Annotated in this window: 39 protein-coding genes and 1 riboswitch; of the genes, 16 read left to right on the forward strand and 23 right to left on the reverse strand. The window is 72.3% G+C overall.

Going from position 1 to position 47,999, the window contains the following annotated elements; translation table 11 throughout:
- Positions 1-115 precede the first annotated feature (115 nt).
- Positions 116-763, reverse strand: coding sequence for a transglycosylase family protein (locus ABZV00_RS32310; RefSeq protein ID WP_355613261.1), 648 nt, complete (start codon positions 761-763; stop codon positions 116-118).
- Positions 763-932, reverse strand: a riboswitch (cyclic di-AMP (ydaO/yuaA leader). It overlaps the preceding gene by 1 nt.
- Positions 933-1,193: 261 nt before the next feature.
- Positions 1,194-3,110 carry a molecular chaperone HtpG gene (gene htpG, locus ABZV00_RS32315; RefSeq protein WP_355613263.1) on the reverse strand — a complete coding sequence of 639 codons (1,917 nt, stop codon included), beginning with the start codon at positions 3,108-3,110 and terminating at the stop codon, positions 1,194-1,196.
- A gap of 234 nt (positions 3,111-3,344) precedes the next feature.
- Here htpG and ABZV00_RS32320 point away from each other — a divergent pair, with 234 nt between their 5' ends.
- Entirely contained in the window at positions 3,345-4,043 is a 699-nt protein-coding gene (locus ABZV00_RS32320) for an SDR family oxidoreductase (RefSeq protein WP_355613265.1), read from the forward strand.
- Positions 4,044-4,115: 72 nt separating this feature from the next.
- On the opposite strand, the gene ABZV00_RS32325 is transcribed toward ABZV00_RS32320, so the two are convergent.
- Complete coding sequence (locus ABZV00_RS32325; protein WP_355613267.1) at positions 4,116-5,873, reverse strand: M28 family peptidase; 1,758 nt, start codon at positions 5,871-5,873, stop codon at positions 4,116-4,118.
- 317 nt (positions 5,874-6,190) lie between these two features.
- Here ABZV00_RS32325 and ABZV00_RS32330 point away from each other — a divergent pair, with 317 nt between their 5' ends.
- Positions 6,191-9,082, forward strand: a complete 2,892-nt coding sequence (locus ABZV00_RS32330) for an ATP-binding protein (protein ID WP_355613269.1) — start codon at positions 6,191-6,193, stop codon at positions 9,080-9,082.
- A 34-nt stretch (positions 9,083-9,116) separates the two neighbouring features.
- On the opposite strand, the gene ABZV00_RS32335 is transcribed toward ABZV00_RS32330, so the two are convergent.
- Both ABZV00_RS32335 and ABZV00_RS32340 read right to left on the reverse strand, forming a co-directional pair.
- A complete protein-coding gene (locus ABZV00_RS32335; RefSeq protein ID WP_355613271.1) occupies positions 9,117-9,866 on the reverse strand; it encodes a hypothetical protein in 750 nt (249 codons plus the stop codon).
- On the reverse strand, positions 9,863-10,366 hold the full coding sequence (locus ABZV00_RS32340; RefSeq protein WP_355613273.1) for a SigE family RNA polymerase sigma factor: 504 nt from the start codon (positions 10,364-10,366) through the stop codon (positions 9,863-9,865). The genes ABZV00_RS32335 and ABZV00_RS32340 overlap by 4 nt, the downstream gene beginning before the upstream one ends.
- A 138-nt stretch (positions 10,367-10,504) precedes the next feature.
- Between ABZV00_RS32340 and ABZV00_RS32345 the strand changes: the two genes are divergently transcribed.
- Positions 10,505-11,347, forward strand: coding sequence for a DUF3152 domain-containing protein (locus ABZV00_RS32345; protein WP_355613275.1), 843 nt, complete (start codon positions 10,505-10,507; stop codon positions 11,345-11,347).
- A gap of 13 nt (positions 11,348-11,360) precedes the next feature.
- Here the strand turns inward: ABZV00_RS32345 and ABZV00_RS32350 are convergent, their stop codons facing one another.
- The 3 genes from ABZV00_RS32350 to ABZV00_RS32360 form a co-directional block, all read right to left on the reverse strand.
- On the reverse strand, positions 11,361-11,999 hold the full coding sequence (locus ABZV00_RS32350) for a hypothetical protein (RefSeq protein WP_355613277.1): 639 nt from the start codon (positions 11,997-11,999) through the stop codon (positions 11,361-11,363).
- A 123-nt stretch (positions 12,000-12,122) separates the two neighbouring features.
- Complete coding sequence (locus ABZV00_RS32355) at positions 12,123-13,295, reverse strand: snapalysin family zinc-dependent metalloprotease (protein WP_355613279.1); 1,173 nt, start codon at positions 13,293-13,295, stop codon at positions 12,123-12,125.
- 174 nt (positions 13,296-13,469) lie between these two features.
- Positions 13,470-14,417 (reverse strand): DUF5937 family protein, encoded by a 948-nt coding sequence (locus ABZV00_RS32360; protein ID WP_355613280.1) that lies wholly within the window; start codon positions 14,415-14,417, stop codon positions 13,470-13,472.
- 110 nt (positions 14,418-14,527) lie between these two features.
- Here ABZV00_RS32360 and ABZV00_RS32365 point away from each other — a divergent pair, with 110 nt between their 5' ends.
- The 9 genes from ABZV00_RS32365 (at position 14,528) to ABZV00_RS32405 (ending at position 23,899) form a co-directional block, all read left to right on the forward strand.
- Positions 14,528-15,790, forward strand: coding sequence for an MFS transporter (locus ABZV00_RS32365; RefSeq protein WP_355613282.1), 1,263 nt, complete (start codon positions 14,528-14,530; stop codon positions 15,788-15,790).
- A gap of 153 nt (positions 15,791-15,943) precedes the next feature.
- Complete coding sequence (locus tag ABZV00_RS32370) at positions 15,944-16,522, forward strand: hypothetical protein (protein ID WP_328417340.1); 579 nt, start codon at positions 15,944-15,946, stop codon at positions 16,520-16,522.
- Between the two features lie 89 nt (positions 16,523-16,611).
- Complete coding sequence (locus ABZV00_RS32375; RefSeq protein WP_328417342.1) at positions 16,612-17,292, forward strand: response regulator transcription factor; 681 nt, start codon at positions 16,612-16,614, stop codon at positions 17,290-17,292.
- A 13-nt stretch (positions 17,293-17,305) separates the two neighbouring features.
- Positions 17,306-18,805 carry a HAMP domain-containing sensor histidine kinase gene (locus ABZV00_RS32380; protein ID WP_355613285.1) on the forward strand — a complete coding sequence of 500 codons (1,500 nt, stop codon included), beginning with the start codon at positions 17,306-17,308 and terminating at the stop codon, positions 18,803-18,805.
- Positions 18,802-19,713: a Gmad2 immunoglobulin-like domain-containing protein gene (locus ABZV00_RS32385; RefSeq protein WP_355613287.1), complete on the forward strand. Its 912-nt coding sequence runs from the start codon at positions 18,802-18,804 to the stop codon at positions 19,711-19,713. Before ABZV00_RS32380 ends, ABZV00_RS32385 begins: the two co-directional genes overlap by 4 nt.
- Positions 19,714-19,766: 53 nt before the next feature.
- A complete protein-coding gene (locus ABZV00_RS32390) occupies positions 19,767-20,711 on the forward strand; it encodes an inositol-3-phosphate synthase (protein ID WP_355613289.1) in 945 nt (314 codons plus the stop codon).
- 132 nt (positions 20,712-20,843) lie between these two features.
- On the forward strand, positions 20,844-21,473 hold the full coding sequence (locus ABZV00_RS32395) for a TetR/AcrR family transcriptional regulator (RefSeq protein ID WP_355613291.1): 630 nt from the start codon (positions 20,844-20,846) through the stop codon (positions 21,471-21,473).
- Positions 21,474-21,508: 35 nt separating this feature from the next.
- Complete coding sequence (locus ABZV00_RS32400) at positions 21,509-23,002, forward strand: MFS transporter (protein ID WP_355613293.1); 1,494 nt, start codon at positions 21,509-21,511, stop codon at positions 23,000-23,002.
- A gap of 105 nt (positions 23,003-23,107) precedes the next feature.
- Complete coding sequence (locus ABZV00_RS32405; protein ID WP_355613295.1) at positions 23,108-23,899, forward strand: maleylpyruvate isomerase family mycothiol-dependent enzyme; 792 nt, start codon at positions 23,108-23,110, stop codon at positions 23,897-23,899.
- 51 nt (positions 23,900-23,950) lie between these two features.
- On the opposite strand, the gene ABZV00_RS32410 is transcribed toward ABZV00_RS32405, so the two are convergent.
- The gene (locus ABZV00_RS32410) at positions 23,951-25,150 is read right to left on the reverse strand and encodes an RtcB family protein (protein ID WP_355613297.1); all 1,200 of its coding nucleotides are present in this window, start codon (positions 25,148-25,150) and stop codon (positions 23,951-23,953) included.
- Between the two features lie 381 nt (positions 25,151-25,531).
- Entirely contained in the window at positions 25,532-27,532 is a 2,001-nt protein-coding gene (locus ABZV00_RS32415; RefSeq protein ID WP_355613299.1) for a translation factor GTPase family protein, read from the reverse strand.
- Positions 27,533-27,731: 199 nt separating this feature from the next.
- Here ABZV00_RS32415 and ABZV00_RS32420 point away from each other — a divergent pair, with 199 nt between their 5' ends.
- A complete protein-coding gene (locus tag ABZV00_RS32420; protein ID WP_355613301.1) occupies positions 27,732-28,691 on the forward strand; it encodes a YafY family protein in 960 nt (319 codons plus the stop codon).
- Here ABZV00_RS32420 and ABZV00_RS32425 read toward each other — a convergent pair.
- The 9 genes from ABZV00_RS32425 to ABZV00_RS32465 all read right to left on the reverse strand — a co-directional run bounded on the left by ABZV00_RS32425 (position 28,679) and on the right by ABZV00_RS32465 (position 38,761).
- Positions 28,679-29,140, reverse strand: coding sequence for a hypothetical protein (locus tag ABZV00_RS32425; protein WP_355613303.1), 462 nt, complete (start codon positions 29,138-29,140; stop codon positions 28,679-28,681). The two genes, ABZV00_RS32420 and ABZV00_RS32425, sit on opposite strands and share 13 nt — an antisense overlap.
- 24 nt (positions 29,141-29,164) lie before the next feature.
- Positions 29,165-30,472, reverse strand: coding sequence for an RICIN domain-containing protein (locus tag ABZV00_RS32430; RefSeq protein ID WP_355613305.1), 1,308 nt, complete (start codon positions 30,470-30,472; stop codon positions 29,165-29,167).
- 211 nt (positions 30,473-30,683) lie between these two features.
- Complete coding sequence (locus ABZV00_RS32435) at positions 30,684-31,190, reverse strand: DinB family protein (RefSeq protein WP_355613307.1); 507 nt, start codon at positions 31,188-31,190, stop codon at positions 30,684-30,686.
- Between the two features lie 50 nt (positions 31,191-31,240).
- Positions 31,241-32,059 carry a M15 family metallopeptidase gene (locus tag ABZV00_RS32440; protein WP_355613308.1) on the reverse strand — a complete coding sequence of 273 codons (819 nt, stop codon included), beginning with the start codon at positions 32,057-32,059 and terminating at the stop codon, positions 31,241-31,243.
- 30 nt (positions 32,060-32,089) lie between these two features.
- Positions 32,090-33,112 carry an acetylxylan esterase gene (locus ABZV00_RS32445; RefSeq protein ID WP_355613310.1) on the reverse strand — a complete coding sequence of 341 codons (1,023 nt, stop codon included), beginning with the start codon at positions 33,110-33,112 and terminating at the stop codon, positions 32,090-32,092.
- A gap of 7 nt (positions 33,113-33,119) precedes the next feature.
- Positions 33,120-35,495, reverse strand: a complete 2,376-nt coding sequence (locus ABZV00_RS32450; RefSeq protein WP_355613312.1) for a glycoside hydrolase family 3 N-terminal domain-containing protein — start codon at positions 35,493-35,495, stop codon at positions 33,120-33,122.
- A gap of 97 nt (positions 35,496-35,592) precedes the next feature.
- The gene (locus tag ABZV00_RS32455; protein WP_328426672.1) at positions 35,593-36,462 is read right to left on the reverse strand and encodes a carbohydrate ABC transporter permease; all 870 of its coding nucleotides are present in this window, start codon (positions 36,460-36,462) and stop codon (positions 35,593-35,595) included.
- Positions 36,459-37,457 carry a sugar ABC transporter permease gene (locus ABZV00_RS32460; protein WP_355613314.1) on the reverse strand — a complete coding sequence of 333 codons (999 nt, stop codon included), beginning with the start codon at positions 37,455-37,457 and terminating at the stop codon, positions 36,459-36,461. Before ABZV00_RS32460 ends, ABZV00_RS32455 begins: the two co-directional genes overlap by 4 nt.
- Complete coding sequence (locus ABZV00_RS32465; RefSeq protein ID WP_355613316.1) at positions 37,454-38,761, reverse strand: extracellular solute-binding protein; 1,308 nt, start codon at positions 38,759-38,761, stop codon at positions 37,454-37,456. The genes ABZV00_RS32460 and ABZV00_RS32465 overlap by 4 nt, the downstream gene beginning before the upstream one ends.
- Before the next feature lie 137 nt (positions 38,762-38,898).
- On the opposite strand from ABZV00_RS32465, the gene ABZV00_RS32470 reads away from it, so the two are divergent.
- Together ABZV00_RS32470 and ABZV00_RS32475 are read left to right on the forward strand one after the other, a co-directional pair.
- Positions 38,899-39,954 (forward strand): LacI family DNA-binding transcriptional regulator, encoded by a 1,056-nt coding sequence (locus ABZV00_RS32470; RefSeq protein ID WP_355613318.1) that lies wholly within the window; start codon positions 38,899-38,901, stop codon positions 39,952-39,954.
- 221 nt (positions 39,955-40,175) lie between these two features.
- Positions 40,176-41,213 carry a LacI family DNA-binding transcriptional regulator gene (locus ABZV00_RS32475; RefSeq protein WP_355613320.1) on the forward strand — a complete coding sequence of 346 codons (1,038 nt, stop codon included), beginning with the start codon at positions 40,176-40,178 and terminating at the stop codon, positions 41,211-41,213.
- Between the two features lie 154 nt (positions 41,214-41,367).
- Here the strand turns inward: ABZV00_RS32475 and ABZV00_RS32480 are convergent, their stop codons facing one another.
- From ABZV00_RS32480 to ABZV00_RS32490, 3 genes are all read right to left on the reverse strand, one after another.
- Entirely contained in the window at positions 41,368-42,216 is an 849-nt protein-coding gene (locus ABZV00_RS32480; RefSeq protein WP_355613322.1) for a peptidylprolyl isomerase, read from the reverse strand.
- A 70-nt stretch (positions 42,217-42,286) separates the two neighbouring features.
- The gene (locus ABZV00_RS32485) at positions 42,287-43,540 is read right to left on the reverse strand and encodes a D-alanyl-D-alanine carboxypeptidase (protein ID WP_355613324.1); all 1,254 of its coding nucleotides are present in this window, start codon (positions 43,538-43,540) and stop codon (positions 42,287-42,289) included.
- 10 nt (positions 43,541-43,550) lie between these two features.
- Entirely contained in the window at positions 43,551-44,321 is a 771-nt protein-coding gene (locus ABZV00_RS32490) for a MerR family transcriptional regulator (protein WP_355613326.1), read from the reverse strand.
- A gap of 164 nt (positions 44,322-44,485) precedes the next feature.
- Between ABZV00_RS32490 and ABZV00_RS32495 the strand changes: the two genes are divergently transcribed.
- Positions 44,486-46,780 carry an excinuclease ABC subunit UvrA gene (locus ABZV00_RS32495; protein WP_355613328.1) on the forward strand — a complete coding sequence of 765 codons (2,295 nt, stop codon included), beginning with the start codon at positions 44,486-44,488 and terminating at the stop codon, positions 46,778-46,780.
- Between the two features lie 66 nt (positions 46,781-46,846).
- On the opposite strand, the gene ABZV00_RS32500 is transcribed toward ABZV00_RS32495, so the two are convergent.
- Positions 46,847-47,266: a protein-tyrosine phosphatase family protein gene (locus ABZV00_RS32500; protein ID WP_328417388.1), complete on the reverse strand. Its 420-nt coding sequence runs from the start codon at positions 47,264-47,266 to the stop codon at positions 46,847-46,849.
- Between the last annotated feature and the right edge of the window lie 733 nt (positions 47,267-47,999).

Genomic DNA, 47,999 nt, shown 5'->3' on the forward strand with positions numbered 1-47,999 from the left:
GCCCCGGGGGGCCCCCCCCCGCGCCCCCCCCCCCCCCCCCCCGGGGCCCCCCCCCCCCCCCCCCCGGGGGGGGCCCCCCCCCCCCCCCGGCCGCCCCCCCCCGCGGGGTCGTGCGTCAGAGGCTGAGCCGTTGACCCGGGAAGATCAGACCCGGGTCGGCGCCGATCAGCTGCCGGTTGCCCTCGTACAGGGCCTGCCAGCCGCCGGCCACCCGGTGGGTCTGGGCGATCTCCGACAGGGTGTCGCCCGGCTTGACCAGGTACGTCTCGCCGCCCGTCGTCGGCGCGGTGCGCTGGTGGTTGCGGGTCGCCGGCTGCTCGCCGCGCGACGACCGCTCCTGCGGCTTGGTGGTCTTCGTCGACGACTTCCCGGTCGACTTCGTGGCGGAGCCGCCCGACGAGCCGCCCTTCTTGCCGCAGGTCGGCCAGGCACCGATGCCCTGCCCGTCGAGCACCTTCTCGGCGACGGCGATCTGCTCACCACGGCTGGCCAGGTCGGCGCGGGCGGCGTACTTCTTGCCGCCGTAACCGGCCCAGGTGCTCTGCGAGAACTGCAACCCGCCGTAGTAGCCGTTGCCGGTGTTGATGTGCCAGTTGCCGCTGGACTCGCACTGGGCGATCGCGTCCCAGTTGACCGCGGCCTGGGCCGGGGCTGCCGGCCCGAAAAGGGCGACGGCCCCGGTGACCGCGCCGACGGCCAGCGTGCCGACGGCGACGCGGCGGGTGGTGACCCGTCGGTGACGGGGCGTGTATTCAGATGTCATGTGAGCTTCCTCCACGCCGACGAGGTGAGCTGTCGGGTTCGGGCCGAGGAGCCCGGCCGCGCGGTGGCGGCTTCACCCCGAGGTGACGTGCACCGAGGAACCTGGGTCCCCCGCTCCTGCCTGGATGACTGGCCGGCCGACCGGCGGCAGGATTTGGCGTACCGGTGGCGGTGTCCGCATCGGCGAACCTGACCGACGTTAGGCACCGTCGGTGACGATCGCCCACCCCCTGTGAACTTCTTCACCGGGGCACGCGGGGCGGTCCACGCAGCGGTTGCGGGCGACCGGAGACTGTGCAGTGACCATCATGGACCGTTTCCGACCAGGTCGGTGTTCAAGCGACGTGGCGGAGCGTGGGTAGTGGCCACCGTGCGGCCCGGCCGGCGGAGCCCGTTGATCGGGCGGCCCGCCGGCCGGTCGCGTCTACCTGCTAGAGGGTGCGGGCCAGCCGGTCGGCGAGCGCACGGGTGAACCGGGCCGGGTCGGTCAGCTCGCCGCCCTCGGCGAGCACCGCCAAGCCGTACAGCAACTCGGCGGTCTCGGTCAGAGCAGCGGAGTCGCCGCCCTGCTCGTGCGCCTTGCGCAGCCCCGCGACCAGTGCGTGACCGGGATTGATCTCCAAGATCCGCTTCGTGGACGGGATCTCGTGTCCCATGGCCCGGTACATCTTCTCCAGGGTCGGGGTGAGATCGTGCGCGTCGCCGACGACGCAGGCCGGTGAGGTGGTCAGCCGGGACGACAGGCGGACCTCCCGGACGCTGTCGGCCAGCGTGGTGCCCAGCCAGTCGAGCAGCGCGGCGAACTCCTGTCGCTGCTGCTCGCGCTCGGCCTCGGCCTGCTGCTTCTCCTCGTCGGTGTCCAGGTCGACCTCGCCCTTGGCGATCGAGCGCAGCGGGCGGCCGTCGTACTCGCCGACCCGCTCGACCCACACCTCGTCGACCTGGTCGGTGAGCAGCAGCACCTCGTGGCCCTTGGCCCGGAACGCCTCCAGGTGCGGGGAGTTCTCGATGGTGGCCCGGGAGTCGCCGGTGGCGTACCAGATGTCGTTCTGGCCGTCCTTCATCCGTGCGACGTAGCCGGCCAGGTCGGTGGGCTCGGCCGGGTCGTGGGTGGAGGCCACCGACAGGATCTCCAGCAGGGTGTCGCGGTTGTCAGTGTCGTCGATCAGCCCTTCCTTGACCACCGCGCCGAACTCGGTCCAGAAGGTGCGGTAGCGCTCGGGGTGGTTGACCTTGAGGTCCCGGACGGTGGCGAGGACCTTGCGGACCAGCCGGCGGCGGACGATCTGGATCTGCCGGTCCTGCTGGAGGATCTCCCGGGAGATGTTCAGCGACAGGTCGTGCGCGTCGACCACACCCTTGACGAAGCGCAGGTAGGTGGGGACCAGCGCCTCGCAGTCGTCCATGATGAACACGCGCTTGACGTAGAGCTGGACGCCGCGGCGACCCTGCGGGGCGAACAGGTCCAGCGGGGCGTGGCTGGGCAGGAACAGCAGCGCCTCGTACTCGAAGGTGCCCTCGCCCTTCATGTGCACGACCTCGAGCGGGTCGGCCCAGTCGTGGCTGACGTGCTTGTAGAACTCGTGGTACTCGGCAGCGTCGACCTCGTCGCGGGACCGCGCCCAGAGCGCCTTCATCGAGTTGAGGGTCTGCACCTCGCTGGTGGCGTCCGCGCCGTCGGCGCCGGGCCGCTCGACGCTCATCCGGATCGGCCAGGCGATGAAGTCGGAGTACCGCTTCACGATCTCCCGGATGGTCCACTCGGCGGTGTAGTCGTGCAGGTTGTCCTCGGTGTCGGCCGGCTTGAGGTGCAGCGTCACCGTGGTGCCCTGCGGCGCCTCGTCGACCGTCTCGATCGAGTACGTGCCCTCGCCGGCGGACTCCCACCGGGTGCCGCCGGTCTCGCCGGCCTTGCGGGTCAGCAGGGTGACCCTGTCGGCGACCATGAACGCGGCGTAGAAGCCGACGCCGAACTGGCCGATCAGGTCCTGCGAGGCGCGGGCGTCGGCGGACTCGCGCAGCTGGCGCAGCAGCTCGGCGGTGCCGGACTTGGCGATCGTGCCGATCAGCCCGACCACCTCGTCGCGGGTCATCCCGATGCCGTTGTCGCGCACCGTCAGGGTGCGGGCGTCCCGATCGACCTCGATGGCGACGTGCAGGTCGTCGGTGTCGGCGGTGAGGTCCTTGTCGACCATCGTCGTCAGCCGCAGCTTGTCCAGCGCGTCGGACGCGTTCGAGATGAGTTCCCGCAGGAAGACGTCCTTGTTCGAATAGATCGAGTGGACCACCAGTTGGAGGAGCTGACGCGCCTCGGCCTGGAACTCCAACGTCTCGGCCTGGTTGCTCACACCGTCTCCCCTTTTCGGCTCATGCGGAGGTTCGCGGAAAGGATACGAGCCGTCACCGGCGGGGCCGTGCCCGCGTCCGAGTCGTATTCCCGATCCGGGCCGCGCCGGCCCGTGACATAGCTGACTTTGCTTAACCGAAGTCAGCTAGATACCGTCGGGTCGACCACAAGGCGGCCGAGCCTGACCACCCACCGTTCCGCCAGAACAGCGGGGCGCGACCCCTGGAGCAGTCCCATGAAGATCGCTGGAAGCACCGCCCTCGTCACCGGCGCCAACCGCGGCTTCGGCCGGCACCTGGCCGCCGAGCTCCTCTCCCGCGGCGCGACCGTCTACGCCGGCGCCCGCAACCCGGACAGCGTCGACCTGCCCGGCGTGACGCCGGTCCGGCTGGACATCACCGACCCCGCCTCGGTGGCCGCCGCCGCCGCGCTGGCCGGAGACGTGAACCTGCTGATCAACAACGCCGGTATCGAGACCGGAACCGACCTGCTGGAAGGCGACCTGGACCTCGTCCGGCTGGAGCTGGAGACCCACTACTTCGGCAACCTGTCGATGGTCCGGGCGTTCGCCCCGATCATCGCGGGCAACGGCGGCGGCACGATCCTCAACGTGCTCTCCGCACTGTCCTGGGTGAGCTTCCCGAGCGTCGGGGCGTACAGCGTCGCGAAGTCGGCCGAGTGGTCGATGACCAACGCGCTGCGCGTCCAGCTCGCCGAGCGGGGGGTTCGGGTCGCCGGCCTGCACGTCGGCTACATGGACACCGACATGGCCGCCGCGGTCACCGCCCCGAAGTCCGACCCGGCGCTGATCGCGCGGATCGGGGTGGACGGCATCGAGGCCGACGCGTACGAGATCGTGACCGACGAGACCAGCCGGCAGGTGCAGGCCGGGCTCGCCGGCGGGGTGGCCGCGCTCTACCCGCAGCTCCCCTGAGTACGACACCACGGCCGTGATCGGGCCGCCGCCGGCTTCCCGGCGGCGGCCCGTCTTCGGGTACGCGGAGCGTCAGCTCGCCTGCAACGTCACGTCGTCGATCACGAAGCTGGTCTGCAACGAGGAGTCCTCGGTGCCGGTGAACGTCAGCGTCACCGTCTGCCCGGCGTACGCGGCCACGTTGAACGTGCGCTGGACGTACCCGGTGGCGGCGTTGAGGTTCGAGTACGTCGCCAGCGTGGTCGAGCCCACCCGCACGGTGAGCCTGTCGTACGCCGTGGAGCCGGTGGTCTCGGCGGTGTCGATGTGCAGCCAGAACGACAGCGCGTAGCTGGCACAGCCGGCCGGGACGGTCACCGACTGGGACAGGGTTTCGGTACGGGTGCTGCCGTACCCGTTGAGCCACGCCTTGTACGACCCGGTCCGGGCCGGCTGGCTGCTGGAGTTGGTGATCACGCCAGAGGACGCGGTCCACGGCGTGGTGCCGCTCTCGAAGCCGCCGTTGCCGATCACCTGGCCGCCGGCGCAGCCACCAGTGCCGGTCACCGTCAGCGTGAGGCTGGCGCTGCGGGTGACCGAGCCGGTGCCGGTGACCGTGATGGTGAAGGTGCCGGTCGCCGCGCTGGCTGAGGCGGTCAGGGTCATCGTGGCCGAGCCGCCGGAGGTCACCGAGGACGGGCTGAAGGAGACGCTCACCCCGCTGGGCGCGCCGGAGGCCGAGAGGCTGACCGACTGCGCGGAGCCAGCGGTGGTGGCGGTGACCACCGTGGCGGTGGTGCTGGCGCCCCGGGCCACGGTGCGCGTGGTGGGGTTGACCGCGACGGAGAAGTCGTTGGTCGGGGTGCCCCCGCCCACGGCGAGCTGCCACAGCGCGTACGCGACGCCGTCCGCGGACCGGTTCAGCACGGTGGCGCTGACGTTGGCGGTGGTGTCGCAGGCCCGGTGGTAGCACGGGTCGTAGGCGGAGTTGGCGGTGCCGCCCCACTTGGCCGCCTGGGCGCTGGTCTTGCGGGCGCTGGCGCCCGCGGCGTAGCCCGAGGTGGGGATGCCGGCCTGCTGGAAGTAGTAGTCGTCGGAGCGGCCCTGACCCTCGACGTTCTCCTCCGGTTGCAGCCCCAGCGAGTCCCAGTACGCCTTCAGCGGCGCCGCCGTGGTGGAGGTGACCCGGTTGATGAAGTAGCCACCGTTGGTCGAGCCGACCATGTCGAAGTTGTAGTAGCCCTTGATGTAGCCCCGCTGGGTGGTGTTGAGCGAGTTGACGTAGAACCGGGAGCCGTTGAGCCCTTGCTCCTCGTCGGTCCACCAGGCGAACCGGACCTTCTTCGTCATGGTCGGGTTCTGCGCGGCCAGGACCAGCGCGTTCTCCAGCAGGCTGGCCGAGCCGGTGGCGTTGTCGTTGATGCCCGGGCCGGCCGAGACGCCGTCCAGGTGGGCGCCGAACATGACCACCTGGTCGGCCGGGCCGCCGGGCCACTCCGCGATCAGGTTGTTCGAGGGGTACGTGCAGCTGGAGCAGTACTGCTCGCTGACGGTGTAGCCGGCTGCCTGGAGTCTGGTCTTCACGTAGTTGACCGAGGCGGTGTAGCCGGCCGAGCCGGCCCGCCGGTTGCCGCCGTTACTGCTGGCGATGGAGCCGAACTGGGTCAGGTGCGCCTGGACGTTGGTGATGGAGATGTCCGGCGCCGCCAGGACGGCGGTGGGCGCGGCGATCGGCCGGGCCGCTGCCGTACCGGCGATGGGTGACGCGGTCGCCGGCTGGGCGGCCAGCGTCACCGCCATCCCGGTGAACACGGCGAGCGCGATTCCCGCGCTCAGCGTTCTGCCTCTCATGGGGGCTCCTCGGGGGTTGGAGAGATAACCGAGACACTTACAGATATCAATATCTTCGGCATCAGTCGTTCGTCCGGAACCCCCACCGGTTCGGCGACATCCGCCGCACTGCCCAGTGGGCCGTCGGACGACACGGCGGGACCGGAATATCCCGTTTGACCGCCACCGCTCCGTGCGCTGAGCGCACGCCGGCCCGGCGGCCGCAACGGCGGGGTGCCGGCGTCGGCACAGGTGAGGCGAGGTGCCAGGATGGGTGGATAACAGCAGCAGGGGTCGTCGGGCCCGGAACGGGGGCTGGCGATGGGACCTGGTCGAGCGTGACACAACCCACCACGGACCTGTTCGGCGGCGGCAGCGAAGCCGGCCGATTGATGGCGGAGCTGGACTGGTCCCGCACCCCACTCGGCCCGGTGACCGGCTGGCCGCAGAGCCTGCGGGCCGCGGTGCGGTTGGTGCTCTCCTCCCGCTACCCGATGCTGCTGCTCTGGGGTGACCGCTTCTCTCAGCTCTACAACGACGCGTACTCCGCGCTGATCGGCGACAAGCATCCGGCCGCCCTCGGCGACGACGTACGGGTGACCATGGCCGAGGGCTGGGACGTGCTCGCTCCGCTGATCCAGCAGGCCATGGCGACCGGGGTGGCCAGCTGGGTCCCCGCCCTGCAGCTGCTGCTGGATCGCTCCGGCTACCGCGAGGAGGCGTACTTCAGCGTCTCGCACGCCCCGGCCCGCGACGATGAGGGCCGCACGGCCGGCGTGCTGACCGTCTGCAGCGAGGTCACCGAGCAGGTGGTCGGCGAACGGCGACTGCGACTGCTGCGCGACCTGTCCGTACGCGGCGACGGGCGCACCGTCGACGTGGACGCCACCTGCGCCCGGCTGATCGACGCGATCGACGGCCACCCGCTGGACGTGCCGTTCGCCGCTATCTACCTGCGCGACGGTGCGGTGCTGCGGCGGACCGCCTGCGCGGGCGGCGGCCCGGGCCACGCCGCCGTGGTGGGCGCCCTACCGGCGGCCGTCGAGCTGACCGACCCGGCCCCGACCACCCACGCCTGGGGGCTGCCGGCCGCCGCCGCGGGTCGCTCCACCGAGGTGACCGCCGTCGCCGACCGGCTGGCGCTGCCGGCCGGCCCGTGGGACGACCCGGTCCGCACCGCATTGGCGCTCCCGCTGCCCTCGGCCGACGAGGCCCAGCCGCTCGGCGTCCTCCTGGTCGGCGTCAGCCCCAGCCGCCGGCTGGACGAGGCGTACCGCTCCTTCTACCAACTGCTGGCCCAGCAGGTCTCGGTGGCGCTGCGCAACGCGCGGGCGTACGAGGAGGAGCGGCGCCGCGCCGAGACGCTGGCCGAGCTGGACCGGGCGAAGACCGACTTCTTCACCAACGTCAGTCACGAGTTCCGGACCCCGCTGACCCTCATGCTCGGGCCGCTGGCCGACGCGCTCGCCGACGGCGCCGCGCCACTGGCACCGGTGCAGCGGGAGCGGGTGGAGACCGCCTGGCGTAACGCCACCCGACTGTTGACCCTGGTCAACAGCCTGCTCACCTTCTCGGCCCTGGAGGCCGGGCGGGCCGGCAGCGACGCCCGGGTCATCGATCTCGCCGCCCTCACCGCCGAGCTGGCCGGTGTCTTCCGGGCCGCTGTCGAACGGGCCGGTCTGACCCTGGAGGTCGACTGCCCGCCGCTGCGCCAACCGGTCACGGTGGACCCGGTCAACTGGGAACGCATCGTCACCAACCTGATGTCCAACGCCCTGAAGTACACGTTCATCGGTCGCATCCGGGTGAGCCTGGAGGCCGACGACGAGGAGGTGCGGCTCAGCGTCACGGACACCGGCATCGGCATCGCCGAGCCGGAGCTGCCGAGGCTCTTCGAGCGCTTCCACCGGGTGCGGGGCACCCTCTCGCGCAGCCACGAGGGCACCGGCATCGGCCTGGCCCTGGTGCACGAGCTGGCCCGACTGGAGGGTGGCGAGGTCCGGGTGACCAGCCGGGTGGGCTTCGGCAGCACCTTCACCGTTGCGCTGCCCTGGTCGGCGGCACGCCGCACGTCAGTTCCCGGACCAGCGCCCGACGGTCGGGGCGACGCGGCCCGAGCCGCCGTCCACGAGGCGATGACCTGGCTGGCCGATCCGGCGGGCAGCGATGCGGAGCCCGCTTTGGCGTCCGGGCCGGCCGGGGACGAGCTGACCGGTGCGCGGATCCTGGTCGCCGACGACAACAGCGACATGCGGGCGTACCTGAGCCGGCTGCTCACCGGCCAGGGCTGGCGGGTCCGGGCCGTCACCGACGGCCGGCAAGCCCTCGACGCGATCCACCGCGAGCCCCCGGACCTGGTCCTGACCGACGTGATGATGCCGGTGCTGGACGGCTTCGACCTGGTCCGCCAGCTACGCGCTGACCCGGCGACCCAGGCGCTGCCGGTGCTGGTGCTCTCCGCGCGGGCCGGCTGGGAGGCCAGCGTGGCGGGCCTGAACCTGGGCGCCGACGACTACCTGGTGAAGCCCTTCGCCGCGGCCGAGCTGATCGCCCGGGTCCGGGCCGCCATCCGCGGTGCGCGCGCTCGCACGGCACCACCAACCGACGCGGGCCGGGCGGACGCCGACGACACCCGGCCGGCAGTCGACACCACACCGACGCCGACGCGATCCACCGCCGTCGTGTCGGCTCCGGCGGCCCTCGGGCCGGCCGAACCCTTGCCAACTCAGCTGGGCGGCGGGATGGCGGGCGACCCGGCCGACACCCACGCCCGGGGCGCCGCCACGGAACCGGTCGGCGACGCCTCCCTGGGGATGGCTCCGGCCCACCGGGACGGGCCGGACGGTGATGCCGTGGACGTCGGATGGACGTACCCCTCCACGGCCACGTCGGCTGCGGCGATGCGCCGCGACGTCCGGCTGGTGCTGGCCGACCTGGACGTCGACCCGGACGTGCTGGAGGATCTGCTGGTCGCCGCCTCTGAGGCGGTGAACAACGCCGTCGAGCACGCGCAGCGGCCCAGTCGGCCGGAGGTGCGGGTCGGGGTCGAGGTGGCCGCCGGCCTGGTCCGGATCTCGGTGCGCGACTTCGGCACCTGGCGGGATCGCCGGCCGGCGATGGACCGGGGACGGGGCGCGCTGCTGATGAACGCCTACGGCGACGTGCGGCTGGTCTCCACCGGCGAGGGGACGACGGTCACCATCGAACGCCGGCTGGACGACCCGGCCTGAGCCGCCCGCCACCCGCGCCCGCCGAGCAGCGGGGTCACAGCCGGCGGTTGCTGCCATCTCGGGCCACGATGCCGTCCAGCCGATCCCCGGGAGTCAGATCGGACGGGTCAAACCAGAAGATCACCACCTTCTGGTCTCTGCTCCATTTGGCCAGCCGGGCGGCGACCTGCCGGCCGTCCACGGTGCCAATGATCCGCTGGGCCGGGCCGACGAAGTAACCGAAGGTGGGCACCGGCGCGGCCGAGCCTCGCTCGCCGTAGCCGATCTGATGGAACCCGGGACTGCGGTCGGCCCCCTCCACGTCGTTGACCAGCAGGTCCGTGGTCAGCCTGCCGTCCGGGGCACGACGGCCGGCGGCCAGTCCGATGGCCACCCCGGGCTGGCCGGGCACCGACACCTGGACGAGGTAGTACACCCGCTGGTCGGCGCCGTGCCGGATCCCGCTGTCAACGACCTGGCCGAGCGGCGACACGGTGCGCTCCGCCTCGGTCGGCGGCGTGGGCCAGGGCGTGCTCCGCGTCGTCGAGGGACCGCCGGCCGACGGCGCGGGGACGGCGGCGACCGGCGGCGGACGCTCGACCGTCGGCGGGTCGCCCGGTCGGACGCCGACCACCAGCACGACGACGGCGGCCAGCCCGACCGCCAGTGTCGCCGCCCCGGCCCCGGCGACCCGGCGACGGATCCGCAACCGCCGCCCCTCGCGCATGACGGAGGACAGGTCGAGGGTGGCTCCGGGGCGCTCGGTCGCCCGCATGGCGTGACGGAGCCGCTCCAGCTCGCTCATCGGCACGCCTCCTGACTGTCGGCCACTTGCGGCCCGGTGGCGCGCAGTTTCTCCAGCGCCCGCGAGCTGGTGCTCTTGACCGTGCCGACCGAGATGGCGAGTTCCCGGGCCACCTGCGCCTCCGGAAGGTCGAAGTAGTAGCGCAACACGACGATGGCCCGCTCACGGGGGCTGAGCGCGCCGAGGACGGCGGTCAACCAGCGCCGGGTGGCGACCTCGTCGGCCACGTCGTCCCGCCGCTGCTCCGGGACCTCGTCGGTCGGGTACTCCCGGATCGGGCGCCGCCACCCGTCCACCAGGTGGTTGACCAGGATGCGGCGGGCGTACCCGTAGGCGTCGTCGTCGCGGACCCGGGACCACGACGCGTAGGTGCGGACCAGGGCGGTCTGCGCGGCGTCCTCGGCCTGGTGGTGGTCGCCGGTCATCAGGAACGCGGCGTGCACCAGCCGCGCGGACGCCGCCCGCGCGAACTCGACGAACTCCGCGTCACCCCGCGCCACGCCGAACCCTCCCCCATGCCACACCGTTACGGACGGGCGAGGGCCACGAAAGGTTGAGTCTCCGAGAGATCAACTTTTCGGCCAGGTCACCCGTCTCCTCTCCCGCAGCGCCACCGACCGGCGCGCGAGGGGAGAGACATGTCGACGAAGGCTACCCGCCGGAGGCACAAGGCCTGCGCGGCGTCGCTGCTGGTGGCGCTGCTCACCGGCTGCGGCCTGCCGGCGTCCGGGCGGCCCGCGGCCGGCCCTGCCACGCCCGACCCGACCCACGGTGGGCAACCGCCCGCGGCGGGACAGGCCACGACCGGGCGACCGGCGGGAGCCGCCGGGAGCGCCGGTGTCGCGCCCGCGCCGGCCGTCGCGATCAGCTATCCCGCTACCGGCGGCAACCGCTGGTCGGCGGCACCTGCGGAGACGACGCCGGGGGGCGGCGACAGCGGCCGGCTGTTGCGGTACCGGGTCCTCGTGGAGCGCGACATCCGTGGCCTACCGGTCACCGACGTCGCCGCGTCGGTCTCCGCGACGCTGAACGACCCACGCGGGTGGACGGCCGGTGGGGCCTGGCGCCTGCGCCGCGTCGGCGCCGGCGCACCGGTCGACTTCACCATCTACCTGGCGACCCCCGGTACCCGCGACGCGTTGTGCCAGGACGTTCCGGACGGCTACACCTCCTGCCGCAACGGCGACCGGGTGGTGCTCAACGTGGCACGCTGGGTCAAGGCGGTGCCGGGCTACGGCGCCGGCCTGGCCAGCTACCGGCAGTACATGGTCAACCACGAGGTCGGGCACCGGCTCGGCCGGGGTCACGAGCGGTGCCCCGAGCGGGGCCGGCCGGCGCCGGTGATGCAGCAGCAGACGCTGGGGTTACACGGATGCGTGGCCAACGCCTGGCCGTACCCGCGCGGGGTTCACTACAGCGGGCCGATCGGGGCGTACCACGACGAGATCCCGCCGCGCGAGGGCGCCCGGCCGGCTCGCTGAGCCCCCACCACCCTCAGGGTCGGCGGCCGCGATCCTGATCGAGCCGCTCGTCCAGCCGGCCCAGTTCGTAGATGGCGTTGAGGTTGGTCGGCAGCCGGCTGATGTTGTCCGGCACCGGGCCGGGATCCAGCGTGGGAGCCGGCGTCAGGGCCGGTGCCGAAGCGCTGGCGACGGCCGGGGTGCCAGCGGTGCGGCGGCGAAGCAGGAGCATCAACGCCAGCACCACGAGGACACCCGCGACCAGGAAGTAGTACGCGGGCACCAGCGGCCAGCCGCCCCTGGTCGGGGAGGCGAGCGTCGGCGGGGCGACCGGGGCGGCGCCCTCACCGTTCGGCAGCGGCACCGCGGCCGCCCGGTCGCCCCGACCGCCGGAGGTGCGGTCGGGTGCCCCGGGTGGCCGGGACCCGGCCGACGACCCGGCGGGCGTGGGGGCCGGGGCGGGCACCGCCGGGACCGACGGGTCGGCGGCCGGCGGCGGGCTCGGCGTGGGTCTGGGCGTCGGCGACGAACTCGGGGTGCTGCTGCCGCCGAGCAGGTCGTCGACGATCTTCCCGACGCCACCGAGGAGTCCACTGACCGGGCCGGGGGTGGCCGAGGGCGACGGCGTGGGCGTCAGGGCGAGGGTCAGCATGAGCGCGACGACGGCAGGCATGGGTCCACCTCGGATGGGTCGATGTGCCAGGCACGGTACCGCAGCGCGTGACGCGTGGGTGACCCGACGTCGCAGGGCGGAGGACGTGTGTCGCGCGTCCTCCGCCCGAAGTGTCCGAACTGGTCAGACGAGCAGCCCCCCGACCTGAGTGTTGATCCAGGACCGGATGGACGGCAGGTCCACGTAGATGGACGGGCCGGTCGCGCAGGTGGAGTTGTTGTTGCCGGCGCGGCTGGTCGCGCCGATCACGTTCCACGCCCCGTTGACCCGGCGCACCTGCGGACCACCGGAGTCGCCGTAGCAGGCGCCGGAGGTGTTGTTGGTGCAGATCTCGTACGGGCCGTTGATGCCGGAGCACCGACTGTCGGCCACGATGGACGTGTCCAGCTCGTTGGCCACCGCCGGGGCAGACCCGCAGCCCGGGCGAGCGCAGGTCTGGCCCCAGCCGATGATCCGGGTGGCGGTGCCGACCGCGCTGGAGGTGGTGGGGATCGGAGCCGGCGCGTAGCTGACCGAGCTGGCCAGTTGCAGCAGCTTGACGTCGACGCTCGGGTGGTTGACCGCGCGGGTCACCCGGACCACGGTCCCGCCGCTGGTGCGGTTGACGCTGCCCACCCGGACCGAGGACGGCGTCGAGCAGTGCTTGGCGGTGACCGCCCAGTTGGCCTTGATCAGCGTTCCGGTGCAGCCGGAGACGTACACCATGAACGGGTAGTTCTCGGTGGCCGGCCGGCCGCCGACCACGGTCGGCCCGATGTCCGAAGCGCCACTCCAGGTGTACGTCGTGCTGGCCGGCGGGGCCAGGGTGCCGGCGAACAGCGAGTTCACCCGGGACGCCTCAGCCGTGCTGGGGTTCGCGTTGCGGCAGGAGACCGGGGCGCTGCTGCCGGACATCAGGTCGGAGCAGAGGCCGGTGCGCCGGTCGGGCAGGCCCAGGATGTGGCCGAGCTCGTGGGCGGCGATCCGGTTGCGGTCGTAGCCCTGGTTGACGGCCGTGCGGCCCATCCAGATTCGGCCCGAGCCGAGGCCGGTCGGTTGCGCCCGGGGCCAGCCGTCGTCGACGTAGATGGTGATGCTGGCCGGGGTGCCGGGCTGGAGCCGGACGGTGCTGACCCGGCTGTTCCAGATCTGCGCCGCCTGGTCGAAGTTGGTGCGGAACTCGCCGGTCCGGCTCGCGTCGTAGTAGACGGTCCGTACGGCGGCAGCCGGTGCGCCGGTGGTGAGCTGCACCCCGGCTGCCGCCAGGGTCGCCACCAGCACGGCCAGCGCCGTACGCAGCAGTTGTCGTCGGAACATCACGCACTCCCCTGCGGTCGTCCGGCGACCACCGGCCGCCGGTCATCGATGCAGGTCGATGTTAAAGCGACAGCGGTCGATGTACGGCATAGCGGAACCGTCATACCGCTTCCGCGCGAGCGCCGTGACTGAGGGCGGGCCGGTCGAGGAACACGACGGTCACGCCACTGCGGGTCAGGGGGCGTCCGCGCCGCTGGCGGCGATCAGCGTCTCGGCCGCGGTCGTACGGGCGTAGAGCACGAAGCGTCCCGCCCGGTGGGCACCCACCAGGCCGGCGTCGCGCAGCGCGCTGAGGTGCTGCGACACGGTGCCCTGCGTGAGCCCGCAGCGATCGGCCAGCTCCAGGGTCGAGGTTGGCACCGCCAACTCGTGCAGCAGCGTGGCGCGCGTTCGACCCAGCACCCGCGCCAGACCCCGCCCGCGCGGGACCGGATCCCGCTCCCAGAGGGTCGCCACCGCCCGAGCGGGATAGCGCAGCACCGGCTGCCCCGGCGAGCCGAAGTTGGACCAGACCCGGGGGCCGGTGAAGATCGACGGGACGAGCAGCAGGCCCCGCCCGTCGAGTCGCACCGAGCCGGCCAGGACGATGTGATCCACCCGCAGCGTGTCGGCCTCCAGTCGGACGTACGGGTCGAGGTGGTTGAGCAGGCCGTGCACCCCGTCGGTAGCCATTCGCTGCGCGCCGAGCAGTACCTCGCGTTCCAGCAGGGTGCGCATCCGGGGCCAGTAGGGCGCGATGGCCACGTCGGCGTACCTCCGGATCACCTCGGCCAGCCGGGTCAGCTCGACGACCGGATCGGTGTGGAGCGCGGCCAGCCGTGGCGAACGGGGGCCGGTCAGCGCGTCGAGACCTGCCCGCACCGCCTCGGGTGGGCTGGCGACGAGAGTGGCGAGTTCCACGTCGAGGGTGGGCTGCGAGGTGGTCGGGGGCGGGCAGACGAAGGGCGGAATGACCAGTGTCGGTATCTGCACCAGGTCGGCGAGGAGCCGCCAGTCCAGCCCGGCCAGGCGGGGTCGGACCCGCTCGGACCAGGGCAGGTGCTCCGGGAACAGGTGCGGCTGCTTGATGACCTGGACGCTGGCGATCACCTCCCACAGTGACGACACCGCGAACCGGGTCATCGCCAGATCCCGCGCTTCCAGCCCCACCAGCATCATTTGGTGCCCCCCGACAGATTCGGCGAGGATCAAATCTATCGGTCCCGCTCGCTGCGGCCGGCACCGTGGGCGGCATGACCACCGCCCCGACCACAACCGCCCTCGACCACCGCGCCGGCCCCTGGCCCCGCTCCTTCCGGCTGCTCTACGCCGCCGCCCTCGTCGACGGCATCGGCTTCCACGTCAGCCAGCTCGCCGTGCCGGTGCTCGCCGTGTCCCTGCTGGCGGCCACTCCCGGTCAGGTGGGGCTGCTCGGCGCGCTGAGCACGGCCGCCTTCCTGGTGATCGGCCTGCCGGCCGGGGTCTGGGTCGACCGGTTGCCCCACCGTGCGGTGCTGGTCACCGCGGACCTGACCCGGGCGGCGCTGGTCGCGTCCGTGCCCGTGGCGTGGTGGGCCGGTTGGCTGAGCATCACGCAGCTCTACCTGGTGGTGCTGCTGACCGGGGTCGGCACCGTCTTCGCCGACATCGCCGCGCAGAGCTACCTGCCGGAACTGGTCGGCCGGAGCCGCCTGGTGGCGGCGAACTCCCTGCTGATGAGCACCAACGCGACGATGCAGATCGCCGGGCGCGGCATCGGCGGGCTGGTCGTGCAGGCGCTCACGGCGCCAGTCGCGATCGTGCTGGACGCGGTGGCCTTCGCGGTCTCCGGGGCGATCCTCTCCCGGATCCGCACCGACGCACCCCGCCGGCTCCCGTCCCGGGCTGCGGGCGGCTTCGCCCGGCAGCTCAGCGTCGGGGTCCGGCACGTGGCCGGCAACCCGCTGCTCCGCCCGCTCGCCCTCTCGACCGCGAGCATCAACCTGACCATGCAGCTCACCACGATCATGCTGCCGGTGGTCTTCCTGCGCGAGCTGCGGCTGGGTGCCGCCGTCCTCGGCCTCTTCCTGGGCGCGGGTGGGGTCGGCGCCCTGCTCGGCGCGCTGAGCGCGCGCCCCCTCGCCGAGCGGATCGGTCACGGTCGCGCGCTCTGGCTGCCCGGTCTGCTGGTCGCCCCGCTCGGCGGGCTGGTCGCGCTGATCGACACCGGACCGATGCTCTGGCTGGCCGCGTTCGGCTGGCTGGCATTGGCCTGGCGGACCGGAGTCGGCAACGTCATCGGGGTGAGCCTGCGCCAGGGCAGCACTCCGGACGCGCTGCTCGGTCGGATGAACGCCACCTTCCGGTTCCTGCTCACCGGGGCGCTCACCGTCGGCGCGGTGGCCGCCGGCCTGCTCGGCCAGTACGTCGACGTCCGCACGGCACTGGTGGTCGGCGCGGTCGCCAACGGACTGACCTGGCTTCCGGTGTTCTGCTCGCCACTGCGCACCCTGCACCGACCGCCCGTGACCGACTGACCCGCACCGTCCACGGTGCCACCATCGACCGCTGTTACGTGGCTGTTACGCCGCAGCGAAGTGGCCGTGCCGGTACCGGAGCACGGTCGCATCGGAGGGTCACCGGCATCGCCGCCGCGACGTGGCCCCCGACCATCGGACGGAGGTACCACGATGAGGATCAGGAGCGCACTGACGGCGCTGGCGGTCGTGCTCGCCGGGCTGGTCGCCGGCGCGGGCAGCGGCGCCACGGCGAGCACCACCATGGCGGCGACCGGATCGCCGTACTGCGGGATCACCTGGGGCAGCGCGGACAAGACGGCCGGCGCGCTGAGCAGCTCCCCGCTGATCGAGGTACGGACCGGCCGACACGACTGCTACGACCGGGTGGTGTTCGAGTTCGCCGGCCCGGTGAACGGCTACTCGGTCGGCTACGGCGAGACGTGGACCGAGGGCGAGGGGCTGGCACTGTCGCCGTACACGGCTGGAGGCGCCCTGCTGCGGGTCTCGCTGCGGGCACCGGCGTACGACGAGGCCCACCTGGGCACCGTGCCGTACCGGGTCGGTGAGCACGCCGCGAACCTGCTGCGTTACCCGACGCTGCGCGACGTCGTCTTCGGCGGCAGCTTCGAGGGCTACACCACCTTCGCCGTCGGCGTACGGGCCCGACTGCCGTTCCGCACGTTCGTGCTGGCCGGCCCCGGCGGGCACAGCCGGATCGTGCTCGACGTGGCGCACCAGTGGCAGGAGTGACCGGCACGGTGTCGGGGGTCCGGCCGGGCCCCCGACACCGACCGTTCCGCCAGGGCTGCGCACCGTCGCGGCGGGTCTACCCTCAGGTGGTGGAGGGCCGCGTGCTGGTGGTCGAGGACGATGCCTCCATCCGGGAGGTCACCGCCCTCGGTCTGCGCCGCGCCGGCTTCCGGGTCGACACCGCCGTCGACGGGCGGCAGGCCCTGGCGGCGTGGCGGGCCCACCCGGTCGACCTGATCGTCCTCGACGTCATGCTGCCCGGCCTGGACGGCCTGGAGGTCTGCCGGGAGATCCGGCGCACCAGCCAGGTGCCGATCCTGATGCTGACCGCGCGCACCGACACGCTCGACGTGGTGGTCGGGTTGGAGTGCGGTGCGGACGACTACCTGCGCAAACCGTTCGACCTGCCCGAGCTGGTGGCCCGGGTCCGCTCGGTGCTGCGTCGGGCCAGCGCGCCGGTCGCCTCCAGCACCATCGAGGTCGGCAGCCTCCAGATCGACCCGGGCAGCTTCGTGGTGCGACGGGACGGCCGGGAGGTGACGCTGACCGCCACCGAGTTCCGCCTGTTGCTGGAGCTGGCCCGCCGGCCAGGCCAGGTCTTCACCCGGGAGCTGCTGCTGGACCTGGTCTGGAACCACAGCTTCCTGGGCGACTCGCGGCTGGTCGACGTGGCGGTGCAGCGGCTGCGCGCCAAGGTCGAGGACGATCCGGCGCACCCACGGCTGGTCCGCACCGTGCGCGGTGCCGGCTACAAGCTGTCCACGGGCTGACGGGAGGTCGGCGATGGCCGGACGCGCGGTGCCTCCGGGCCGCCTGCGGCGCCGGCTGACGATCGCGTTCGTGCTGGTCGCCGGGGTCTCCGCCGGGCTGCTGGCCGGTGGGGCGGGTCTGCTGCTGCGGCAGTCCTGGTTGGACGCCTCGCTGCACCAGGCCGCCGCCGACGCCCGCTACCAACTCGTCCTCGCGGGGCAGTTCCTGCCGCTGACCGACCAGCGCAGCACCGAGCTGCTCACCAGCTTCGAGGGCAGCGGCCGGCATGTGGTGCTCGTCGACGGCCCGGCCCGACCCTCGCACTCGGCGTACGCCCCGACCCTGAGCACCCGGCTGCGAGCCACCGTCGCGGACGGACAGCTCGGCTACCAACGGTCCGCCCCGGCGGAGCGGCCCCGGCTGCTGGTGGTCGGCGGACGCATCCCCGGCTCGACCGCCGAGCTGTACGTGATCACGGTCGAGGACGACATCGCCGCCGACCTGGGTCAGCTGCGCAACGCGTTGCTGGCCGGCTGGGTGCTCGTGGTGCTGCTCGCCGCCGGGGTGGGGCACGCCCTGGCCCGTCGCACGCTGGAGCCGGTGAGCCGGGCCAGTCGGGCAGCCCGTGCACTCACCGAGGGTCTGCTCGCCACCCGCCTGCCGGTGCGCGGGCGGGACGAGTTCAGCGACTGGGCGGCGTCGTTCAACGAGATGGCCGAGGCACTGGAGTCGAAGATCGCCGCGCTGTCGGCGGCGCAGGCCCGGGAGCTGCGGTTCACCGCCGACGTCGCGCACGAGCTGCGTACCCCGGTGACCGCACTGGTGGCCGCGGCCTCGCTGCTGCGGGAGCACCTCGACCAACTGCCGGACGACGCCCGGCCGGCCGCGCGGCTGTTGGTCGGCGACGTGGTCCGGCTGCGCCGGCTGGTCGAGGACCTGATGGAGATCTCCCGGCTGGACGCCGGGCGGGAGCAGCCAAGCGTCGAGCCGGTCGACGCGCCGGCACTGCTGCGCGCGATCATCGGGGCGCGCGGCTGGTCGGAGCGGGTGGTGGTCACGGCCGACCCGGTCGCGCTACACACCGACCCACGCCGGCTGGAGCGGGTGCTGGCCAACCTGGTCGCCAACGCGGTCGAGCACGGCGACGGCGAGATCCGGGCCACCGTGGCCGCGGCGGGCCCACTGGTCGTCTTCGAGGTCACCGACCAGGGGCCGGGCATCCCGGCCGAGCACCTGCCACGCCTGTTCGACCGGTTCCACAAGGTCGACCCGTCCCGCTCGGCTCCGGGCAGTGGGCTGGGGCTGGCCATCGCCCGGGAACACGCCGCCCTGCTCGACGGGGTGCTGAGTGTGCGCAGCGAACCGGGCGCCGGCACCCGGTTCCGGCTGGAGCTGCCGGCCCGCGGGCCCCACCTCGGCGACGCCGGGAGGCGGCCCGCCGTCGCGCAGGCAGACGAGCGGTCCAGAGGCCACGCCGACGAGCACGCCGAGGGCGGGCGCAGGGCGGGCACGGCTGCGGGCGGTGCGGGATGAGCCGGCGCCGTGCGGCCGGTGTGACCGCACCGGTGCTCATCGCCGCGCTGCTCCTCGGCGGGTGCGGCACCCCCCGCTCCGGTGATCTCGGCCCGGCGCCCACCGCGGCGCCGTCGAGTGCGGCACCCACCGGGCCCCCGGGGGACCCGACGCCCACCCCGCCGGCGGAACCGCCACCGTCACCCACCAGCGGCCCGTCCCGCCCGCCGCCACCGGCCAGCACCGGCACGCGCCAGCCGGCCACGGTGACCATTGAGCTGTGGTACGTCCGATCCGGGCAGCTCGTCCCGACCCGGCGGACCCGACCGGCCACCGTCGCGACGTCCCGACTGGCGCTGACCGAGCTGGCCGCCGGGCCCACGCCGGCGGAGGCCGCCACCGGGCTGACCACCCTGCTCCCGGCCGGCGTCGAGGTCACCCGGATCACCGACGGCGTGGCGACGCTGCGGCCCGTCCCGTCCGCCGACGACCCGGCGGGGCGCCGGCGGCTGCGCGAGGCGCAGGTGGTGTGGACGCTCACCCAGTTCCCCACCGTGCGGCAGGTCCGCTTCGGCGACGGGCCCCCGGTCGACCGTTCCGACTACTCGGGCCTGCTGCCGCCGATCGTGGTCACCGGACCGAGCGTCGGCGAACGCGTCGGCGCCCCACTCACCGTCACCGGCACCGCCGACGTGTTCGAGGCCACGGTCAGTGTCCGGGTCCTGGACGCCGCCGGCCGGGAAGTTGCCGCCGGCTTCGGCACCGCCAGCTGCGGCAGCGGCTGCCGGGGCGCGTACCGCGTGGTGGTCGGCTGGCGCACGGCCCGGGAGCAGCGCGGCACCATCGAGGTGTACGAGGTGTCCGCGCGCGACGGCTCACGGATCAACACGGTGGCCGTGCCGGTGATCCTCGCGCCCGCCGGGACCTGAGCCCGCACCGCCGCGACCCCTCGCCCACGAACCGGTGAAGTACCGTCGCGTTCATGATCGAACGGGTGAGGGTCGCGGTGGCGGGTGTAGGTAACAACACGTCAGCGTTGGTGCAGGGGATTTCCTTTTATCGACAGACCGGCAGTCTGGTTGGTATCCGCCGGCCGGTCATCGATGGCCTCGGCGTGGACGACATCGACTTCGTCGCCGCTTTCGCCATGTCCGACGGCAAGGTTGGCAAAGATCTGACCGAGGCGATCTTCCTGCCACCGAACAACTTTCCCCGTCTCGCGGCCGACCTGCCGCCGTCGGGTGTCCCGGTGACCAGGGGCCTGGTCGACGCCAGCGAGGTCGATCGTGTGGCGGCGGCGTTGACCGGGGCTGAGGTGCTGCTGTACTCGGCACCCAGCGGCCGTCCGGATACGGCCCGGGCCTACGCCGAGGCCGCCTGCCGGGCAGGCGTCGCCTTCATCAACACCACATCTGACGCGATCGGCCGCGATCCACTCTGGATCGATCGTTTCGAGGCGGCGGGTCTGCCGTTGCTCGGTGACGATCTGGCCAGCCAGTTCGGCACGTCGGTGGTGCACAACGCGCTGCTGCGGTTGCTGGAGGAGCGGGGTCTCACCCTGGCCAGTTCCTATCAGGTCAACCTGGGCGGTACCGAGGACTTCCGCAACCTGGCCGAGAATTCCAACACCAAGAAGCAGTCCAAGCTCAACGCCCTGTCGGCGGCGGACAAGGTGGAGATGGCCCCATTCGGGTATCTTTCGCAGCTTCAGTCGGAGAAGGTGGCACACCTCAGCATTGAGGCGCAGGGGTGGGGTGAGACTGCAGTGAGCCTTGACGTGAAGCTGAAGGTGCACGACCCGAGTGGCGCTGCCGGCGTCAACATCGATCTGATTCGCATCGCGGCGAGCGCTCTCCGCGATGGGCGTGGTGGTTATGCCGCCGAGGCGTCGCCCCTGCTGAAGTCCCCGCCGGGCACGGCGATCTGACCGGGACACCTGCCGGACACCGGGCGGAAACGTAATCGTTTCGTCAGCCCGGTGCGACGCAGCTCATAAAACGCTGCACGATCACCCAACCGCGAACTAGGGTCAGTACGACATCGTTTCGCGGGGGTCGGAATGCTTGGCGGTCAGCAGGTGGGCGCGGGTGCCGGGGTGCCGGCTGCCCGGGGCGCGCGATGCTCCGACAGCGACCTGTTCGCCGTGGTCATCGAGGTGCTTCGCCAGGTCGGCTTCGACCGGTTGACCATCGACGCCGTCGCCGCCCGGGCCCACGTCAGCAAGGCCACCATCTACCGGCGCTGGGACGGCAAGACCGAACTGGTCGTCGCCGCCCTGCGCCACCGGCAGGTGGGCGTACACAACCCGCCCGACACCGGCTCACTGCGCGGCGACCTGATCGAGTTGCTGCGCGCCACGGCCGCTGTCTGCGCGGCCGACTGCGACCTGATGCAGGCGTTGGCCTTCGCCATGCGGACCAATCCCGAGCTGGAACGCCTGGTGCGCCACCAGGTGCTGCCGGCCGGGCGGGTGGCCAGCACGGCCATCCTGGTCCGCGCCGCAGCCCGGGGCGAAATCCCGCCCGAGGCCGGTGAACGGGAGCTGTTCCACGAGCTGGCGCCCGCGCTCTCCATGTCCCGCATCGTCGCGTCCGGCCTACCCGCCGATGACGCGTTCCTCACCCAGGTCGTCGACCAGGTGCTGATTCCGGTGCTCCGCTACCAGCCCGACCGCCCGTCTCAGGCCTGATCCACACCAGCAACACGCACACGGAAGGCTTCACCATGCCCGGAACTACCTCGACCGCCCCCGGTGCGCCCGGCGCTGGGACGTCGACAGGCGCGCCGCACCCGAAGCGCTGGATCGCGCTGGCGGTCATCGCGATCTCGCAGCTGATGGTGGTCCTGGACGCCACCATCGTGAACATCGCGCTCCCGCAGGCCCAGGCCGACCTCGGCATCAGCGACGCGAACCGGCAGTGGGTGGTCACCGCCTACACGCTGGCGTTCGGCGGCCTGCTGCTGCTCGGCGGCCGGATCGCCGACTACTGGGGCCGCAAGCGGACCTTCCTGGTCGGCATGACCGGCTTCGCGCTGGCCTCCGCGCTGGGCGGTCTGGCCACCACCGGCGGGATGCTCTTCGCCGCCCGCGCGTTGCAGGGCGCCTTCGGCGCGCTGCTCGCCCCGGCCGCGCTGGCTCTGCTCACCGTCCTGTTCACCGAGGCCACGGAGCGCGCCAAGGCGTTCGCGGTGTACGGCGCGATCGCCGGCGGTGGGTCTGCGGTCGGCCTGCTGCTCGGCGGGGTGCTCACCGAGTACGCCGACTGGCGCTGGTGCCTGCTGGTCAACATCCCGGTCGCCGCGCTCGCCATCGCCTTCGCCCTACCGCTGGTGCCGGAGAGCCGGGCGCACGGCAACACCCGCTACGACGTGCCCGGCGCGGTCGTCGTCACCGCCGGCCTGGTCTCCCTGGTGTACGGCTTCACCAAGGCCGCCGAGGACGGCTGGGACGCCGCCGCGACGCTCGGTTTCATCGCCGCCGGTGTGGTGCTGCTCGCCGCCTTCGTGGTGATCGAGCTGCGCTCCAACCACCCGCTGCTGCCGATGCGGATCATCCTGGACCGCAACCGGGGCGGTGCGTACCTCGCCTCGACGCTGATCGGTGCCGGCCTGTTCGGCGCGTTCCTCTTCCTGACCTTCTACTTCCAGGTGGTGCTCCAGTACAAGCCGCTGGAGGCGGGGCTCGCCTCGCTGCCGGTCACCGCCGGCGTGCTGATCGCGGCGGGTGGGGCCAGCCAGCTGATGCCACGGGTGGGTGCCAAGCCGCTGATGGTCGGCGGTGCCGTACTCGCCGCCGCGGCCATGCTGCTGCTGACCCAGATCGACGTGGACACCTCGTTCCTCACCCACCTGCTGCCCGCCCAGGTCATCCTCGGCATGGGCCTCGGGTTCACGTTCGTGCCGCTGTCCAGCCTCGCCCTGGTCGGGGTGCCGGAGCACGACGCCGGCGCGGCCAGCGCGACGCTCAACGCCACCCAGCAGATCGGCGGCTCGCTGGGCACCGCGCTGCTGAACACCATGTACACCAGCGCGGTCGCCGCGTACCTGGTCGGCCGGGCACCGAACCCGGTCAACCAGATCGAGGCGCTGGTACACGGCTACAGCGTGGCGTTCGCCTGGGGCGCGGCGCTGATCGTGCTCGCCGGACTGGCCACCCTGATCCTGGTCAAGGTGCGCAAGGAGGACGTCCCGACCGGTACCACCGTGCACATGGGCTGAGCCGACCGCCGCCGCCGGCCGGCCCGCTCCGACCCGGAGTGGGACCGGCCGGCGGCGGCGTCCGGTAGCGTCCCGACCATCACCGAAAATCCGTTGAGGAGACAGATGTCCACGGCTGCCGACCAGATCATCAACGCGCTGCGCGCGGGCCACGAGGAGCTCGCCACGCTCGTCCGGGACCTCAAGGAAGACGACCTGCTGCTGCCGTCGGGAGCCAGCGAGTGGCAGGTGTCCCAGGTGCTCAGCCACCTGGGCAGCGGCGCGGAGATCAACCTCGCGACGCTGACCGCGGCTCGCACCGGCGCGCCCGGCCCGGACGGCGACTTCAACCGCGGCGTCTGGCAGCGCTGGGACGCGATGGCCCCGGCCGAACACGCCGCCGGGTTCCTCGCCGCCAACGAACGCCTCGTCGGGGCGTACGAGGCGCTGGACGCCGAGAGCCGGGCCTCGCTGCGGATCGACCTCGGCTTCCTGCCGGACCCGGTCGACGTCGCCACCGCGGGCCGGTTCCGGCTCAGCGAGTTCGCCCTGCACCAGTGGGACGTCGAGGTGGCGTTCAACCCGTTCGCGGCGGTGACGCCGGAGGCGGTGCCGCTGCTGCTCGACCAGGTCGGCGGCATGTTGGCGTGGACCAGCCGGCCACAGGAGCTGGCCGGCCGGGAGGCCGCGCTGCTGGTGCGACTGCAGGAGCCCGAGCAGACGTACGGGCTGCGGTTGGGTGAGCGGATCGAGCTGACCGACGCGCCGCGGCAGCCGGACGGCGAGCTGACCGCCCCGGCCGAGGCGTGGCTGCGGTTGGCCACCGGGCGGCTGGGTCCCCAGCACACCCCGGACGAGGTGCGGGTGACCGGCCCGGTGAGCCTGGACGACCTGCGCCGGGTCTTCGCCGGCTTCTGAGGAGTTGCCGCGCGGGCCGGTCATCCCGGCCCGCGCGGCCCGTCGGCACGGTCAGCCCTTCACGCAGACCACCTGCTTGAGGTGCGCCACCACCTGCACCAGGTCCTCCTGCTGGGCCATCACCTCGGTGATGTCCTTGTACGCGCCGGGGATCTCGTCGACCACCCCGGCGTCCTTTCGGCACTCCACGCCAGCGGTCTGCGCGGCCAGGTCCGTGGTGCTGAAGGTCCGCTTGGCCTGCGCCCGTGACATCCGCCGCCCAGCCCCGTGCGAGGCCGAGCAGTACGCGTCCGGGTTCCCCCGACCCCGCACGATGTACGACCCGGTGCCCATCGACCCGGGGATGATGCCCAGGTCGCCCCGGCCGGCCCGGATCGCGCCCTTGCGGGTGACCAGCACGTCCACGCCGTCGTAGCTCTCCTCCGAGACGTAGTTGTGGTGACATGAGATGGGCTCGTCGTAACCGACCTGCGGGAAGTGCTCGCGCACCACGCCGCAGAGCAGGGCCAGCATGACCGCCCTGTTGCGCCGCGCGTACTCCTGCGCCCACCACAGGTCGCGCCGGTAGGCGTCCATCTCCGGCGTACCGGTGAGGAACACCGCAAGGTCCCGGTCGGGCAGCTCGACGTTGTGCGGCAGCCGTCGCGCCACCCCGATGTGCCGCTCGGCCAGCTCCTTGCCGATGTTGCGCGATCCGGAGTGCAGCATCAGCCACACCCGTCCCTCGTCGGCACCACCCTGCTCCAGGCAGACCTCGATGAAGTGGTTACCCCCGCCGAGGGTGCCGAGCTGCCGCTGGGCCCGGGTCTCCAGCTGCGCCACCCGCCGGTCCAGCCCGGCGAACCGGCCCCAGAAGTCGTCCCAGCCGGCCTGCTCCAGACCACGCACCCGGCGCGGGTCGACCGCCTTGTCCCGCTGGGCGAAGCCGACCGGGATGGTGGCCTCGATCGCGGAGCGCAGCCCGGCCAGGTCGTCCGGCAGGTCGGCGGCGGTCAGCGAGGTGCGGACCGCCGACATGCCGCAGCCGATGTCCACGCCGACGGCGGCCGGCGAGACGGCCTGCCGCATGGCGATGACCGAGCCGACGGTGGCGCCCTTGCCGAAGTGCACGTCCGGCATCACCGCGACGCCCTGCACCCAGGGCAGCGCGCCGATGTTGCGCAGCTGCCGGGCGGCCTGCGGCTCGATGGCGTACGGGTCGGTCCAGACCCGGACCGGTGCCCGGGTGCCGGCGAGGGGGGTGAATCCCATGGCGGTCTCCTTGTGTCGTGCCGGCACCAGCATCGCGCGGGGTGACCGGAAATGATTGCGCGCCAGACGGCCGGGCGCGGAAGCTCGTCGGATATGAAAAGGCCGCCCGACCCTCAGTGGGTGGGCGGCGGCGTCTGACGCGCTGGCGTCAGGAGTGACGCCGCCCCAACTGCCGGCCCTGACCGGGCTGGCCGAGACACCGGTACCGCACGCCCGAGGGCAACCCGGCACCGGCACCTGGCGTGCGCCAGGTGGCTTTGGTGCGGTTGCGCTGCGACACGGCGTACTCCCCGGGCTCTGATCGGTTGACCTTGCGCCGATGACGCTAGGCCGGCCGGGACCGGTCCGCAATGGATATTGCGCCAGGCCCGGCCGCGCCCGCTACCGGCCGCCGACGACCCGGCGGGCGACCGCCAGCAGGTACTCCTTGCGGTCCAGCGGGTTGTGATCCCAGCGGGGTCGGGTGGGAGCCGGGCCGCGCACCGGCCGGTACCGGTCGAACGCGGTCTCCAACACGCCCTCGCCCCGGGTCAGCGCCGGAAGCCGGCGCTCCAGCGCGTGTACCCGGCCCGCCGGGATCTCCCCCTCCACCAGGTACGACGTGCCCTGGCCGGTGGTGTTGGTCGGCACCGCGTCCAGCCGGGCCAGCGCGGGAAGCAGGGTGCCGAGGATGTCACCCGGCGCCTCCAGCCGGAATCGGTGCACCGGCTCGTGGACCCGGGTGCCGGCACGGGTGAGCGCGGCCATCAACACCAGCGGGGTGAGGTTGCGGAAGTCCCCCGCCGTGCTGGACATGCTCTTGTCGAAGGTGCCGTGGGAGTGGCTCTGCCGGGCCCAGTAGCCGGCGTGGGTCATCGTCACCTCGCAGTCGGGGACCTGCCAGCCGTGCGGTCCCTGACGCAGTGTCCGGTGCACGGTCTCCTCGACGGCGGCGAAGAAGGCCGGCGGCATCGATCCCAGCTCGACGCCGAGCCGGAAGCTCACCCCGGCCCCGGCCGGTGCGGGGGCCACCCGCAACCCGACGGTGGCCAGGAACGGGTTGGGCGCCACGGCGATCACCTCGACCGCCGCGCCGACGCCGCACACCCGCTCCACGTGCACCGTGCTGCTCTCCCGGAAGGTCACCGCCACTCCGAAGTCGTCGGCCAGGGTGGCCTGGATGACCTCCTTCTGCACCTCGCCGTAGAGCGAGAGGGTCATCTCGTGCTGCCGGTCGTCCTGCCGCAGGTTGATCAGTGGATCCTGCTCGGCGAGCTGGCTCAGCGCGGCGTGCGCCGCGACCCGGTCGGCGGGCCGGGTCGGGACCACGACGGTCTCCAGGGTCGGCGGCGCGAAGTGCCGGTCCCCGCCGGCGCGTTCGTGGGGTACGCCGACCGGGTCGCCGATCCGCGCATCGGTCAGGCCCCACAGCCGGGCGATGTGGCCCGCGCCGACCGACGACGCCGCGACGTCGGCGCCGTCGGCGACGACGCGTACGGCGGTGACCAGGGCCGCTCCGGTCGCGCCGACGCGGATCCGATCACGCACCCGGATCGTGCCGGCGAAGAGCCGGACCAGGGCGATCTTCTCCCCCGCCGGGCCGCGCTCGATGGCGAAGACGGTGCCGGAGACCGGGGCGTCGGCGTCGCCCCGAACCGTGGGCAACAGCTCGGTGATGCCGGCGATCAGCGCGTCCACCCCGGCACCGGTGATGGCCGAGCCGGCGAACACCGGATGGACCAGCGCCCGGCCGGTCCAGACCGCCAGCGCCCGGCGCAGCCGGGGGTACGGCAGTGCCGAGGTGTCCGCCACCCAGTCGGCGAGCAGCGCGTCGTCCTGCCCGGCGAGCAGGTCGAGCAGCCGGTCGGTGAACGTGTCGTCGGCCGGACCGTACGGCGTGCAGTGGGCGTCCCGGGTGCCGGGCGCCGCCACCGAAGCCATCGCCACCACGGACGGGGTCAGCCTCTCCGCGACGGCCCGCAGCACCCGATCGGGGTCGGCCCCGGCCCGGTCGACCTTGTTCACGAAGATCAGCGTCGGGATGCGCAGCCGGCGCAGGGTGCGCATCAGCACGCGGGTCTGCGGCTGGACCCCCTCCACCGCGGAGATCACTAGTACCGCGCCGTCGAGCACGCCGAGCACCCGTTCGACCTCGGCGATGAAGTCCGGGTGCCCGGGGGTGTCGATCAGGTTGACGGTCACGTCGTCCACCACGAAGGAGACGACGGCGGAGCGGATGGTGATGCCGCGTTGTCGTTCCAACGCCAGGGAGTCGGTGCGGGTGCTGCCCGCGTCGACGCTGCCGATCTCGTCGAGCACACCGACGTCGTGCAGCAGTCGCTCGGTCAGGCTGGTCTTACCGGCATCGACGTGCGCCAGGATGCCGAGGTTGAGGGTTTTCACGCAGCGTCATGTCCTTCGGGTCGGTGACAGGTCCCTTCTGGTCGGACATCGACGCAGCGCGCATTACTACTCCCTGAAGGTTGGTGGCGGTTTCGGGTAGTTCAGCAGGCGGTCGCGGTGCCGGGCAACCGGTTAACCGCGCGCCTGCGGGCGACATTGCGGAACATGGGCTTCCGCAATACCTGGCAGACTCGCGGACATGGTGGAGACCTCCGTGCGGCTGCTGCGCCTGCTCGCCCTGTTGCAGGGCCACCGCGACTGGTCGGGCACGGAGCTGGCCGACCGGCTGGCGGTCAGCACCCGCACCGTACGCACCGACGTCGAACGACTGCGGGTGCTCGGCTACCGGATCGAGTCACGCCCCGGGGTCGCTGGCGGCTACCGCCTCGGCGCCGGGTCCGCCCTGCCGCCACTGCTGCTCGACGACGACGAGGCGGTGGCGGTGGCCGTCGGCCTGCGGGCGGCCGCGTCCGGCTCGGTGCGCGGTATCGAGGAGACCTCGCTGCGCGCGCTGGCCAAGCTGGAGCAGGCGCTGCCGTCGCGGTTGCGGCACCGGGTGGACGCCCTGCGCGCGGCGACGGTCTCCGCCGCCGCCGGCGGCCCGACCGTGGACGCCGAGACGCTCACCGCCGTCTCCACGGCCGTGCACCGCCAGGAGCGACTGCGCTTCGACTACGCCGGGCACGACGGCACGGCCACCGTCCGGGACGTCGAGCCGTACCGGCTGGTCTACACCGGGCGACGCTGGTACCTGCTGGGCTGGGACACCGACCGGGCCGACTGGCGGACCTTCCGCGCCGACCGGATCCAGCCCCGGGTGCCGGGCGGTCCGCGCTTCACGCCCCGGGAGCCGCCGGGTGGCGACGCGGTCGCGCACGTGCTGCGCGGCGTCGGCTCCACGGCGTGGCCGCACCCGGCGCGGGTACGCCTGCACGCGCCGGCCGATCGGATGGCGCAGCGGATCCCCAGCACGGCGGGCCTGCTGGAGGCGATCGACGAGCACAGTTGCCTGCTGCACACCGGCGGGGAGTCGCTGAGCAACCTGGCCGCCTTCCTCGGCACCCTTGAGGTGGACCTCGACGTGCTCGACCCACCGGAGCTGCGCGGCGTGCTGCGCGGCGTGGCCGCCCGGCTCGGCCGCGCCGCTCAGGTGTCGTAGCAGCCGTCCCAGGGCGGGTCGAAACCGAGGTCGTCGGGGACGAACTCGGCGTGGTCCTTGCCGTCGTAGTCCGCGGTTCCGTCGACCAGCCCGAAGACGTGCCCGTCGACCTCGACCTGGAAGAGCTTGATGGCGATGTCGTCGAAGACCCGGCCGGGCAGCGCGTCGAGCCACTCGACGAGCCGGGCCTCGGCCCGGTCGACGGAGGCCTGCTCGTCCTCGCTGGTGCCGGCGAACCAGATGTCCGAGTCGGTGTGCGTACCGTCGGGGTCGAACCGGTGCAGCACGGCATACCACCGCTTGTGGCGGTACCAGTCGTCCTCGGCGCCGCTGCCGTCCTCCAGGGTGGCCGTGACGGAGCCGAAGAACTGACCCTTGTCGTACCGACCGATGAAGCGGGTGCGGTAGTCGGGCTCGTACGCGATCGGTACGCGGTCGGGAATCGCCATGGCGGGCACGTTACTGCGCCGGGTCTATGGCTGCGGCACCAGCCGGAAGGACTGCGCGGCGGTGCCATTGCAGGCGTACTGGATGAGCTGGACGCTGTCCGCGGTGGACGCGCCCGGCACGTCGAGGCACTTGCCGCTGTTGCGGTTGACCAGGCGGTAGTAGCTGCCGCCTTCCGACTCCGCCCGCCACTGCTGGTTGTTGCCACCGCTGTAGGACCAGAGCTGGATGGGTGCCGAGTCGGCGGTCGACACGTTGGTCACGTCGAGCACCTGAGCGCTGTTGTTGCGGTTGTTGACCCGCAGGTAGCCGCCGCTGGTCGGCGCGAACTGGTACTGCTGGGCGGTGCTGTTGTTGCAGGCGTACTGCTGGATGGCGGTGCCGTTGGTGCTGTCGGCGGCCCGCGCGTCCACGCACTTGCCGCTGGCCCGGTTGACCACGGTGTGCCAGGCCGTCGGCGAGATGGGGCCGGTCGGCGTGGGCGTCGGGGTGGGCCCGGCGCCGGCACCGGCGAGCCAGTGCAGACCGTCGATCAGCAGCCGGTTCTGTGGCTCACTGTCGAAGGTGGACGACAGCCCGGTGTTGGTGTTGTAGTCCATGGCGTTGTGGCCGAAGTTGGCGTAGAGCATCTTGTACCGCTTGTTGCTCCACACCAGCGGGTAGTAGCCGCTGTACCAGGACTGGTTGGGGTCGGTGCCGACCGGGAAGCTGGACGGGTCGATCGAGGCGAGGATGTCGATGTCCGGGTTCTGCCGCAGGTCGTTGCTCCAGGAGTACCACTCGCTGATCGACGACGGGAAGGTCGCGGGGAGCTGCCGGGTGGCCGGGTGGGTGCGGTTGTCGGCGCGCAGGGTGACCCGGGTGGGTCCCCACGTGTTCGACTGGAACGCGCCGGTGCCGAGGAAGGTGTTGTAGTACCAGCTCCAGCTCGACGGGTTGGTGTTGAAGGCGGTGACGTGGAAGCCCAGCCACGCGCCGCCGTTCTGCATGTACTGCTGGAACGCGGCCCGTTGCGCGGTGGGTGGCGCGTCGTCCAGGAACATGATGACCTTGTACTGCGCCAGGTTGGCGGTGTTCAGCAGGCCCCAGTTGGTGGTCGCCTCCCAGGAGAAGCCGTACTGGGCGGCCGCCTGCGGGAACCAGGCCCGGGCATCCCGGACGAAGTCGATGTGTGCGGCGTCCCAGGTGCCGTTGTAGAAGGCCAGGACCTTGAACGTCGGAGCGGCCTGCGCGGTACGCGAGGCGTTGACGGCGAGGCCGACGCTGAGCGCGACGACGAAGGCGACCAGCAGCGAGATGATCCGTCTGGTACGGGAGGAGAGTTCTGCGATCATCTGATCGTCCCTTCGGTGGTGGCCTGGGGACGCGCGCCGACGCGTCGACGTGAACCATCTGTATACAAGGTTTACAGATCGATGAAAGGTTATGCGTTCCGCTGCTCGACGTCAAACACCCCTGCGACTGTTGGTAGGCGTCGTTGGCCTGGTGTTGTTGCCATTCGCGGTGAATGCCGCGAATGGCAGCTCGCGCGCCGTGGGCGGGGGGTCAGACGCCGACGGTGCCGTCGATGCCCTCGCGCAGGAAGTCGGCGTGGCCGTTGTGCCGGGCGTACTCGTGGATCAGGTGCAGCATCACCAGCCGCAGCGACACGTCCTCGCCGGAGCGGGCGTTGTGGCCGGTCACGTCGAGCGACGGCGCGGCCCGCTCGATGCGGCGGGCGTGCTCGACCTCGCGCTGCCAGGCGTCGAACGCCTCGGCGCGGGTGGCGGAGCTGGCGTCGTACGCCTGCTGGTAGTCGCCGGTCGCCGACCAGACCAGCCCGAGGTCCTCGCCGTCGATCACCCGCCGGAACCAGGCGCGTTCCACCTCGGCCAGGTGCCGGACCAGGCCGAGCAGGGACAGCGAGGAGGGCGGCATCGACTGCCGGCGCAGTTCCTCGTCGGAGAGGCCGTCGCACTTCAGGGCCAGCGTCGCGCGGTGGAAGTCGAGGAACGCGCGCAGCGTCTCCCGCTCCCCACCGGTCACCGGGGGGCCGATCCGTTCGGTGGTCACGGCGTCGATCATGCCGGACGGCGTCGGCGGCGTCGGTGCCGGCCGGGTTGTCAGCCGACCGAGGAGCGGGCCACCGGCGCGGTGAAGTAGGTGTCCGGGTACGGCTCGTCGCGGAAGCTGTAGTGCCACCACTCGCGGTCGTAGTTCACGAACCCGCCGTCGGTCATCAACCGTTGCAACAGCCGCCGGTTGTCCCGGGCCGTGCCGGTGATCCCGGGGTCGGCCGTGTGCGCCCGGGTGTCGAAGCAGTCGAAGCCGGTGCCCATGTCGATGCTGTTGTCGGCGAAGCGCTGCCCGCGCGGCGCGGTACAGGCCACCAGCGGCTGACCCGACGCGTACGGGGGCTGGCTGGCGGCCGGCTCGTCGACCAGGGTCAGGTCCAGGGTGCTGCCCCTGCTGTGCGCCGTGGGCGCCCCGATGTAACCGTCGGCGAAGAGTCGGCTCTTCGCCACGTCCGGATAGAACTCGGCCTTCGTCTGTTGCTCGCCGGGGCGCTTCGCCCAGGCGACGAAGTCGTCCACCGCCGGCTGCGGGCGGTAGCAGTCGTACACCTTGAGGCTGTGCCCGCCGGCCAGCGCGGCATCCTGCACCCGGCGCAGCGCCTCGGCCGCCTGCCGGGTGAGCAGGCACAGCGGCTCCTGGTAGGCGGTGATCGGCCGGCCGACGAAGTTGTGCGCGGTGGCGTACCGGATGTCGGCGTGGATGCGCGGGTCGAGGTCGGTCAGCACCACGAACCCCGGCAGGCGGGCCGTGGCGGACGCGCCAGGGCTCAGCGACGTCGACCCCGCACCCGTCGGCGCCGGGCGGGGCTCCGGCCGCGAGCAGCCGCCGAGTAGCACGACCAGCGCGAGCACGGCGCCGCCGCCCACTCGCCCTGACCTGCGCACCCGTCCTGTCTATCAGCCCGACCGGAGCTCCGCTCCGGATCGCCGTCCGACCGCCGGCCGAATCGGCTCGGCGCCCTCGGCCAGGTGCTCGCCGAGGAAGCGCAGCGCCGCCTCGTCGTCGATCCCGCCGGCCTCGTGGCCGTTGTACCGCCACACCGACAGCTCGGTCGGCCCGGCGTGGGCGTTGACGGCCGCGTAGACCGTCGACGGGGGCACGATGTCGTCCATCAACGCCACCGAGTACCGCGTCGGCCGGCGGCAGCGCCGGGCGAAGTTCACCCCGTCGACGTACGCCAGGGTGGCCAGCACCCGCTCCTCGGCGTCCCGGTGGATCGCCAGGTAGTCCCGGATCTCCCGGTACGGGCGGGCGTCGGTGGCGACGATCGCGCGCGGGATGTCGCAGAGGAACGGCACGAGGGCGACCACCGTCCGTACGCCGGGTGCCAGTGCGCCGGCCGCGAGCGCCAGCCCGCCGCCCTGGCTGTGACCGAGCACCGCCACCCGGGTCGGGTCGACCACCGGCAGGGTCCGGACGGCGTCCACCGCCCGGACCGCGTCGGTGATCAGCCGGCGGTAGTAGTAGGTGCGCGGGTCGGCGATACCCCGGGTGGCCACCCCGGGCGCCTCCGGGCCGGCGGCACCGGGATCCGGGGTGGCTCCCCGGCTCCAGCCCGAACCCTGCCCCCGGGTGTCCATCTGCAGGTGCACGAACCCGGCCGCCGCCCAGAGCAGGTTCTCCAGCGGGTGCCCACGACCGCCGCCGTAGCCGGCGTACTGGACCACGGTCGGCAGCGCCATGCCGGCTCCGTGGGGCACCCGCAGCCAGCCCCGCACGGGTTGGCCGGCGAAGCCCGGGAACGTCACGTCGAACACGTCGATGCTGACCAGCCCGGTCGTCACCGGCTCGACCCGGACCGGCCAGCGGGCGTCCCAGGCCTCCGCCAGGGTGCCGGCCCAGAACTGGTCGAAGTCCGCCGGTTCCCGGACCGCGCTGCGGTAGCCGTGCAGCTGCTCCTCGGGCAGGTCGGTGTACACGTCGCGCTCAGTCGGTCGGGTGGGCCGTGAACGTGGGGTGCATCCGCCGGGTGTGGTCCACCTGCCGTACCGGCCCGGTCAGCTCGACGGTCGCCACCAGCCGCGGTTGCGTGCTGGACGAGGCGAGCCGCAACTCCAGCTCCCCCGGCTCGACCACCCGCCGCCCGTCCCGCCCGGTGAACGAGAGCAGGTCGGCCGGCACGGTCACCTCGATCCGGCGACTGGCGCCGGCCTCCAGCGGCACCCGTAGGTAGCCGATCAACCGCTGCACCGGCTGCACCACCGAGGCCACCGGGTCGTGCGCGTAGAGCTGCACCACCTCACTGCCCCACCGGGTGCCGCTGTTACGCAGCGTGAAGGCCAGCAGCAGCTCCCCGTCGGTCTCCGCCGTCGCCTGTTCGACCGTCAGCTCCGACCAGTCGAATCGGGTGTAGCTGAGCCCGTGCCCGAAGCCGTACGCGGGCGTGGGGTCGATGTTGGAGACGTCGCTGGCCTGGCCCAGCCGGGCGGCGAGGTAGGTGGTCGGCTGGCCACCCGGGCTGCGCGGCACACTGACCGGCAGCCGACCCTGCGGCTCGACCCGCCCGCTGAGCAGACCGGCGATCGCCGACGGCCCCTCCTCGCCCGGGAAGAACGACTGCACGATGGCCGCCGCCTCGTCGACCGCCCGGCCCAGCGCGTACGGCCGGCCGGCGATCAGCGTGACCACCACCGGGACGCCGACCTCCAGCAGCGCGTCCAGCAGCTGCTGCTGCACCCCGGGCAGGGCCAGCGACTCCGCGTCGCAGCCCTCACCGCTGGTGCCCCGGCCGAACAGCCCGGCCCGGTCACCCAGGGCCGCGATGACGACGTCCGCGCCCCGGGCCGCCTCGACCGCCGGGGCGAACCCACCGGTCTCCGGGCCGTCGACGCTCGCGCCGGGCACGACCACGACCTCGCTTCCTGGAAACTCGGCGCGCAGCGCCTGCACGAGGGTGGGCAGCTCGATCCCGAGCGGCAGCTCCGGGTGGTGGGATCCGACGTGAACCGGGAACGAGTAGCAGCCCAGCACCGCCGTCGGGTTCTCGGCCTGCGGGCCGACCACCGCGATCCGCGCCGGCCTGGCCAGCGGCAGGACGCCGTCGTTGCGCAGCAGGACGACGGCCTGTTCGGCCACCTCTCGGGCGAGTTCCCGGTTGGCGGGTGGGTCCAGGTCGATGGTGCCCCGCACCGCCTCCGGGTCGGTGAGGTCGACGCCGGCGAGCGCCACCGGCACCGGGTTCCACCCGTCGTCGAGGAGCCCGAGCTGGGCCTTCTGCAGCAGCACCCGCCGCACCGCCCGGTCGATCAGCGCCTCGGCCACCTGCCCGGCGGCGAGGGCCTCGTGCAGCGGCTCACCGAAGGTCTTCACGGTGGGCAACTCCACGTCCACCCCGGCGGCGAGGGCCACCCCGGCCGCCTCGCCCCAGCTGCCGGCGACCCCGTGCAAGGTGCGCAGGAAGGCGATGCCGAAGTAGTCGGCCACCACCGTGCCGGTGAACCCCCAGGTCTCCCGGAGCAGGCCCGTGAGCAGTTCCTCGTCGGCCGCCGACGGCATCCCGTCGGTGTCGGTGTAGGCGTGCATCACCGACCGCGCACCGCTTTCCCGGACCGCCATCTCGAACGGCGGCAGCATCACGTCCGCCCGCTCCCGCGGGCCCATGCCGACAGGCGCGTGGTTGCGCCCGGCCCGGGATGCGGAGTAGCCGGCGAAATGCTTGAGGGTGGCGACCACGCCGGCGGACTCCAACCCCTGGATGTACGCGGTGGCGAGAGTCCCCACCAGGTACGGGTCCTCGCCCATGGTCTCCTCGACCCGCCCCCAGCGGGCGTCGCGGACCACGTCGAGCACCGGTGCGAGCCCCTGGTGCACGCCGAGGCGGCGCAGGTCGGCGCCGATCAGGCCGGCCATCCGCCGGATCAGTGCCGGGTCGAAGGTGGCTCCCCAGGACAACGGCACCGGGTACGCGGTCGCGCCCCAGGTGGCGAAGCCGGCCAGGCACTCCTCGTGGGCGAGGGCCGGGATGCCGAAACGGTTCGCGGCGGCGATCCGCTGCTGGGTCCGCAGCAGGGAGAGCGCGCCGAGCGCCGGGTCGACCGGAGCGGTGCCGAACGGCCGGGTCAGCTGCCCGAGCCCGGTGTGCAGCAGCTCGTCGAGGTCGACCGGCTCCTCCATTTCGTGCTGGTGGGGCGCGACCTCACCGCCGTCGGCGGAGGCGCCCACCCAGACGCCGTACAGCTGGGCGATCTTCTCCGGCAGGGTCATCGCGGCGACGAGGGCGTCGACGCGGGTGGGCGGGTCGTAGGAGGGATCGTTCCAGATGGTGGTGCTCGGTTCGGTGTCCACGGTCACGTTGTCGGTCACTTTCCTCCGACGCCCATCGGCCCCCGTAGGAGGGACCGCTGGGCGAACAGGTAGACGGTTATGCGGTGTTTCGCGTCTCTGCGCGTACCGGTGCTGCTCAGCCCTTCACCGCACCCTGCAGGCCACCGACGATCTGCTTCTCGGCGAAGGTGAAGAAGAGAAGTGCCGGCAGCATCGCCAGCGAGGTGAACGCGAGGATTCCCGCGGTGTCGGAGGTGTACTGGCTGGAGAAGTTCTGCACGCCCAGCGGCAGGGTGTGCAGGTCGGCGTCGCCGAGCACGAGCAGCGGCAGGAGGAAGGCGTTCCAGCTCGCCACGAACGCGAGGACCCCGACGGTGACCAGCGCGGGCCGGGACAGCGGCAGCATGACCCGCCAGAGGAAACCGAGCCGGCCGGCGCCGTCGATCGCCGCGGCGTCCTCCAACTCGCGGGGTACGGCGGCCAGGAACGGACGCAGGATCACGATCGTGAGCGGCAGCGAGAAGGCGACCTGCGGGAGGATCACCGCGTAGTAGGAGTTGATCAGGTTGAGGTCGCGCAGCATCAGATAGAGCGGCAGGATCGCCGCCCCGGCCGGGAAGAGCAGACCGAGGGTGAAGAAGGTGTAGAGCGTCTCCCGGCCGCGGAAGCTGTAGCGGGCGAGCACGAACGCGGCGCAGACGCCGAGCAGCACGACGGCGAGCGTCGTGCCCAGGGCGATCACCGCGCTGTTGAGCGCCTGCTGCCAGAAGTCGACCCGCGTCAAGACCCTGGCGTAGTTGTCCCACACCCACGGGTCGGGCAGCCCGGCCGGGTCCGCGATGATCTGCGGGGTGGTTCGGAAGCCGCCGACGATCACGTAGACCACCGGGGCGATGGAGACGGCGGCGATCGCGAGGGCCAGCCCGTAGGTCAGCGGACTGCCCCACGAGAACGGACGGCGGTGCGGCGACGAGGGGGACGTCAGCGCGTTCTCGACCACGGTCAGTTCCTCCTTCCGGTGACGGCGCCCGCGATGTCGCGACGGAGGAGAAAGCGCTGGAACAGCAGCGCCGCGATGAAGGAGATGACGAACAGGATCACGGCCACCGCGTTGCCGTAGCCCCAGAGCCGGGCGAAGAAGCCGTTGTCCACCATGTACGTGGCCATGGTGGCCGAGGCGCCGAGCGACCGGACCGCGGGCACCGAGGTCACCCAGATCACGTCGAAGACCTGCAACGAGCCGATCATCGACAGGAACATCCAGATCCGGATCGTCGGGCCCAGCAGCGGGAGCGTGACGTGCCGCTGGGTCTGCCACCAGCTCGCGCCGTCGATCGCGGCGGCCTCGGTCAGCTCGGGCGGCACGTTCGACAGTCCGGCGAGCAGGAGAATGATCGCGAAGCCGACGTACTTCCAGGTGAGGACAACCAGCAGCGTCCAGATGACGATGTCGAGGTCGGCGAGCCACGCCTGCACCAGGCTGCCCAGGCCGATCTGCCGCAGCAGCGCGTCGATGGTCCCGCCGCCGGTGAGGATCAACTTCCACATGATGCCGACGGTGACTTCGGCGAGGACGTACGGCACGAACACCAGGAGCCGGAACACGGTGCGGCCGCGGAAGCGACGGTTGAGCAGCAGGGCCACGGCCAGGGCGATGGGGCCCTGGAGCAGCAGCGACCCGAACACGATGATGGCGTTGTTGCGAAGAGCGTCCAGGAAGATCGGGTCCTGGAAGGCGAGGATGTAGTTGTTGAATCCGACGAACTCGGTGGGCGGCCCGACTCCGCGCCAGCGGAAGAGGCTGTAGTAGCCCGCGAAGCCCATCGGCACCAGCACGAACATCACGTAGACGGCGACCGCCGGCGTGGTGAGCCCGATGATCTCGTACCACTTGCGTCTGGTCTCGGCAGCGCGGGACGACGGGCGTCGGGCGGCCGGGGGGCCCGCCGGCGGCACGGACGCGCCGCCGGCGGGGCTCAGGGTCGGGTTGGTGGAGGTCACTTCTTCGCGGCCGCCTTCATCGCCTCGACGACCTTCTCCGGGGTGCCGTTGCCCGCGAAAATGGCGATGACCGCGTCGTTCATCGCGTTGCCGACGGTGCTGCCGAAGGCCGTGTCCAGCCAGAGCTGCACATACGTCGCACCCGAGGTGGCCTCCAGGATGGACTTCAGGGCGGGGTCGGCCACGCCGGCCTCCGCACCCTTGGCTACGGGCAGGCCGGTGCCGGTCCCGGCGAAGCCCTTCTGCACCTCGGGGCTCACGATGTACTTGAGGAACTCGACGCACTCGGCCGGGGCGTTCTTGGCGCAGGCGAACCCGTCGCCGCCGCCGAGGGCCGCCTTCGGGTCACCGGCGGAGCCGGCGATCGCCGGCACGGGGAACCAGCCGAGGAACTTCGTGAGCGCTTCGGGATCCTCGGCGACGGTCTCCAGGGTGCCCCTGTTCCAGTCGCCCATCAGCTCCATCGCGGCCTTGCCGTTGGCGACCAGCCCGTTGGCGCTGGTCGGGTCGTTCTGGCCCGGCGTCGCAATGAAGTTCGGCTGGAACGGGTTGGTGCCGATGAAGGTCTTCAGGTCCTGGCCCGCCTTGACGAAGCACGGGTCGTCGAAGACCAGGTCGACGGACGCCTTCTTGAGCGTGTCGACCGAGCAGGCACGCAGCGCGAAGTTGTACCACCAGTGCGCCGCGGGCCACTTGTCACCGGCCCCCAGCGCGATCGGGATGACGTTGATTGCCTTGAGCTTCGTGACCGCCTGGTTGAGCTCCTCGAAAGTGGTCGGAGGAGCGGTGATGCCCGCTTTCGCGAACATGTCCTTGTTGTACCAGATGCCCTCAATCCCCATCCGGTACGGCAGGCCATACTGCTTGCCGTTCACCTGCCAGATCTCGGTCGCGCTGCCGATGTTGGCGACCTCGCCCTTGACCTGATCGGTGAGGTCCTTGAGGTAGTCGGCCTCCACCTGCTCACGCATCTCGCCGCCGCCCCACGCCTGGAAGATGTCCGGCGGGTCGCTGGACAGCAGCGCGGCGGGGAGCCGGGTGCGCTGGAGTTGGTTGGTCTCGATCGCCTCGATCTGGACCGTGACGGTCGGGTGCAGTGCGGAGAAGTCCTTCGCGGCCTTCTCCCAGTAGGTCTTGCCAGGCCCGTCCTGGGAGGCGTTGTGCCACCAGGTCAGGGTCACCGGGTTCTTGTAGAGCTCGTTCTCGGCGGGTGCCTCGCTGTCGCCGCCGTTACACCCGGCGACGAGCAGTGCGGTCGTCATTAACAGCGCCAGGGTGGCGCCCGCGCGGTGCTTCATCGCCATCGACACGTCTCCTCGACTAGCAGTGGCGGTACTTAGGTGCGGCGAGTTTTACAGTCACGTAACGGGGTGTCAACCGTTGTCGATAACGTTTTCTACCCCTCGCGACGAGTCCCAGGTGGCCCACTATCATCGTCGGCGTGACCTTCCCTGAGCGTGTCAAGATGTCGGACGTGGCCCGTACGGCCGGCGTCTCGGTGGCGACCGTGTCGAAGGTCGTCAACGGTCGCTACGGCGTGGCGCAGGCGACCGTGGAGCGCGTCCGGGAGGTCATCCACCAGCTCGGCTACGAGGCCAGCCTGGGAGCGCAGAGCCTGCGCAGCCACCGGACGAACGTCCTGGGCATCCTGGTCGCCGAGTTCGAGCCGTTCTCGACCGAGCTGCTCAAGGGCGCGTCGAAGGAGGTCGCCGGCACCGGCTACCAACTGCTGGCCTACTCCGGCGGCGACGGCGACGGCACGGCCGTCGGCTGGGAGCGGCGCTCGCTGGCCCGCCTGTCCGGGACGCTCATCGACGGGGCGGTGATCGTCACGCCGACGGTGGTCGAGACCAAGCAGGGCTTCCATGTCGTGGCCGTCGACCCCCACACCGGCCCGTCGGGGCTGCCCACCGTCGACTCGGACAACTTCGCCGGCGCGGTGCTCGCGACCAACTACCTGCTGTCGCTCGGCCACCGCCGCATCGGCCACATCAGCGGTCGCCCCGACCTCGAGTCGGCGCGCCTTCGCGAGGCCGGCTTCCGCCGAGCCATGGCCGACGCGGGCGTCGCGGTCGACGAACGACTCGTCCGCGTCGGCGGTTTCCGGGTCGAGAGCGCCGCCGCCACGGCCGCGGAACTGCTGGCACTGCCCGACCGGCCGACCGCCGTCTTCGCCAGCAACGACCTCTCCGCGATCTCCACGATGGACGTCGCCCGGACCATGGGCCTCACGGTGCCCGACGACCTGTCCGTGATCGGTTTCGACAACATCCCTGAGTCGGCGCTGGTCACCCCGCAGCTCACTACGATCTCGCAACCCCTGCAGCGCATGGGCGCCGTGGCGATGCGGCTGCTCATCGACCTCGTCGGCGGCGTCGAACGCGACCCGCACGTCCGGCTGCCGACCGAACTGGTCGTCCGGTCTTCCTGCGGCCCGTACACGCCCTCCCCCGGGACCGATCGGCCGCCGTCGGCAGCCGGTGCGGCGAGCGGCTGAGCGGCGAGGTCACGGGTGCTAGGCCGGGCCCGGCGACGCGCCGGCCCGTGCCGATCAGCCGGACTTCCGGGAATTCTCCGCAACTTCCCGAACACGGCGGCGATGCGCCCTGTCGCCAGCCCCCGGTCCGTGCGGCAAGATGACCGATGGGACGGGCACGCTGCTCCGGGGCATCCCGGTGCCGGCGTCCGGCCCGCCCCCGAAAGATCAAAGGAGACGCGGTGAACGCGGACGACGGACGCAGGGTGACCATCACCGCGATCGCACGGGAGGCCGGAGTGTCGGTGCCGACCGTGTCCCGGGTGCTCAACGGTCGGTCCGATGTGGCACCCGACACCCGGGAACGGGTCGAGGAGCTGCTGCGCCACCACGGCTACCGGCGCCGCAGCAGCCGCAGCGTCCGCCGCGCCGGTCTCGTCGACCTGGTCTTCAACGACCTGGACAGCCCCTGGGCCGTGGAGATCATTCGCGGGGTGGAGGACGTCGGGCACGGCGCCGGCGTCGGCACCGTGGTCTCCGCGATCCACCGGCAGCCCACCGCGGCCCGGCAGTGGTTGCAGAATCTGCGTACCCGGGCCACCGACGGCGTCATCTTCGTGACCTCGCACCTGAGCCCGCCGCTGCACGCGCAGCTGCGCCGCCTCAACGTGCCGGTGGTGGTCGTCGACCCGGCCGGCGTGCCGGCCATGGACGTGCCGACGATCGGTGCCACCAACTGGTCCGGCGGACTCGCCGCGACCGAGCACCTGCTCTCGATCGGGCACCGGCGGATCGGGTTCGTCGCCGGACCCACGCACCTGTTGTGCAGCCGGGCTCGGCTCGACGGTTACCGGGCCGGGTTGGAGGCGGCCGGGGTGCCGGTCGACGACGCCCTGGTCTGCCCGGGCGACTTCTACCACGCCTCCGGGTTCGCCGCCGGCACGGCGCTGCTCGACCTCGCCGATCCGCCGACGGCCATCTTCGCGGCCAGCGACCAGATGGCCTTCGGGGTCTACGAGGCCATCCGGCGTCGGGGGTTGCGAGTCCCGGACGACGTTAGCGTGGTGGGCTTCGACGACCTGCCGGAGGCCCGCTGGGCTTCGCCGCCGCTGACCACCGTGCGTCAACCGCTGGTGGAGATGGGCCGACTGGCGGCGCGGACCGTGCTGCGGCTGGCTCAGGGCGAGGGTATCGACTCGCCCCGGGTGGAGCTCGCCACCGAGTTGGTCGTCCGGGACAGCACCGCCATCGCGCCGACCGGGTCACCCGACCGGTCGTGACGGTCGGAATCGGGTCGGACGCTGGTTCGGCGGTTCCGGATCGGATCCCGAAAATTCCGGCTTCTTACGGCCCCAATGACGGCTAGTGGCCGGCGCGCGACCGGCGCGCCCTGGTGCGGTGAGCGACCCGGAGCCGCCCACCGCGCCAGCACGGTCAGTGGTGGTGGTGCGAGCGGACGGCCCGGCGGATGTCCACCGGCAGTGCGGGTGCGCCGTCGACCGGTGCCGGGTCCTCGGCGGTCGGCGCCACTCCCCCAGCGGCGATCCGGTCCAGGGTGGCCAGCCCGGCCGCGTCGATCTCCCCGAAGATCGTGTAGTTGGGGCGCAGCGCGGAGTTGGCGTAGACCAGGAAGAACTGGCTGCCGTTGGTGTCCGGCCCGGCGTTGGCCATGGCCAACACGCCCCGGGCGTACACCTTGCGTTCGCCGGTCGGATCGGTGGGCGCCGGCGGCAGGTCGGTCGGCAGTTCGTCGCGGTACCGGTATCCCGGGCCGCCCTCGCCCGTGCCGGACGGGTCACCGCACTGCAACACGCTGAGCGTCGGGTACGCGGTCAGCCGGTGGCACATGGTGCGGTCGTAGAAGCGCTTGCGGACCAGGTGCAGGAAGCTCTGCACCGTGCACGGCGCGGTTGCCCGGTCCAGGGTCAACCCGATCGGCCCGTGGTTGGTGGAGAGGGTCACCCGGACGGTGCCCCGGTCCGGGGTACGCCGCGGGTCGGGCGGCAGTGGCACCGGCCGGGCCGCCGGCTCGTCGGGCGTCTCGGTGTACGCGCATGGGCCATGCGTGGTGCGCGGCGGGCGGGTGGCGGCGTCGGCGGCTGCTGGCGGCGCGGCGGACGCGGTCACGGCGTCGACGGACGCGCCCGGCGCGCCTACGGCGGTGGCGGACGCGCCGACGACCAGCGCCCCGGCGAGCACCGTCACCCCCGCGAGGCGGGTCAGCGCGCGCACCGACCGGCGGGGTGCCGCCACGCCGGGCCGCGGTTCGAGTTCACTCGACACAGGGATCCTCCTGGACTCGTGGTGCCAGAAAGACCGGAGTCTATGGACGTCAGAGCTGGTTGTCGATCCGTCAGGGCAGCCGACGGCGGTGCCGCCACAACAGCCCGCCCAGCAGCAGCACCCCCGCGCCGCTCAGCGCGGTCACCGACCAGAGCCACCCCGACCCGGCGTGCACCGGACCGCTGGCCGCCGCCGGTCGGGGCGCACGGGGCGCAGCCAGCGCGGACGGCGAGGCCGACGGCGTGGCGGTCAGCTCGCCCGGCTCGACCAGCCGGCCGACCGCGGCATCGCGGGGCAGCGTGAAGCCCCAGTCCAACAGGGCCGCGCCCTGCTCCCAACCGCGCTTCGGCGCCGGCTCGGCGCCCAGCAGGGTCACCACCAGCCGCCGCCCGCCGCGTTGCGCCGCGCCGACGTAGGTGTGCCGGGCCAGGTCGGTGAAGCCGGTCTTGCCGCCGAGCGCGCCCGGGTACCGGTAGATGAGCTGGTTCTCGTTCTGGATCTGGAAACCCTTGATGCGCTGCGCCGGCTGGGCCGGGATCTGCGTCTGCTCGGTGAGCGCGTACCGGCGGAAGTTCGGCTCGGCGAAGCAGGCCCGGGCGATCAGCGCGAGGTCGTACGCGCTGGTGAACTGCCCCTTGCCGTCCAGCCCGGAGGGGGTGACCGCGTGCGTCTGGAGCGCGCCGAGCCGGTGCGCCTGCTCGTTCATGGCGCGTACTCCGCCGGCCGCGCCGTCCGCCCCGCCGCCCAGCCGGGCCAGCGCGTTGGCCGCCTCGTTGCCCGAGTTGAGCAGCAACCCGAGCCAGATGGTCTCGACGGTGTACCGGCCGCCCTCGACCAGGCCGACGGCGGACGAACCGGGCTCGATGTTCATGTCCGCCGCAGTGACGGTGACTGTCTGCTTCGGATCCAGCCGGGACAGCATCGTGGCCGCCAGCAGCAGCTTCTGCACGCTGGCCGGGGTGCCGTACTCGTGCGGGCCGCAGCCACCGAGCACCTGGCCGGTGTCCAGGTCGGCGACCAGCCACGAGGTGGCGGTGACCGCCGGTGGCGCGCCGGCGCCGGCCGGCACGACCAGTCCGCTGGTGGCCAGTCCGACTCCGCCGACCACCCGCTGCTCGGGCACGGCGGGCGGGGGCGAGGGCCGTGGCGGCCGGGACACCGCTGGCGCCGGCACCGTCGGGCACCGCACGGTCGTCGCGGCGGCGGAACCCGTGGGGGCAGAACCCGTGGTGGCGGTCGTAGCGGCGGCGGTCGTCGCGGGAGCGGTCGTCGCGGGAGCGAGCAGGACGGCGGACGCCGCGACCGTCAGCAGCGCAGCTTTCATGAGCCCGACCCTAGCCAACAAGATCCCCCGCCGGGACCGGATACCCGGCCGACCATCCGGCGGCATCCCGACCGCCCAGGTAGTCGTGCAGCGCGGCACTCCCCCGCAGCCGGCGCAGACTGCGCGCGTGCAGTTCCTGCTCACGGCGGGCCAGCTCGGCGCGGACCCGTTGGGCGCTGCCGGTGGTGCGCAGCTCGCCCAGCACCGCCCCGATGATCTCGAACGGGTAGGCGCCCCGGCGCAGCAGCGCGACGACCTGCGCGGCGCGCAGCTCGGCCTCGTCGTACACCCGATATCTGGTGCCCGGCGTGCGAACCGGTCGCAGCAGGCCGCGCTCCTCCCACAGCCGAAGTTGCGAGGTCCGGACCCCGACCAGGGCGGCGACCTCACCGATGCGGGCGCCACGGCGGGGCACCGGCCGGGCCTGCGACGGACTGGCCAGCACAGTCTCGAAAGCGCCGAGCACCCGGCGGATCTCGGCGCGCTCCCGGTCCAGCTCGGCGTGGCCGCCGTCGAGCGCCGCGAGGGCCGCCGGCAGGTCACCCCGGTGCACCGCCGCCATGATCTCCCGGGTACGGCTCCAGCCATGCCCCTCGGCGAGCCTCCGCGCCACGGTCAGCGCCCGCGCGTGCTCGGCCGTGAAGATCCGATAGCCGCTCGCAGTGCGCCGCACTGGCGGCAGCACGCCCACCTCGACGTAGTTGCGCACCTGCTGCACCGAGATCCCGGCGGTGGCGGCCAGGTCCACCGCCCGCAGGCGGTCCTTGGGTGCGAAGTCCACGGCGGCCACCGTACCGGTTGCCACGTGATTTGAGACTTTGCGGGTCGTTTCGGCGTAGTCACCAGTGGAATCTCGGCAAAAGTCTCTACAAGAGGATGAATGAGACAATGTAATCCGTCAACCCGGCGGGGTCCTTCCCCGCCGGGATCTCGTGAAGGGTTCGCATGTCGCAGCCAGCATGGTCCGTCGCCGACAGCCACGACATGATCGAGGTACGCGGAGCGCGGGAGAACAACCTCGCCAGCGTTTCGGTCGACATCCCCAAGCGCCGGTTGACCGTCTTCACCGGTGTCTCCGGCTCGGGCAAGTCGTCGCTCGTCTTCGGCACCATCGCCGCCGAGTCCCAGCGCCTGATCAACGAGACCTACAGCGCTTTCCTCCAGTCATTCATGCCGAACCTCAACCGGCCGGACGTCGACTCGCTGCGCAACCTCGGTGCGGCCATCGTGGTCGACCAGGAGCGGATGGGGGTCAACTCGCGCTCCACCGTGGGCACCGCAACCGACGCGTACGCCATGCTCCGGATCGTCTTCAGCCGGCTCGGCCAGCCGTCGGTGGGCGGTGCCGGGGCGTTCAGCTTCAACCTGGCCGAGGGGATGTGCCCGACCTGCGAAGGGCTGGGCCGGGTCTCCGACCTCGACGTGAGCGAGTTGGTGGACGTCGAGCGCTCGCTCAACGACGGCGCGATCACCGTGCCCAACTTCGCGGTCGACTCCTGGTACTGGCAGACGATCGTCGGGTCCGGTCTGTTCGACCCGGACACCAAACTCCAGGACTACACCGAACAGCAGTGGCAGGACCTGCTGTACAAGCCGTCCACGAAGATCAAGATGGGCAGCAACAACTGGACGTACGAGGGTCTGGCGGTCAAGGTCAAGCGGCTCTACCTGGCCAAGGACCGCGACTCGATGCAGGGACACATCCGCGCCTTCGTCGACCGGGCCGTCACCTTCACCACCTGCGCGGACTGCGGCGGCACCCGACTCAACGCGGCGGCCCTGTCATCGCGGATCGCCGGGCGCAACATCGCCGAGTGCTCGGCCATGCAGATCAGCGACCTGGCCGCGTTCGTACGGGGCGTCGACGACCCGGCGGTGGCGCCGCTGATCGCCAACCTGCGCGATCTGCTGGACTCACTGGTCGAGATCGGGTTGGGCTACCTCAGCCTGGACCGCGAGTCGGCGACCCTCTCCGGTGGTGAGGCGCAGCGGGTGAAAATGGTCCGGCACCTCGGCTCCAGCCTCTCCGACGTCACGTACGTCTTCGACGAACCGACCGTCGGGCTGCACCCGCACGACATCGCCCGGATGAACGACCTGCTGCTGCGGCTGCGCGACAAGGGCAACACCGTACTGGTGGTGGAACACAAGCCGGAGACCATCGCGATCGCCGACCACGTGGTCGACCTCGGGCCGGGCGCCGGCACCGACGGCGGCCGGATCTGCTTCACCGGGGACGTCCCCAGCCTGCGCCGCTCCGACACACTCACCGGTCGGCACCTGGACCACCGGGTGACCCTGCGCGACGAGGTGCGCCAACCGAGCGGGCAGCTCGCCATCCGCCACGCCGACCTGCACAACCTGCGCGACGTGGACGTGGACATCCCGCTCGGGGTACTCACCGTGGTCACCGGAGTCGCCGGCTCCGGCAAGAGCTCGCTGATCCACGGGTCGCTGCGCGGCCGGGCCGGGGTGGTGATCGTGGACCAATCCCCGATCCGCGGGTCACGACGCAGCAACCCGGCCACCTACAGCGGGCTGCTCGACCCGATCCGCGCCGCCTTCGCCAAGGCCAACGGGGTCAAGGCGGCGCTGTTCAGCGCCAACTCCGAGGGTGCCTGCCCGGCCTGCAAGGGGATCGGGCTGATCTACACGGACCTGGCCATGATGGCCGGCGTGGCGAGCGTCTGCGAGCGGTGCGAGGGACGGCGATTCACCAACGAGGTGCTCACGTACACGCTGCGGGGCAAGAACATCAGCGAGGTGCTGGCCATGCCGGTCACCGAGGCCCACGCGTTCTTCCCCAGCGGGCCGGCGCACCTCATCCTCGGTCGGCTGGTCGACGTCGGGCTGGGCTACCTCAAGCTCGGCCAGCCGCTGACCACCCTCTCCGGCGGGGAGCGGCAACGACTCAAGCTCGCCATCCACCTGGCGGAGAAGACCAGCACGTACGTGCTGGACGAGCCGACCACCGGCCTGCACCTGGCCGACGTGGACCAACTACTGGCCCTGCTGGACCGGATGGTCGACGCCGGCAACACCGTGATCGTCATCGAGCATCACCAGGCGGTCATGGCCCACGCGGACTGGCTCATCGACCTGGGCCCGGGCGCCGGGCACGACGGCGGGCGAATCGTCTTCACCGGCACGCCGGCCGAACTGGTCGCCCGGGGTGACACGCTCACCGCCGACCACCTGCGCGAGTACGTCAACGAGCCGACGGCGATCACCAAGGGGTAGGGGGCGAGCCGCACCCGACGAGCGGGCCGGATCGGCGGCGGGCCGCAGAGCGGGCGGTGGTGGTGGTCAGGCGACGCGGCGCAGCCAGCGCCGCTGCCAGGGCGTCTCCACCGCTTTCGGGTGGTAGCCCGCCCGGACCCACGGCACCGCCCGCTCGGCCGGCAGGCCGTCGAGGATCGCCAACGCGGCCAACGCCGTACCGGTGCGCCCCACCCCACCCCGGCAGGCCACCTCGACACGCTCACCGTCATGTGCCCGCCGCAGCGCCGCCCGCAGGGCGTCGAGGGCGTCCGCCCGATCGAGCGGTAGCCAGAAGTCGGGCCACCGGATCCGCCGGTACGGCCAGTCCGGCGCCGGACCGGGCGCCAACAGCAGGGCGAAGTCGGCGGGCGAGGCGACCGCACCAATGCGGCGCCCGCGCACCGTCGCCCCGCTGGGCAGTACGAGCACACCCGACTGCTCGGACCAGATTTGCGCGACAGTCACCCCAGCATTGTGCCGGCACGGCCACCGAGCATGTTGCCGGCACGGCCACCGAGCATGGGTCCGGCACGCGCAACCGCGCATGGCCCGGCCACGCGCACCAATCTTGGTACCGCCGACGCTTCGAGCATGGGCTGCCGGGCATGGGCTCGGCACCCGCACCCCGCATGGCTCGGCACGCGCACGCCCCCGCATGGGCTCGGCACGCGCATCCGCATGGGCTCGGCACGCGCACCCCGCATGGGCTCGGCACGCGCACCCCGCATGGGCTCGGCACGCACCGCGCGTGGTGCCGCCGGACGCGCTGAGCGTGGGGCCAGCACGCGCACCGACGTGCCGCCACTGCGGGTGGGTACAGACAGCGCCGCCCCGGCTGGTGGGCCGGGGGCGGCGTTGGTGTCGGTGTGCAGGTCGCCTCTCGGCGAGTGGCACGACGCGGCTCCAGCCGAACGGTGTTCCGCGAAGGCAATAAAGGTGAGGCCCGGGGACACTGAGTCACACCGACACTGACCACAACCAGCCTCCGGCCGGCGTTGTTCCCCTGGGCGACACCCGACCAGTCGGCGTGGAGATGCCGCTGGCCGGCACCCCAGGCTCGGGGTGCCGGCCAGCGGTCGGTTCATGTGGTGGTGCTGTGGTGTTGTGGGTCAGCTGTTCCAGTTCTGGCCGACCAGGTCGGTGGCCTGCTTCTCCCACTGGGCGTAGGCGTCCGGGTAGGCCGACACCTGCACGGTCT

The organism is Micromonospora sp. NPDC005173 (assembly GCF_040608515.1).
GTDB lineage: Bacteria > Actinomycetota > Actinomycetes > Mycobacteriales > Micromonosporaceae > Micromonospora.

Excerpts from the sequence above, each read along its gene's own strand:
- ABZV00_RS32310 (WP_355613261.1), bottom strand. The coding sequence starts at position 763 with ATGACATCTGAATACACGCCCCGTCACCGACGGGTCACCACCCGCCGC.
- ABZV00_RS32320 (WP_355613265.1), top strand. The coding sequence starts at position 3,345 with ATGAAGATCGCTGGAAGCACCGCCCTCGTCACCGGCGCCAACCGCGGC.
- ABZV00_RS32325 (WP_355613267.1), bottom strand. The coding sequence starts at position 5,873 with ATGAGAGGCAGAACGCTGAGCGCGGGAATCGCGCTCGCCGTGTTCACC.
- ABZV00_RS32335 (WP_355613271.1), bottom strand. The coding sequence starts at position 9,866 with ATGAGCGAGCTGGAGCGGCTCCGTCACGCCATGCGGGCGACCGAGCGC.
- ABZV00_RS32345 (WP_355613275.1), top strand. The coding sequence starts at position 10,505 with ATGTCGACGAAGGCTACCCGCCGGAGGCACAAGGCCTGCGCGGCGTCG.
- ABZV00_RS32350 (WP_355613277.1), bottom strand. The coding sequence starts at position 11,999 with ATGCCTGCCGTCGTCGCGCTCATGCTGACCCTCGCCCTGACGCCCACG.
- ABZV00_RS32355 (WP_355613279.1), bottom strand. The coding sequence starts at position 13,295 with ATGTTCCGACGACAACTGCTGCGTACGGCGCTGGCCGTGCTGGTGGCG.
- ABZV00_RS32360 (WP_355613280.1), bottom strand. The coding sequence starts at position 14,417 with ATGACCCGGTTCGCGGTGTCGTCACTGTGGGAGGTGATCGCCAGCGTC.
- ABZV00_RS32365 (WP_355613282.1), top strand. The coding sequence starts at position 14,528 with ATGACCACCGCCCCGACCACAACCGCCCTCGACCACCGCGCCGGCCCC.
- ABZV00_RS32370 (WP_328417340.1), top strand. The coding sequence starts at position 15,944 with ATGAGGATCAGGAGCGCACTGACGGCGCTGGCGGTCGTGCTCGCCGGG.
- ABZV00_RS32380 (WP_355613285.1), top strand. The coding sequence starts at position 17,306 with ATGGCCGGACGCGCGGTGCCTCCGGGCCGCCTGCGGCGCCGGCTGACG.
- ABZV00_RS32385 (WP_355613287.1), top strand. The coding sequence starts at position 18,802 with ATGAGCCGGCGCCGTGCGGCCGGTGTGACCGCACCGGTGCTCATCGCC.
- ABZV00_RS32390 (WP_355613289.1), top strand. The coding sequence starts at position 19,767 with ATGATCGAACGGGTGAGGGTCGCGGTGGCGGGTGTAGGTAACAACACG.
- ABZV00_RS32395 (WP_355613291.1), top strand. The coding sequence starts at position 20,844 with ATGCTTGGCGGTCAGCAGGTGGGCGCGGGTGCCGGGGTGCCGGCTGCC.
- ABZV00_RS32400 (WP_355613293.1), top strand. The coding sequence starts at position 21,509 with ATGCCCGGAACTACCTCGACCGCCCCCGGTGCGCCCGGCGCTGGGACG.
- ABZV00_RS32405 (WP_355613295.1), top strand. The coding sequence starts at position 23,108 with ATGTCCACGGCTGCCGACCAGATCATCAACGCGCTGCGCGCGGGCCAC.
- ABZV00_RS32410 (WP_355613297.1), bottom strand. The coding sequence starts at position 25,150 with ATGGGATTCACCCCCCTCGCCGGCACCCGGGCACCGGTCCGGGTCTGG.
- ABZV00_RS32420 (WP_355613301.1), top strand. The coding sequence starts at position 27,732 with ATGGTGGAGACCTCCGTGCGGCTGCTGCGCCTGCTCGCCCTGTTGCAG.
- ABZV00_RS32425 (WP_355613303.1), bottom strand. The coding sequence starts at position 29,140 with ATGGCGATTCCCGACCGCGTACCGATCGCGTACGAGCCCGACTACCGC.
- ABZV00_RS32430 (WP_355613305.1), bottom strand. The coding sequence starts at position 30,472 with ATGATCGCAGAACTCTCCTCCCGTACCAGACGGATCATCTCGCTGCTG.
- ABZV00_RS32465 (WP_355613316.1), bottom strand. The coding sequence starts at position 38,761 with ATGGCGATGAAGCACCGCGCGGGCGCCACCCTGGCGCTGTTAATGACG.
- ABZV00_RS32485 (WP_355613324.1), bottom strand. The coding sequence starts at position 43,540 with ATGAAAGCTGCGCTGCTGACGGTCGCGGCGTCCGCCGTCCTGCTCGCT.
- ABZV00_RS32495 (WP_355613328.1), top strand. The coding sequence starts at position 44,486 with ATGTCGCAGCCAGCATGGTCCGTCGCCGACAGCCACGACATGATCGAG.